53 protein-coding genes (1 of these 53 running past the window's edge) are annotated in these 57,671 nt (G+C 42.7%); 19 read left to right on the forward strand and 34 right to left on the reverse strand.

All coding sequences use genetic code 11. The annotated features are described in order from the left end of the window. Positions 1–164 precede the first annotated feature (164 nt). The 6 genes from trmD to G563_RS0130175 form a co-directional block, all read right to left on the reverse strand. Complete coding sequence (trmD, locus tag G563_RS0130150) at positions 165–836, reverse strand: tRNA (guanosine(37)-N1)-methyltransferase TrmD (RefSeq protein ID WP_028668612.1); 672 nt, start codon at positions 834–836, stop codon at positions 165–167. Between the two features lie 25 nt (positions 837–861). After that, the gene (gene rimM, locus G563_RS0130155) at positions 862–1,419 is read right to left on the reverse strand and encodes a ribosome maturation factor RimM (protein WP_028668613.1); all 558 of its coding nucleotides are present in this window, start codon (positions 1,417–1,419) and stop codon (positions 862–864) included. A gap of 151 nt (positions 1,420–1,570) precedes the next feature. Then, complete coding sequence (locus tag G563_RS0130160; protein ID WP_028668614.1) at positions 1,571–2,095, reverse strand: 30S ribosomal protein S16; 525 nt, start codon at positions 2,093–2,095, stop codon at positions 1,571–1,573. Positions 2,096–2,377: 282 nt separating this feature from the next. Next, complete coding sequence (locus G563_RS0130165; protein WP_028668615.1) at positions 2,378–2,866, reverse strand: hypothetical protein; 489 nt, start codon at positions 2,864–2,866, stop codon at positions 2,378–2,380. 280 nt (positions 2,867–3,146) lie between these two features. After that, positions 3,147–4,961, reverse strand: a complete 1,815-nt coding sequence (locus tag G563_RS0130170) for a M14 family metallopeptidase (protein ID WP_028668616.1) — start codon at positions 4,959–4,961, stop codon at positions 3,147–3,149. A gap of 42 nt (positions 4,962–5,003) precedes the next feature. Next, entirely contained in the window at positions 5,004–6,734 is a 1,731-nt protein-coding gene (locus G563_RS0130175) for a M14 family metallopeptidase (protein ID WP_028668617.1), read from the reverse strand. A 200-nt stretch (positions 6,735–6,934) separates the two neighbouring features. Here G563_RS0130175 and G563_RS0130180 point away from each other — a divergent pair, with 200 nt between their 5' ends. Beyond that, positions 6,935–7,927, forward strand: coding sequence for an ABC transporter ATP-binding protein (locus G563_RS0130180; RefSeq protein WP_028668618.1), 993 nt, complete (start codon positions 6,935–6,937; stop codon positions 7,925–7,927). Here the strand turns inward: G563_RS0130180 and G563_RS0130185 are convergent. The 5 genes from G563_RS0130185 to G563_RS0130205 form a co-directional block, all read right to left on the reverse strand. Continuing rightward, on the reverse strand, positions 7,924–9,279 hold the full coding sequence (locus G563_RS0130185) for a neutral/alkaline non-lysosomal ceramidase N-terminal domain-containing protein (RefSeq protein ID WP_028668619.1): 1,356 nt from the start codon (positions 9,277–9,279) through the stop codon (positions 7,924–7,926). The genes G563_RS0130180 and G563_RS0130185 overlap by 4 nt on opposite strands. A gap of 51 nt (positions 9,280–9,330) precedes the next feature. Further along, positions 9,331–9,909, reverse strand: coding sequence for a LutC/YkgG family protein (locus tag G563_RS0130190; RefSeq protein ID WP_051211295.1), 579 nt, complete (start codon positions 9,907–9,909; stop codon positions 9,331–9,333). Positions 9,910–9,950: 41 nt separating this feature from the next. After that, the gene (locus tag G563_RS0130195; RefSeq protein WP_028668621.1) at positions 9,951–11,315 is read right to left on the reverse strand and encodes a lactate utilization protein B; all 1,365 of its coding nucleotides are present in this window, start codon (positions 11,313–11,315) and stop codon (positions 9,951–9,953) included. 25 nt (positions 11,316–11,340) lie between these two features. Further along, a complete protein-coding gene (locus tag G563_RS0130200) occupies positions 11,341–12,090 on the reverse strand; it encodes a (Fe-S)-binding protein (protein WP_028668622.1) in 750 nt (249 codons plus the stop codon). A gap of 141 nt (positions 12,091–12,231) precedes the next feature. After that, positions 12,232–13,407, reverse strand: coding sequence for an FG-GAP repeat domain-containing protein (locus tag G563_RS0130205; protein WP_028668623.1), 1,176 nt, complete (start codon positions 13,405–13,407; stop codon positions 12,232–12,234). Between the two features lie 245 nt (positions 13,408–13,652). Between G563_RS0130205 and G563_RS0130210 the strand changes: the two genes are divergently transcribed. Then, the gene (locus tag G563_RS0130210; RefSeq protein WP_028668624.1) at positions 13,653–13,844 is read left to right on the forward strand and encodes a hypothetical protein; all 192 of its coding nucleotides are present in this window, start codon (positions 13,653–13,655) and stop codon (positions 13,842–13,844) included. 81 nt (positions 13,845–13,925) lie between these two features. Beyond that, positions 13,926–15,707, forward strand: a complete 1,782-nt coding sequence (locus G563_RS0130215; RefSeq protein WP_028668625.1) for an ABC transporter ATP-binding protein — start codon at positions 13,926–13,928, stop codon at positions 15,705–15,707. A 63-nt stretch (positions 15,708–15,770) separates the two neighbouring features. Here the strand turns inward: G563_RS0130215 and G563_RS0130220 are convergent, their stop codons facing one another. The 5 genes from G563_RS0130220 to G563_RS0130240 all read right to left on the reverse strand — a co-directional run bounded on the left by G563_RS0130220 (position 15,771) and on the right by G563_RS0130240 (position 21,175). After that, complete coding sequence (locus G563_RS0130220) at positions 15,771–16,628, reverse strand: FAD binding domain-containing protein (RefSeq protein ID WP_028668626.1); 858 nt, start codon at positions 16,626–16,628, stop codon at positions 15,771–15,773. Positions 16,629–16,667: 39 nt separating this feature from the next. Next, positions 16,668–19,034 carry a xanthine dehydrogenase family protein molybdopterin-binding subunit gene (locus G563_RS0130225; protein ID WP_028668627.1) on the reverse strand — a complete coding sequence of 789 codons (2,367 nt, stop codon included), beginning with the start codon at positions 19,032–19,034 and terminating at the stop codon, positions 16,668–16,670. A 55-nt stretch (positions 19,035–19,089) separates the two neighbouring features. After that, positions 19,090–19,566, reverse strand: coding sequence for a (2Fe-2S)-binding protein (locus G563_RS0130230; protein ID WP_028668628.1), 477 nt, complete (start codon positions 19,564–19,566; stop codon positions 19,090–19,092). Between the two features lie 74 nt (positions 19,567–19,640). Further along, positions 19,641–20,084: an SRPBCC family protein gene (locus tag G563_RS0130235; RefSeq protein ID WP_028668629.1), complete on the reverse strand. Its 444-nt coding sequence runs from the start codon at positions 20,082–20,084 to the stop codon at positions 19,641–19,643. A 173-nt stretch (positions 20,085–20,257) separates the two neighbouring features. Beyond that, positions 20,258–21,175, reverse strand: a complete 918-nt coding sequence (locus tag G563_RS0130240) for an AraC family transcriptional regulator (protein WP_037328593.1) — start codon at positions 21,173–21,175, stop codon at positions 20,258–20,260. Positions 21,176–21,234: 59 nt separating this feature from the next. Between G563_RS0130240 and G563_RS36270 the strand changes: the two genes are divergently transcribed. Beyond that, on the forward strand, positions 21,235–23,388 hold the full coding sequence (locus G563_RS36270; RefSeq protein WP_084651013.1) for a TonB-dependent receptor family protein: 2,154 nt from the start codon (positions 21,235–21,237) through the stop codon (positions 23,386–23,388). Between the two features lie 417 nt (positions 23,389–23,805). On the opposite strand, the gene G563_RS0130250 is transcribed toward G563_RS36270, so the two are convergent. The 3 genes from G563_RS0130250 to G563_RS0130260 all read right to left on the reverse strand — a co-directional run bounded on the left by G563_RS0130250 (position 23,806) and on the right by G563_RS0130260 (position 25,724). After that, on the reverse strand, positions 23,806–24,420 hold the full coding sequence (locus G563_RS0130250; protein WP_157585731.1) for a hypothetical protein: 615 nt from the start codon (positions 24,418–24,420) through the stop codon (positions 23,806–23,808). Between the two features lie 37 nt (positions 24,421–24,457). After that, positions 24,458–25,198 carry a hypothetical protein gene (locus G563_RS0130255; RefSeq protein WP_157585733.1) on the reverse strand — a complete coding sequence of 247 codons (741 nt, stop codon included), beginning with the start codon at positions 25,196–25,198 and terminating at the stop codon, positions 24,458–24,460. Between the two features lie 106 nt (positions 25,199–25,304). After that, positions 25,305–25,724: a hypothetical protein gene (locus G563_RS0130260; RefSeq protein WP_028668633.1), complete on the reverse strand. Its 420-nt coding sequence runs from the start codon at positions 25,722–25,724 to the stop codon at positions 25,305–25,307. Positions 25,725–25,835: 111 nt separating this feature from the next. Between G563_RS0130260 and G563_RS0130265 the strand changes: the two genes are divergently transcribed. Continuing rightward, the gene (locus tag G563_RS0130265; RefSeq protein ID WP_028668634.1) at positions 25,836–26,477 is read left to right on the forward strand and encodes an alpha/beta hydrolase; all 642 of its coding nucleotides are present in this window, start codon (positions 25,836–25,838) and stop codon (positions 26,475–26,477) included. Between the two features lie 13 nt (positions 26,478–26,490). On the opposite strand, the gene G563_RS0130270 is transcribed toward G563_RS0130265, so the two are convergent. The 4 genes from G563_RS0130270 to G563_RS37385 form a co-directional block, all read right to left on the reverse strand. Beyond that, entirely contained in the window at positions 26,491–27,456 is a 966-nt protein-coding gene (locus G563_RS0130270; protein ID WP_028668635.1) for a hypothetical protein, read from the reverse strand. After that, complete coding sequence (locus G563_RS0130275) at positions 27,453–28,754, reverse strand: CHASE2 domain-containing protein (protein ID WP_028668636.1); 1,302 nt, start codon at positions 28,752–28,754, stop codon at positions 27,453–27,455. Before G563_RS0130275 ends, G563_RS0130270 begins: the two co-directional genes overlap by 4 nt. A 1-nt stretch (position 28,755) precedes the next feature. Then, the gene (locus G563_RS37380) at positions 28,756–31,635 is read right to left on the reverse strand and encodes a tetratricopeptide repeat protein (protein WP_051211298.1); all 2,880 of its coding nucleotides are present in this window, start codon (positions 31,633–31,635) and stop codon (positions 28,756–28,758) included. Between the two features lie 381 nt (positions 31,636–32,016). After that, complete coding sequence (locus G563_RS37385; protein ID WP_157585735.1) at positions 32,017–34,017, reverse strand: caspase family protein; 2,001 nt, start codon at positions 34,015–34,017, stop codon at positions 32,017–32,019. Between the two features lie 222 nt (positions 34,018–34,239). Here G563_RS37385 and G563_RS0130290 point away from each other — a divergent pair, with 222 nt between their 5' ends. After that, on the forward strand, positions 34,240–34,794 hold the full coding sequence (locus tag G563_RS0130290) for a GNAT family N-acetyltransferase (RefSeq protein ID WP_028668637.1): 555 nt from the start codon (positions 34,240–34,242) through the stop codon (positions 34,792–34,794). Here G563_RS0130290 and G563_RS0130295 read toward each other — a convergent pair. Continuing rightward, entirely contained in the window at positions 34,791–35,711 is a 921-nt protein-coding gene (locus G563_RS0130295) for a sugar phosphate isomerase/epimerase family protein (protein ID WP_037328595.1), read from the reverse strand. The genes G563_RS0130290 and G563_RS0130295 overlap by 4 nt on opposite strands. A gap of 75 nt (positions 35,712–35,786) precedes the next feature. After that, positions 35,787–35,975 (reverse strand): helix-turn-helix domain-containing protein, encoded by a 189-nt coding sequence (locus G563_RS39165; protein ID WP_310586573.1) that lies wholly within the window; start codon positions 35,973–35,975, stop codon positions 35,787–35,789. 280 nt (positions 35,976–36,255) lie between these two features. Here G563_RS39165 and G563_RS0130300 point away from each other — a divergent pair, with 280 nt between their 5' ends. The 12 genes from G563_RS0130300 (at position 36,256) to G563_RS0130355 (ending at position 46,142) form a co-directional block, all read left to right on the forward strand. After that, the gene (locus G563_RS0130300) at positions 36,256–37,425 is read left to right on the forward strand and encodes a 1-deoxy-D-xylulose-5-phosphate reductoisomerase (protein ID WP_028668639.1); all 1,170 of its coding nucleotides are present in this window, start codon (positions 36,256–36,258) and stop codon (positions 37,423–37,425) included. 4 nt (positions 37,426–37,429) lie between these two features. Next, positions 37,430–38,008 (forward strand): Uma2 family endonuclease, encoded by a 579-nt coding sequence (locus G563_RS0130305; protein WP_229598589.1) that lies wholly within the window; start codon positions 37,430–37,432, stop codon positions 38,006–38,008. Between the two features lie 5 nt (positions 38,009–38,013). Continuing rightward, on the forward strand, positions 38,014–38,604 hold the full coding sequence (locus G563_RS0130310; protein ID WP_037328597.1) for a Uma2 family endonuclease: 591 nt from the start codon (positions 38,014–38,016) through the stop codon (positions 38,602–38,604). Between the two features lie 43 nt (positions 38,605–38,647). Further along, a complete protein-coding gene (gene rseP / locus G563_RS0130315; protein ID WP_028668642.1) occupies positions 38,648–39,958 on the forward strand; it encodes an RIP metalloprotease RseP in 1,311 nt (436 codons plus the stop codon). Between the two features lie 33 nt (positions 39,959–39,991). Continuing rightward, complete coding sequence (locus G563_RS36285; protein WP_028668643.1) at positions 39,992–40,504, forward strand: DUF6702 family protein; 513 nt, start codon at positions 39,992–39,994, stop codon at positions 40,502–40,504. A 112-nt stretch (positions 40,505–40,616) separates the two neighbouring features. Then, a complete protein-coding gene (rpmI, locus tag G563_RS0130325; protein ID WP_028668644.1) occupies positions 40,617–40,811 on the forward strand; it encodes a 50S ribosomal protein L35 in 195 nt (64 codons plus the stop codon). A 153-nt stretch (positions 40,812–40,964) separates the two neighbouring features. After that, the gene (gene rplT, locus G563_RS0130330) at positions 40,965–41,309 is read left to right on the forward strand and encodes a 50S ribosomal protein L20 (RefSeq protein ID WP_028668645.1); all 345 of its coding nucleotides are present in this window, start codon (positions 40,965–40,967) and stop codon (positions 41,307–41,309) included. Between the two features lie 103 nt (positions 41,310–41,412). Further along, on the forward strand, positions 41,413–41,856 hold the full coding sequence (locus tag G563_RS0130335; protein ID WP_028668646.1) for an HYC_CC_PP family protein: 444 nt from the start codon (positions 41,413–41,415) through the stop codon (positions 41,854–41,856). A 77-nt stretch (positions 41,857–41,933) separates the two neighbouring features. Further along, positions 41,934–42,515 (forward strand): helix-turn-helix domain-containing protein, encoded by a 582-nt coding sequence (locus G563_RS0130340; RefSeq protein WP_028668647.1) that lies wholly within the window; start codon positions 41,934–41,936, stop codon positions 42,513–42,515. 75 nt (positions 42,516–42,590) lie between these two features. Further along, a complete protein-coding gene (locus G563_RS0130345) occupies positions 42,591–43,376 on the forward strand; it encodes a heavy-metal-associated domain-containing protein (RefSeq protein WP_084651015.1) in 786 nt (261 codons plus the stop codon). A gap of 12 nt (positions 43,377–43,388) precedes the next feature. Further along, entirely contained in the window at positions 43,389–45,635 is a 2,247-nt protein-coding gene (locus G563_RS0130350; protein WP_028668649.1) for a TonB-dependent receptor, read from the forward strand. A gap of 153 nt (positions 45,636–45,788) precedes the next feature. Continuing rightward, complete coding sequence (locus G563_RS0130355) at positions 45,789–46,142, forward strand: heavy-metal-associated domain-containing protein (RefSeq protein WP_028668650.1); 354 nt, start codon at positions 45,789–45,791, stop codon at positions 46,140–46,142. Positions 46,143–46,427: 285 nt separating this feature from the next. On the opposite strand, the gene G563_RS0130360 is transcribed toward G563_RS0130355, so the two are convergent. After that, on the reverse strand, positions 46,428–48,887 hold the full coding sequence (locus G563_RS0130360) for an alpha/beta hydrolase-fold protein (RefSeq protein WP_028668651.1): 2,460 nt from the start codon (positions 48,885–48,887) through the stop codon (positions 46,428–46,430). A 235-nt stretch (positions 48,888–49,122) separates the two neighbouring features. On the opposite strand from G563_RS0130360, the gene G563_RS0130365 reads away from it, so the two are divergent. After that, a complete protein-coding gene (locus G563_RS0130365; protein WP_028668652.1) occupies positions 49,123–49,314 on the forward strand; it encodes a cold-shock protein in 192 nt (63 codons plus the stop codon). A 244-nt stretch (positions 49,315–49,558) separates the two neighbouring features. Here G563_RS0130365 and G563_RS36290 read toward each other — a convergent pair whose 3' ends face one another. The 8 genes from G563_RS36290 to G563_RS0130405 all read right to left on the reverse strand — a co-directional run. Next, a complete protein-coding gene (locus G563_RS36290; RefSeq protein ID WP_051211301.1) occupies positions 49,559–49,891 on the reverse strand; it encodes a hypothetical protein in 333 nt (110 codons plus the stop codon). Positions 49,892–50,022: 131 nt separating this feature from the next. Continuing rightward, entirely contained in the window at positions 50,023–50,847 is an 825-nt protein-coding gene (locus G563_RS0130375; RefSeq protein WP_028668653.1) for a ZIP family metal transporter, read from the reverse strand. 43 nt (positions 50,848–50,890) lie between these two features. Beyond that, positions 50,891–52,471: an arylsulfatase gene (locus G563_RS0130380; RefSeq protein ID WP_051211302.1), complete on the reverse strand. Its 1,581-nt coding sequence runs from the start codon at positions 52,469–52,471 to the stop codon at positions 50,891–50,893. A gap of 15 nt (positions 52,472–52,486) precedes the next feature. Further along, positions 52,487–53,326 (reverse strand): SMP-30/gluconolactonase/LRE family protein, encoded by an 840-nt coding sequence (locus G563_RS0130385; RefSeq protein ID WP_229598590.1) that lies wholly within the window; start codon positions 53,324–53,326, stop codon positions 52,487–52,489. A gap of 170 nt (positions 53,327–53,496) precedes the next feature. Then, positions 53,497–54,333, reverse strand: coding sequence for a glycoside hydrolase family 16 protein (locus G563_RS0130390; RefSeq protein ID WP_028668656.1), 837 nt, complete (start codon positions 54,331–54,333; stop codon positions 53,497–53,499). A gap of 237 nt (positions 54,334–54,570) precedes the next feature. Further along, on the reverse strand, positions 54,571–55,455 hold the full coding sequence (locus G563_RS0130395) for an NAD(P)H-binding protein (RefSeq protein WP_037328630.1): 885 nt from the start codon (positions 55,453–55,455) through the stop codon (positions 54,571–54,573). Positions 55,456–55,537: 82 nt separating this feature from the next. Beyond that, complete coding sequence (locus G563_RS37390) at positions 55,538–56,125, reverse strand: TetR/AcrR family transcriptional regulator (protein WP_051211304.1); 588 nt, start codon at positions 56,123–56,125, stop codon at positions 55,538–55,540. 138 nt (positions 56,126–56,263) lie between these two features. After that, positions 56,264–57,671, reverse strand: the 3' portion of a protein-coding gene (locus G563_RS0130405; protein WP_028668658.1) for a circularly permuted type 2 ATP-grasp protein. The gene runs 23 nt beyond the window's last position; the window shows 1,408 of its 1,431 coding nt (coding positions 24–1,431); its start codon lies off the right edge, out of view; the stop codon is at positions 56,264–56,266.

Raw genomic sequence — 57,671 nt, forward strand, 5'->3', positions numbered from 1 at the left:
TTATACCGAAAATCACTAATTTACCAACAAGAAGTGATTGATTGGAATATATCTAAAGCAGAGAAGCAAAAAGGAAGGATAAAATGAGGCCTCAATTTCCATGCCAATACTGCACAGAATAATAGGAATTAGAGAATGTCAGAAGTTATATTTTCAAGAAAAAACTACAGCAAATCTGGTCGGCGAACTTGGGTACGCTCCAAAGATTGCTGATAGCGCCAATCAGCGATTTTGGCTTCATGGCCTGAAAGAAGGATATCAGGAACAGTCCAGCCTTCAAAATCTGAAGGTCGAGTATAAACAGGTGGCGCTAACAGATTGTCCTGAAAAGAATCTGTCAAGGCGGATGTTTCGTCATTAAGAACTCCCGGAATAAGCCGAATAATAGCATCAGCAACCACACAAGCGGCCAATTCGCCCCCAGAAAGCACATAATCTCCAATGCTAATTTCGGAAGTGACAAAATGCTGCCGCACCCGCTCATCAACGCCTTTATAATGCCCACAAAGAATAATCAGATTGTCGACCATAGAAAGGCGATTGGCGGTTTTTTGGGCAAAACGCTCACCGTCGGGAGTCATATAAATTACCTCGTCATAAGTACGCTCACTTTGGAGTTGTCTAATACAACGAGCAATAGGCTCAATCATCAATACCATGCCGGCACCGCCTCCAAACGCATAGTCGTCTACTTGGCGCTGTTTGCTGGTGCTATAATCTCTCAAATCATGCACATGCACTTCCACATGACCTCCTTCTTGGGCACGTTTCAAAATAGAATGTCCAAAAAAACTATCCAGAAGACGTGGCAAACATGTTATGATATCGATTCGCATGGGTTCTTAATGGGTTGGGGGTAAATTAATCTTCGTCGTCTGCTTCCTCATTCTCTTCGCTTATATACACATCCAGTAAGCCTTCTGGTAAGTTTACATAAAGAGTTCTGAGAGTCCGATCCGTACGAGGTACGATGGTGTCATTGACCGGAATCAGTACTTCGTTGCCTTGGTAATTCATCGCAATCAAATCTTGGGTAGACATACTATAAACCGTAGCAACAGTTCCTAATTCGCCAAGCTTCTCATCTACCACCTTGAAACCCATGATTTCATGATAATAAAACTGCGACTCGTTGAGGTCATCAAGGGTATCTTCAGGCAGGAAAAGCCCACAATTAATCAAAGGCGTAGCGTCCTCAATAGAATTGATATCCTCAAATTTGACAATGGCTTTGCTACCTTTTTGGATATTGATATTTTCCACAAAAAAGGGCGTAAGCTGTCCTTTTATTTCAACGAATACTGAGTCTAAGTCTTCGTAATCATCTGGAAAATCGACATCCAAAAAAATCACGACTTCGCCGCGAGTACCGTGCGTGCGGGTGATGTGCCCTAGTTGAAAACAATCGTTGTGATTCATAACTTATCTATAAAGTTGGTATCAAGAAACCAATCTTTTATTTTTCAATGAATGCTTGAAAAGTATGCGATTTTGACGGAGCATAATTCTAAAAAAGAAAAGTGGTACGAACCTGATTGATAGGCTCATACCACTCCGTAAGCTTTCGAAATTATTCAGCAGAATCGGCAGCAGGTGCATCCTCAGCAGGGGCTTCGGTAGCTTCGGCGGCAGGTTCTTCTACTACATTTTTCTTAGCAATTGCAGCAGCGCGAGCTTCGTTTACTTTACGCTCTGCTTCCAACTGAGCTTCTTTAGCTTCAGTTTGTTTTTTGGTCAAGCCGTCTTGTTTAGTTTCGACTCTTCCCGCTTTTCCTTGTTTCCAAGCTTCAAAACGCTCATCGGCTACATCTTGAGTGATAGCACCTTTGATAACACCCACTTGCAAGTGCTTGCGCAACAATACACCTTCGTGGCTCAAAATAGCACGAGTGGTATCAGTAGGCTGGGCACCGTTCAAAAGCCATTTTACGGCTTTGTCAACGTTCAAAACAACTTTTGCAGGATTTGCGATGGGGTTGTAAGTTCCCAATTTTTCAATAAAGCGACCATCACGTGGTGCTCTGGCATCGGCTACAACAATATCATACATTGCTGCTTTTTTACGTCCACGACGCGCTAAACGAATTCTTACCATTTTATTTTTTAGGTTTACTTGTGAAGGAACACGTCCTTCGGATGAAACGTGGCCGCAAAAGTAGGCATTTTTCTAAAAAAAACAAAATCTGCTCTTACTAAAGTAGCTGAAACTAAGAAGAAGTAAATTGTGGGAAAAACTAATCCCAGGTTGCTATTTTACCTCCAAAAAACAATAGAAGTGAGGAGGCGTGAAGAGTATGGGGGAATTTTTATACAAAGCTTTATTAGCTATGTATTGAGTGAGTGTCAAAAAACACTCACTCAATATGAAGCGCTTGTATTAAGCTTCTACGTCTCTATTTTTAGGCTTGCGACCACGACGTTTCCCAGTGTATTCTACTTTGGGTTTTTCTTCTTCGTTGGCAGTCGACAACTCTAATTCAAATCCTTCAGCACCTTCATATTCAAATGGTTTGATTATGAAAGTATACTTAGTTTCTGAAAAATCTACTCCGATTTTTTTCAAAAGTACCGGCAACGAAATACTAACACTTTTCGCAGCAGGTTGAACTTGAAATGAATCTGTACTTTCTTCTGATTTTACCAGATAAAGAGATTTTGCTTTACGTTTACCTTCTTGTGTTCCGATTCTAAAAAAAGAGCTTTCAAAATCTGAATCCAATTGAGCAACCGTTTTTGCAGGAAACACTAACTTTCCTGCCCCAGAAATATATCCTGTCAAAACTACTTTTTTAGGTTTAGCCTCTTTCTTTTCCTTAGGGAGGCTATTGTCGCTTAGCGAGAAAAATTGAATACTGAAAGATTTCATTTAATTTAACTTTATTAATGTATGAAGTATTAATGTATAATAATACGCAAACATAATAAATAAAGTTGGGTATTAGCAAACAATATTTTTTCATTAAGTAAATTTTAATCTCAAAAATTCCTTTTCAATTATATATGACTCCAAAAAATATTCCAAAAATAATTTTTATGGCCTTATGGAAAACTCACCATTTTATCAACAAAAAGTGGTTGACCTACACGGCCAACCACCTAACTAATACGTGTGATTTATAGAATATTTTATGCCTTACTAATGAATTTTATAATGTCTTAGTCACAATTCCTCCTTTACGACTATTGACTTCTACGGTCCATTTATCGGCTTTCCCTTTTACAATCCAGCGCACCTTAACGGCATTATTTCCGCCTGCTCCACCACCAAACATACCACCGCCTCCACCACCAGACACAGTACCGGGGATGTTTTTTACTTCGATAGTTTGAGGGGTATATTTTTGTTCTTTGGTGATGCCTAAATCTTCATTTTCGACTATCATTCCTGCAATTACTTGTGCATTTTTGAGAGTAATATAATCAGGACGTTCTATTTTAAATTTGATGTCATGAGCCGAATGAGTAGGAATAGCCCGCTGATTATGTATAACGGCTGTCACCTCTGTAAGCCCTCCTGCCAAGGGTTTTGATTTAATTTCTACAATTTCAATTTTAGGCAAGTGATAGGCATGTAGCATTGTAAAGGCCATATTGCGATGTCCTTCTTCCTCTAACATGAAGCCGGGCGTGTTACGAATATAATTACGTTTAGTGCCGCCAATTTCGATGTCACCGTACTGTGGATGTTTGAAAGATTTCCATTTTACGTAGCCATCTCCCAACAACAAAAATTTGTCGAATTCTTCAAATTCACTATTTTGATTACGATTTTCGGTTGAGTTTTTATTAAACATCCGATACGAAGTATTTATTTCATTAGAAAACATAAATACTCCTCTTCCCAACCCAATCCAATCAATTTCGCCACCATAAACGGTGTAAAGATCTTTCCACAATACATAATATTTATATCCCGGAATCATTTTTTCGCCTACTTTCCCAATTACATCATATACCGCCACATCCGCTTGTGGCACATACATTGCATCTTCTTCGGCACCAGGAGGACGCAAAAACATCCCTCCAAAATTGTGATAGCTTTGTGCGCCTGCGATATTGGGGTGACTATAAAAGAATTTTTTGACGTTTTGAGTTTCGGGTAAAGTTCCGGGATAAAACAATGCCCCCCCTTGAATGTAGTCGGGCTGCCATCCCCACCCCCAGTCCCGATTGGGATCATAGGCACCAGGATTGTCTTCATTGACGCGTCCGTCGCCGTCGTTGTCGATACCTTCAAAGCCTAGCATTTCATATTCGCCTTGCTCGTCGGGTTTGGCAAGTATCATTCTTCCCGGAAAATCAGGATCTATTTTATAGCGACCTGTGGGAGATTTGCGGCGCATCATTACGATATTGCCGTCGCCATCCAAATCATCATAGGTATCTTCATCGATAAGGCCATCGCCGTCGTCATCGATAGGCATCATACCTGAGCGCGAAGAGCTTGTGGTGTTTGATTTATAAATAAAGTTTTCGTGAGCATCAGGATTGAGAGAAGGCAAAATATAAAAAGTACGCCCTTTGAGCATTTCTGTCACAAAATCAACTTTGCCAAAACTCTCAGCCAAGTACCAAGCCGTGTACATCGCAAACTGTGTTCCTTGCAATTCGTTGGCGTGGATATTGCCATCAATCCAAAAAGCAGGTTTGGTCTCAGGCTTTCCGCTTTTAAAATCTGTAACGGTCAAAACATACATTTCACGACCTTGGTAAGATTTTCCTATCGATTCATATTTGACCAAATCAGGATAAGCTTTGGCGAGGTCTTGGGTAAGTTTGTTGAAACCCGCATAATCCATATAATAATTCCAGGCCCATTTGACTTTGGGGTTGGCAGGCGACCCAATCGCCCGCATTCCGTTGAGGTCGGGGTCATTTTGAGGAGCAGTTTGGGCAATTACATTTAGAGCCGCCAAAGTGCCAATAAATGCATAAGCAAAAAGGTGAATATATTTTTTCATTGATTTTTCTCAATTTAGAAATGAATAATAAACCGAACAAAACTACTTTAAAGTAATCTCTACCGATTTGGTACCTGCGGTGGGGCAACCCGCTTCAATCGTCACTTTTCCCGCACCTGAGATAAGCCAGGTGTATTCTTCTGATTCGTCGGCACCCAAAGCATTATTTAAGTTGAGACGTTTGCCCGACAAAATACTTTGTCCAGAAGCTAGTTTTAGTTCGGTTTTTACTTTTTGTATAAACTTCACGCGGTCTCCTATTTCGGCATAAGTTGGCAAAAGACCCTTATTAACCACTGTCACAGTGATACGCGAAATGCCATTACCTAACGCTTCGGTTTTTAGGTTTACGAGTTGAATTTCGGGCATTTGGTGGCCTAGTCCCGTCAAAAACTTGAGGTGCTTATCAGCAGAAGCTTCCAAATAACTAATGGGCGGATTGAGCTTGCTGAAAGGGGCAATTCCTCCTACTTCCACTTTTTGTCCCGGAAAATCGGGGTGCTGAATCGTTTTCCACTCCACATACACTCCTGTGAGTTTTTCTTTATCGGCCCATTTCAAATATCTGATGTCCTCGTCGCTCGCTTTTGGCTCACCGCCGCCACCTGCCCCTTTGGCGCCCTCGGCTTCTGCTTTGGGAGCGTCATCGCCTTTTGGACGGTCAGAAGTTGCTTCTTTTTTGGTAGAATCTTTGGCAGGGGTAATCTTAGGTACCCACCATCCGGGAGTTGTAAAACTAAAACGTCCCGCGTGAAAATAGGCAGTCTGCGAAAAGTTGCCTTTTGTTTGGGGCAATTTAGGAGCATCTTTCAAGCCCGTTTTGCTATTATATAATTTTGATACTTGCTCCATTACTTTGGCATCTTTTGCCAAGGGGCCAGTCAATATTTTTTTTGCTACTTTGGAAGCTTCAAATTTAGGTGCCTCACTGAGGTTGTTGTTAGGGCCAAATGTCAATACTGCAAAAATCTGCGGTGCACGGTACAAAAACTCCAGTAAAGCCCTTACTTCGGGTGCCTCGGCGGCGTATTCGCCTGAGCCTTTCACAAAAATGGGGTATTCATATGTAAAGTTTTTTTCGGGATTGATGCCACCAGCAGCATCTTCGTTGAATTCTCCGTCTTTGTCATTGTCCATTCCTTCGGTCAACAACAGATATTTGCCACTTTCTCCTTTGGTAGGATCGGCTTTTACCAATACACGAGGGTCTTCTTTGCTTGTTACAAAAGTTCCGGTGGGACTTTCGACGCGCATCCAAGTAACCAAGCCGTCGTTGTTGAGATCTTCAAACGGGTCTTCGTCTAGGCGACCATCGCGGTCATCGTCGGTAGCGGTGTCATTTCCAGTGCGCTCATATTTGAGTTTGGCCACAAACTGCTCTTGCGCATCGGGGTTCATGCTTGGCAAAAAGTAGAAAGTTTTGGTTTCGAGCAATTTGGCAATACTGTCGGTACTAGACGCAGCCAACATTTTTTCGGCAGTTTGAACCGCTAACTCACTACCCGCTAGGTGTGTTCCGTCAAGACCTGCCACCACCAAAATAGCTGGTTTTTTGGTAGCATCTCCCTTGCCAAGGGTCAATAACCACAAATCGCGCCCTCCTCCACTTTTACCAATAGACCGTACAGAAGCCAAAGCATTGTACTTAGTAGAAAGATTTTTGAGCCGTGTTGAGAGCTGTGCATGACTATTATACGTACTTTGGGCTTCTACATGAGGAGTCATCCATACGAGCATTGTCACCAACCCCCCATAAAGTAGTTGACGAATCATAAAATTTGGTTTTTAGAGTTTGATAAATATAAACTTAGAATAGACGAGCGGAATCCCAGAAAATTGTATTTTTTCTACCTTCCAGACCCAAACTTCGTTTGATTGCAAGTTAAGGAAGAAACTTTATACCAAATAGATTGTTGAGATATTGAGCGATAAACGCCCCGAATGTATAGAGATAAACGATAGTTTTGCGAACCATGTCTTTTTTTCGACTTCACCACATATCCAAGAGTTACAAGGAATTACCAATACTTAGACAAGTCAATTTTGAATTAAATTCAGGAGAAATATTTGGCCTACTTGGAGAAAGTGGTTCGGGAAAAAGTACATTATTGCGCATTGCGGCAGGTTTGATAGATGCCGACGAAGGCGAAGTATGGATTGGTGCTGAAAAGCTCCGCCCTGCCAGTGACCAGTTGATTCCGGGGCATCCCGACATCAAAATCGTTCACCAAGATTATCAATTATCACTCCCGCTCACTACGCGAGAAAACATCAATTATGCCTTACGTTTTTACGAAAAAATATACCGAAACGAACGAATAGAAGAATTACTTGAACTATGCCATTTACAAGCCGTAGCCGACCGGCCTGCCAAACTACTTTCGGGCGGAGAAAAACAGCGCACAGCCATTGCAAGGGCTTTGGCCGAAGAAGCGCGTGTATTGCTTTTAGATGAACCTTTTGCTCACTTGGATTTACCTAATCGGCGGCGTCTCAGCGACACCTTACGAGAATTGACCACCCAAACGGATTTGGCTTGTCTTTTTGTGACGCACGATGCCCAAGACGCCTTGAGCTTATGTCATCAGATGGCTGTTTTGAAAGAAGGTGAATTACTACAAAAAGGAACGCCCGAAACTATCTATCAAACCCCCGTCAATACTTACATTGCAGCCTTGACGGGGGAAATCATATTGATAGAGCCTTCTTTTTTCCAATATTATTTTAACATCTCGGCTCCGCTGCTTGATCATCAAATAATGGCTCGCCCCGAACATTTTCAGCTTTCTACCAGCACCACCACCGCAGAAACAGGATGGGTCAAAACAATTGTAAAGCGAGTATCTTTTGAAGGAAGTAGATACAAAATTGAGGTGCAATTAGAAAATACCTTACTTAGCGCTTATTATTCTGCGCCCCTTCCTTTGGAATCTGAGGTTTTTATAAAATATGTAGCTCCATCTTAGTCCGACATTTTGTCAACCAAATCTCGGGTAATCTCCTGAAAATAAGCGCTATTATAAGGTCCAAACCAATTCATAACGAGCGTTTCGTAAGTGTCTCTGTCATAATATTTGTCGGGCGTGATGTAGCCGATATATCCGCCGTTGAAGCTTGTCACCATGAGTTTCAATCCTTTCTGATTGGCATAAGCACTCATCTCGGCAATCAGTTCTCCCGAAAAATCACAGGGAAAACCTACCATCAATACATTGCCGATTCGCATGGCTTTGACATAATTGGGAAAATCGCCAAATGCCCAATTGAACACCCAAGGCCGCAAACGCCAGCCAAGCGTGACCCGAGGATTGGCTTCTCGCAAAGGAAGTGGTAAAGTCACCATCCTAAAGGCTGCTTTTGAAGAAAGGGGCATCCCTAAAAGCTGCTGCTGAACATCCGCCTCCAAACTATCCGCTTCTGCTCGTGCCTGAATTATATCATTTTCTCCTTCGATTTTTGGCGACATACTTCCCACTGCGCCCGACATAAACATCGCAAAGTTGGCTTCGCCTTGCTCTAAAGAATCAACCAATACTCCCGGATAATCGCGCGACAAAACGATGTTGTCGGAACTCATAATCGTCGAATGTGCACCATAAGAACACACCAAGGCTTTTGTGCCGTCATTTCTTACCAATTGTAAAGTACGTATGTAAGGGTCTATAGGCCCTCCTTTGATGAGTCGATTGCGAATACGCGCCGTATCTGCTACTTCGTGGTATCCTACAGAAGCGGGCCGAATGTCTTTTTGGGCCAATTGTACTGCTTTGACTACCGCATCGGCAATCCAAGTTACGTTGTCGGGGTTAAACTTTCCTCCAAACAATCGCCCCACAATTCCCCCACTCCATCCTCCCATGCTATTGTGGGTATGTGTAGCTCCCAGATACACATTTTCAAAAGCAATACCCGTGGACTTTAGTTTGGTTTTGAGCTGTTCGGTCACCGCAGGGGGCATAATGAGCAAATCTGCCGCCACAATCGCCGCTCTCGTTTGACCATTGTCAATCACAATCGCCCGCACATAAATAGAGTCGTGTACAGATTTGTAATGTGCACCTTGCCTCACACCGTATCCAGCGGTGGGCGTGGGTGTAAGTGGCGTAAAATTGACTTTTGCCCAGCCCACTTTGAGAGAGTCGCCCAAGAGCGAAGGCGCATTGGCAGGCAGGGCAGTCGCTTCTTGCTTCCATTGCTGATAATACGGCATTTGGGTATAAGGGGTATCATCAACCGGCGCAACCATACAGGCCAACAAAACCAAAAGAAGAAGGAGAAATCCGCCGAGGATTTTGAGAAGAATTTTCAGAAAACGCATTAGTAAACCTTTGTCAGTATGATGCTATACCGACAAAGGTTTCATTTTTTTTTAATCTATCAAAAAAGCAACCATTGACTTGGGGCCGTGTGCCCCCAACACCAAGGATTGTTCTATATCTGCGGTTTTGGAAGGCCCCGCTATAAATGCCCCAAAACCATAGTCTGCCGAACCAATTCGAGCATAAGCATCGTGCATTTTGGGCACTATTTCCGAAATTTTAACTACCAAAGCCAATGACTCAGCAATAAAAGGCGCGGCTCTTTGTCCCATTTCGGCTTCGGTCACCCACATAGAGCCATTTTCGGCCACGGCAAATTGCCCCTGCAAAACCGCCAATCCTACGTTGTTGAGCGAATGAGGGTCTGATTGCAACCAGCTATTTTGGGCCATATCAGATAGCTCACCGATGGTAGTGATGATTCTAAAACCCACAAAATGAGTTTGTATATAAGCCCTAATTTCTTCCCAATCTTTTACCCTTACTACTTCTCCGCCAATGGTAGTAAGTACCGAGCGGAACTGCTCTGCCAAATCAGCATACTGATTCCCAAAGTTTTGAATTTGGGGTAAGGGTGTAGAAGTAGGTTTGTTTTTGGCTACCGCAGCCAATATCTTTTCTCGACTCATTATTTATTTGGTATAGGAGGCGTTTACAAAACAGCCCCATTTTATCCCCTATTTTTCTTATACCATTCCCCAAAAGATTCTTTGGGTGGCTCTGGCATTTCGCGTTGTTTGTACCAAGGATTCAATGAATTGTTGACTACAAAAGGCACGTTCGCCAAAGCCAACCTTCCCATTTTTCCTGACAGTCTGTACACACTAGGATTAGACAAAACCGCCGCCATAGCTTTCATACCCAGCGTTTTGGCAGTAGGAGAATGTCCGCTTTTGGTAAGTACTTGCCGCCATTCGTACAATTGCTCATGAATATTGATTTTGACAGGACATACATTTGAGCAGCTACCACAGAGTGTACTTGCAAAGGGTAAATCAGCGTTTTTGGTCATGTCCAAATTGGGTGCCAAAATAGAACCAATAGGCCCTGCCACCGCATTGTGATAACTATGCCCCCCACTCCGTCGATATACGGGGCAGGTATTCATACAAGCACCACAACGAATACATTTGAGGGAGTTACGAAACTCTTCGCGCCCTAGTTGGGTAGTACGGCCATTGTCTACCAATACGATGTGCATTTCTTGTCCGGCACGAGGTTTGGCAAAATGACTCGAATAAGTCGTAATCGGCTGCCCCGTAGCACTACGTGCTAGTAATCTTAGGAATACCCCCAAATGCACTCGTTGAGGAATAATTTTTTCGATCCCCATACAGGCGATGTGGACATCGGCTAGGTGCGCTCCCATATCGGCATTTCCTTCGTTGGTACACACTACAAACTCGCCCGTTTCGGCCACGGCAAAATTGACGCCCGTAATGGCTACCCTACGCGTCAAAAACTTCTCACGCAAGTTTTCGCGGGCCGCATGAGTGAGCAAGGTAGGGTCGGCGCAGCCTTCGGGAGTGCCCAAATGTTTGTGAAAAAGTACGCCAATTTCTTCTTTTTTCCAGTGAATACAAGGTAATACGATATGGCTTGGCGGTTCGTCGGCTAGTTGTACAATTCGTTCTCCCAAATCAGTATCAACGACTTCTACGCCATTTTCGGCCAAATACGGGTTCAGGTGGCATTCTTCCGTCAACATTGATTTACTTTTGACGATTTGCGTCACCCCTTGTTTTTTCAAAATCGAAAGAATGATTTCGTTGTGCTCATGTGCATCAGCTGCCCAATGAACCGTAATTCCATTTTTTTGGGCATTTTTCTCAAACTCCACCAAGTAAGTGTCTAGATTTGACAATACGTTGTGTTTGATTTGAGAGGCGGTATCGCGCAATTTTTCCCATTCAGGAATCGAAAAAGCCGCCCTATCTCTTTTTTGACGAACCCACCAGAGCGTCTCATCGTGCCAAGTAGTTCGGTCAAAATCTTTATTAAATTTTTCGGCAGCAGTAGCGTGATTGATGGTCATGATTGATGGTCTTTTGAGTAGTCTCTTACTCTGTTGCGGTCAAAATTTCAGCAATGTGCATCACCTTAATCGGAAGCTTACGGCGGCGAATCACGCCTTCGAGGTGCATCAAGCACGACATATCGCCTCCAGTCAAGACCTGAGTGCCATTTTTGACGTGGTCGTCGATACGGTCGATACCCATACGAGACGATACGGCTTCTTCGGCCACACAAAAAGTTCCTCCAAATCCGCAGCATTCATCCTTGCGGCTCAGCTTCACAAGCTCTACATCTTTTACCATATTGAGAAGCTGCTCAGGCTTCGAAAAAGGAGTCGCTACTAGCTCTGACATCTGGGACAAGTGCAGGCCTCTCTGTCCATGACAACTTTGATGCAAGCCCACTCTAAATGGAAAGCGAGCTTCTAAGTTTTCCACTTTCAGTATATCCGTCAAAAATTCCGTAAGCTCATAGATGCGTTTGCGAATATGCGTAGCTTTTCCTTCATTTTGAGTCTCACTTTCGGGCGCGTGCAGGTGCTCTTTGATGTGCAAAACGCAGCTCCCAGATGGTGACACGATATAATCATACTCAGCAAAGTTATTGATAAACAAACGATTACAATCGTGAGTAAGGTGTTCATACCCAGAGTTGGCCATGGGTTGTCCACAGCAAGTTTGTTTAGACGGATAGCTAACTTGGCAGCCGAATTTTTCTAACAACTGAAGCGTGGCAATTCCCACTTTTGGGTAAAATTGATCCACGTAACATGGAATAAATAAACCTACTTTCATCATATCGCAAACTTACAAGATTCTTTCCCAAAACCCTGTCCTGTAGAAACCTGTAAAAAAAATTAATCCAATCTGACAACTCAAAAGGTACCAAGCAGATAAACTTTGCCGGTTGAATCAACTATTTGTAAAAAGGGTTTGTTATTTTTTTTCTTGCAAAAACACGTGTACTCCTTTTTTATTGGCTACGATTATATCCGGCAGTTTGTCTTTGTTCATATCATCCACTACTAAATGTAGCCCAACTCCCGAATCATCATCCACTTGGTGAGGAGTCCAAGTAGGTGTAGGGCCGGGTTTGAACTCAAACCAATACAAAACCGCTGGTTCAAAAGCGCCGGGGTCTTTACCATTGTGAGCAAAATAACGTTTTCCAGTCACTAAATCAGGATAGCCGTCGGCATTCATATCTACCAAACTCAAGCCATGCGTTTGTGAAAACATCTTTCCGATTTCGTGCTTTTCCCAAGTCGGATTTCCTTGAGCGTCTTTTCCTTGCTCATGCCACCACATCCCGTATTTATGTGCCGACATACTAATCACGTCTTTCAGGCCATCTTGATTTACATCCAAGAGATACATCTGCGAGCACTCCTCTCCTAAATTAGCTTTATGAAATACCCAATTTGGCTGCGTACGGTCGGCGGGTGCTTCCCACCAGCCCTCACGAATCAAGGCATCCAAGCGCCCATCTCCATTCATATCAACCATCCCCAAACCATGAGTGTATTTATGAACCCCAATCGGCCCTTCGCTAATCACGTATTTTTTCCATTCGGTATCTCCTTTTTTAGAAGGGCTTTTGAGCCAAATGACTTGTTTGGTTTCGGGGTCGTTGCCCACAATATCGGGGCGACCATCACCGTCAATATCCCCAAAATAAGGAGACTCATTTCCGATAGACTTATGAATGGTGTTTGCTTTCCAATGTCCCGGCTTATTTTTGGGGTTTTCGTACCACACGACCGATTCGCCAGGGGTATCTACTCTGATAAAATCTATCCAACCGTCTTGGTTTACATCCATACTAAAATTTAAGAAGGAATTGCTGTAGCCTCCATTGACGGTAAAAGTGTCGCCTTTGGCTATTTCGTGACGCGTCCAGTTGGGAGCTTCAAACCAAAAAGCACCCGCCATCACATCTTTTTTCCCGTCTTTGTTGACATCTCCTACCGCTACTCCTTCCGAAAAAAACATCCTAGTCAATGTATGCTTCTTAAAACTTATCTCTTTTTTTTGCTGCGCCATTGAAGTAACTCCTATCAGCTGCGCAAGAAATAGCATCAAAGCAATGCGCCGGTTTTTAAAGATTCTCATAATGCTATGGTTGTATTTTGGTAAGAATGTTAAAAGTTTATTTAGATGTAAAATCATTAACCTCGCCTGATATACCCACTCTCATTTTATTTTTTTGGGGATAGATGAGCTAAAATATCCAAAAAGCCCTCTATTTTATCTGACAAATTCATTCTTTCTTTGCAAGAAAATTGAGATAAGTATCTATTCGGGAATATAAAAACCTCCTCATTTCCTATTCAAAAAATTGTTAATTAGGTAGACGTATGACGGCAAAAAACAAAAAAAAATGGACTTTAGCCGCCGCTATTATCATATCGTTGGCGGTATTATCAAGCTTATTTTCGGGCTTCGTCCAAGCATTTAATTTTATCCGTATCATCATGATTATTTGTTTTGGGGCAAGCGCAGGCTTGTATTGGTACAGATACTACACCGAAGAATTTGAGGACGATTAAAAACCAAGCGTCAAACGTTTTCTTTGTAATTGGTGTTACTAGCAATACAGCACATTTCAGCACAAACCCAACATCTCCTCCTTGAAAGCACTTGCTCACCTTAATAAGTATCTAGTAAAGTATAAGTGGTATCTCATTTTAGGTACGCTTTTTACGATTATCTCCAACTTATTTGGCATTATTCCCGCCCAAGTGGTACGTCATGCGCTCGATTTGGTGAGCGATACCCTTGATATTTACTTTTTGCTTGAGGGGGCGGCCATTCAAGCCAAACTCTATGATGTATTTGCATTTAGCATTTTGTTGTATGGGTTGTTGATTTTGATAATGGCTTTGCTCAAAGGAGTATTTTTGTTTTTGGTGCGCCAAACACTCATTGTCATGTCGCGACATATCGAGTATGACCTCAAAAACGAAATTTATGCTCATTACCAAACCCTTCCTTTGAGTTTTTATCGACGCAACAACACAGGCGATTTGATGGCTCGTATTTCGGAAGATGTAAGCAAGGTAAGAATGTACGTAGGTCCCTCTATCATGTATGGTATCAACCTCATCACACTCTTTATATTGGTCATTAGCTATATGGTATCGGTCAATGCCAAATTGACATTTTATGTACTATTGCCCTTACCCGTGCTTTCGATTAGTATTTATGTAGTAAACAATATCATCATGAAACGCTCAGAGGCGTTGCAAGCCCAGCTTTCCAACCTCTCTACCTATGTTCAAGAGTCTTTTTCGGGAATTAGGGTTATCAAGGCCTTCGTCAAAGAGCGTCAGCAGTTTCATGAATTTGTGGTACAGAGCAACGATTATCGCAACAAATCGCTCAAACTCACCCTCGTAGATTCGCTATTTTACCCTTTCATTGTGGTATTGGTAGGTCTTAGCAATGTACTGATTGTGTATGTAGGTGGCCAAGAAATCATGGCAGGACGCCTCACACCAGGCAATATCACCGAGTTTATTTTATACGTAAGTATGCTTACATGGCCCGTGATGGCACTCGGCTGGACCACAAGCCAAACCCAACGCGCCGCTGCTTCGCAACAGCGCATCAACGAATTTTTGACTACAAAAACGGATTTGGTTTCTACCAAAAACCTCGAAAAAGAGATTGAAGGAAGCATTGTTTTCAAAAATATCAATTTTGTCTATCCCGATACTGGTATCAAGGCCCTCAAAAACTTTAACCTTAACGTAAAAGCGGGAGAAACGGTTGCTATTTTAGGTACTACTGGTTCTGGAAAAAGTAGTGTAGCCAATCTACTCACCCGCTTATATGACCCTACCGAAGGAGAGATTTTGATAGATAATATTCCGTTGAAAGAGTATCAACTACAATCGCTGCGCCGCCAAACCGGCTATGTGCCCCAAGATGTGTTTTTGTTTTCGGACACCATCGGAGCCAATATTGCTTTTGGAGATACTCATATTCCTTTTGAAAAAATAGAGCAAGCGGCCAAAGATGCTGACCTGTACACCAATATCATAGGCTTTTCGGAAGGATTTGAAACTAAAGTAGGCGAACGTGGCATCACCCTTTCGGGCGGACAAAAACAGCGGCTTTCTATTGCACGAGCTATTGTAAGAGATCCTAAAATTTTGATATTAGACGACTGCCTTTCGGCGGTAGATACGCATACCGAAAACACCATCTTGACCAATCTTCAGCGCATCATGAATCATCGTACTTCGGTGATTATATCTCACCGAGTTTCGTCGGCAAAACTAGCGGATTTTATCGTGGTCTTGGACGAAGGTATGATAGTAGAACAAGGCACACACGACCAGCTAATAGAGAAAGGTGGCATCTACAAAGAGCTGTATGACAAACAATTGCAGACGGAGGAGGTATAAAAAAAGCCAGCGAGTAAGCAAAACACCACCCGCTGGACTCTATACAAAAACAAACAGGAAGTTTTATTCTAAACCACAAGCTCCCGCCAATGCCCGTTTGGCATAGACTTTTGCCAAATGTTTGCGATAAGCTTGCGAGGCAAAATGGTCTTCATTGATATGAATGTCACCTTCAGCGGCAGCGTTGGCGGCGGCCTCAATGGTCTCCAAATTAGCAGGTTGCCCTATCAAAGCGTCGGTGACTCCTTCATCCAGAAAAGCAGCATCCGATACGCCCGTAAAAGCGACTTTAGCATCTGTGATTTGGCCGTCTTGCACCGTCACAGAAGCACCACATCCCACAATCGCAAAACGAGAAGCAGGTTGCATAAACTTCCGATAGGCGGTTTGCTGCCCTTCCGCGAGCTTAGGAATATGGATTGCCGTGACGATTTCACCTTCGTCCAAACCTGTCATAAAAAAGCCCAAAAAGAATTCATTTGCAGCAATAAAACGCTCACCATTAGGCCCTTGTACTTGAATAGACGCACCTAGCACCAGCAAAACCGCAGGCCAATCAGCCGAAGGGTCGGCATGAGCAATGCTCCCACCTAAGGTGCCCATATTTCTTACTTGGGTATCACCTATGAGTTCGCCAGCTTCTACCATAGCCCTCATATCCTGAACGGCTTCGTTTGAAATTATATCATGATGCGTACTAGCTGCACCTATCACTACTTTATCTCCTTCATCAGAAATAAAACGTAATTCGGGAATACGTGCGATGTCGATGAGTAAAGAGGGGGCATTGAGGCGTAACTTCATAGCCGGAATCAAACTATGGCCCCCTGCCAAAATTTTAGCGTCGGGGTTGTCGGTCAGCAACTGGATAGCTTCTGTCACTGAACTTGCCCGTGTATAATCTACAGAACTTGGAATCATGTCTTTAATGCGTAAATGATTGTTAAAAAAAGCTCAAACTCAACTTTGCATCGCTCTCCAAACCCGCTCTGATGTCAGAGGCATACGAATGTCTTTTACCTTATGTCCTGCCGACCAAAGAGCATCTATGACGGCATTGGTCACGGCTGGTGTAGAACCAATACACCCTGCTTCACCTGCTCCTTTGACTCCCAAAGGATTGTGAGGACAAGGAGTGACCTGACGGTCAAGCTCAAACATCGGAAAATCATCGGCCCGTGGCATGGTATAATCCATATAAGAAGCATTGATGATTTGACCGTTTTCGTCGTATTCCACGCCTTCAAACAACGCTTGCCCGATGCCCTGCGCCAAGCCTCCGTGGATTTGCCCATCTACAATCATCGGATTGATTACGTTTCCGACGTCATCAACCGCAATGAAGCGTTTGATTTTGGTAGTACCTGTTTCTTTATCAACCTCTACTACAGCGATATGACACCCAAAAGGATAAGTGAAGTTGGTGGGGTCATAAAAACTACTAAAATCAAGGCCCGGTTCGAGATTGGCAGGATATACGTGTGGCACATAAGCCGTCAAAGCAATATCTCCAAACCCTAGTGATTTATCAGTGCCTTTCACGTTAAATTTCCCGTCTATGAATTCGATATCATCCACTGAGCATTCTAGCTTATGAGCGGCTATTTTGGCACCTTTTTCGATGATTTTGTCCAAACTTTTCACGATAGCACTCCCTCCCACCGCCAACGAACGTGAGCCATACGTACCCATTCCAAAAGCTACCGTATCAGAGTCTCCATGAATAATATCTACATCTTCCATCGGAATTCCCAAACGGTCGGCTACCACTTGCGCAAAAGTAGTTTCGTGGCCTTGCCCATGTGAGTGTGCGCCTGTAAACACACTCACTTTGCCCGTAGGCTGTACACGTACTTGCCCTACTTCATAGAGACCCGCTCTAGCTCCTAGCGACCCCACTACCGCTGAGGGTGCAATCCCGCAGGCTTCGATATAAGTCGAAAATCCTACCCCTAGCAGTTTGTTGGTTTTGGCTGCTTCGGCTTGCGCCTTACGAAAATCTTCATAGCCAAGCATTTCGAGGCCCCGCTGAAGCACTCCGTGGTAGTTGCCACTGTCATATTGGAGCGCTACGTTGGTTTGATACCCTGGTTGGGTTACACCATCAAAAGCAGGGATAAAGTTTTTGAGTCTCAACTCAGTAGGATCCACCCCCATTTCTAAAGCTGACAAATCTAGTAGTCGCTCCAAGAGATAAGTGGCTTCGGGTCGTCCTGCGCCTCGGTAGGCATCTACGGCAGTGGTATTGGTAAATACACACGTCATATCCAAGTGGATTTTGGGCGTAGTGTATAAGCCTTGCAAAAGCGTGCCGTGCAAATAAGTAGGTACTGCCGTAGAAAAGGTTGATAAATAAGCTCCTAAATTAGCAAAGGTTTTGATACGCAATCCCACGATTTTTCCGTCGGCATCAAAACCCATTTCGGCTTTCGTAACATGGTCGCGGCCGTGGGCATCGGTCAAGAAAGCCTCTGAGCGTGTCTCCGTCCATTTGACAGGTCGCCCGATTTTTTTGGACGCAAGCGTTACCAAGGCTTCTTCTGTATAGTGATAAATTTTAGAACCAAACCCTCCTCCTACATCTGGCCCTACTACCCGCACTTTATGCTCAGGCAAACCCAGCACAAAAGCACACATGAGGAGCCTTATCAAATGGGGATTTTGGGTAGAAGTATAAAGGGTGTATTTATCATATACATTATCATATTGACCAATATAGCTACGTGGCTCCATCGCATTGGGAGCGAGTCTTTGATTCACAAATTCGAGGGTGGTGATATGGCTTGCCGACGCCAGAGCTGCATCCACTTCTTCTTTTGGATTTCCGATTTCCCAATCAAAACATATGTTATTGGGCACATCGTCATGTACAAGCGGCGCACCTTCTTCTACTGCTTTGGAGGCATCAATCACGGCTGGCAATACTTCATAATCTATCATGATGGCTTCGGCAGCATCTTGGGCCAACTCTCTACTTTCGGCTACTACCATCGCCACGGCATCTCCTACGTGTCGTACCTTGTCTTTAACCAAAAGGGGATGCGGAGGCTCTTTCATGGTATCCCCGTTTTTGAAATTGACTTGCCATCCGCACGGCACACCATAATGCCCTACTTCTTCGCCCGTCATGATGGTCACTACCCCTTCCATAGCTTCTGCGGCAGAGGTATCTATGCTTTTGATACGCGCATGAGCGTAAGGGCTACGCAAAATATAGGCATAAGTCATACCGGGAAGCACGATATCGTCGGTGTACCGACCTCTACCCGTAATAAAACGCTTATCTTCAACACGTTTTACTGATTTACCAATGAATTTATTGCTCATTATCTTTTTGATTAGTGGTTGGTGAAAGGTGGTTGGTGAAGGTTCCTAAAGACCCTTATTCACTAACCACTAAAGATTTGTTAGCAGCATATTGAATAGCCCGTACGATATTATGATAACCCGTACAACGGCATATATTTCCTTCTAAACCTTCACGGATTTCTTGCTCACTAGGATTAGGATTATGACTCAACAAATCGGCAGCACACATAATCATGCCGGGTGTACAAAACCCACACTGTAAGCCATGCTCTTCTTTAAAACCCTCTTGCAACGGATGTAGCTCATTGCCAGTGGCAAGGCCTTCAATAGTAGTGATAGTACTTCCGTCGGCCTGAGCCGCCAACATAGAGCAGGATTTTACAGCTTTACCGTCAAGATGAATCGTGCAGGCACCACAACTACTGGTGTCGCATCCTACGTGCGTACCTGTCAAATGAAGGGTATCACGTAAATAATGTACCAACAGCAAGCGCCCTTCCACCTCGCTGGTGTGGGAAGTTCCGTTTACGGTTACTGTGATTTTTGGCATAATTGGTCAAGGTTAAAATGAATAGTTTATTTTCAAGGAGGAGATAAAGCGATGTCTTGTTTTGAATCTCACCTTCATTGAGCGGCTAGCTCGTCTTCAAAATTCTTAAAGAACTGCTTAGTGAGGGTATTCGCTACACCACTCATGACACGGTTTCCGGTTCGAGCCAATAAGCCCGACATATCTGCTTTACCTTCAAAAGAAAGCTCTGTTTCCGAATCATTGATGGCTTTGAGTTTCATGTGTATATCGGCTGCCACGTTTCCGATTTTACTATTCTGCAATACTTTCAAAGTAAAACTCTCTGGGGCAACGGGATTTTCTACCATGGCTTTACCCTCAAATTTGCCAGATACGGGGCCAATCTTAACCTCAGCGACAGCCTTATAGACGCCTTCATTTTCAAGCTCAAGACGTGAGATGCCAGGAGTTACTTTAGCCAAAATATCAGGAGTCATCAGCATATCCCATATTTTTTGGGCAGAAGCTGGGAGGGTGTGTGTGCCTGTTAGTTCCATGAAAAAGTGAGATAAATTTATAAATATTATAAAAATAACAATATTTCAAAACTACTACATTGTCCCTTTTACCAATGGTACAATTATCTAAAAAAATAGAACTATTCTATCAAGAATTAGGAGTAATAAGATTTAGAGGAGACTCCTTCCAAACCAAGGGAAGATAAGCAAAATCAAAAAATCACCCACTGTTTACGGTAGTGAGCAGGGGTAGTGCCTATGGCTTTTTTAAAAACTTTCAAGAAGTAATTGAGGTTATTATATCCACACGCAAAACAAATATCAGAAATGCTGTATTGGGTGTTGCGCAAAAGCTTAATCGAAAGTTGTATTCGTTGCTGATTGATATACTCAACGGGCGTAATCCCGTATTGCTGTTTGAAACACCGAAAGAAATTAGGCTCACTCATGCAAGCCTTGTCGGCTAGTTCACGAATGGTTAGATTTTTATGAATATTGTCTTGAACATATTTGACGGCAAACGCCAATCGATTGGTGTTGGCAAGCTCTTGTAAATTGTTGGTCAACACATTTCGGGCTTTGGTCTGCATCAACCGAACGATAAGCTCTTGTAAAACCAAGTTGGCAAAAAAATCTTTTGCTTCGTTGTTTTCAGTAAAAATGTAAATCAAACGAGCTATCAGCTGATGAATGGCATTTTCATTGGTAAAATAGAAATTATCATTCGTAAATTGCCATCCTTGTGAGTTATCAACCAAGGGAGCTTTTTCGTTGAGAGCTTCTACCATACTTTTGATTTTGGCGGGTGCAATCGCCAAGGCCAAACATTGAGTAGGATTATCAAACTGGGCTTCTGGAAAATCAATGGTCATGGTTTGATTAGCAGGTACAATGACGGACTCCCCCGGTAAAAAATCAAAAGAAGGGGCATCGGCCAAATACATGACTTTTTTACCACGAATCATACTCGCCAAAACTGGATTAGTGAAAGTCAGTTCTACATTTTTGGCTACTTGATGGGTTTCGTAGATATTAAGTTCAGCATTTTCAAGGGTATAAGCTGTTCGGTTTTCTACTACTAGCTCTAGCTTACGAGATTGAATATGACGAGACAAATCAAAAGAGTTCATAAAAAAAGAGTTAATGTAGAATAACAAGGCTCTTGAATAGTACAAATTCCAACAATTTTATGATTATTTTTATACAAAAACAACGTCCCACCTTCATTAAAATTATCACTATGCCATTCATTTTGTGTTCTCATACGTCTTTTTTTCGTCTGAGGCTCATGATATGGCTTTCTGTCTGCTCACTTTTTTGTCCTGACCTACTATTTGCTCAAAGAGCCGATTCTTTACGTACATTGTCTTTGTCGCCCGTTACGGTTTCGACTACCCGCCTCGAAACCAACGAAAAACGCTTACCAGCAGCCTTGACTGTACTCGATGGTAGCAGGATTCAAATCGGACAGCCTCAGCTCTCACTTTTTGAATCGCTGGGAGGAGTGGCGGGGCTGTTTGCCCAAAATCCTGATAATTTCAATCAAGACCTTCGTATTTCGATTCGGGGTTTTGGGGCTAGGGCTGCTTTTGGGATTCGTGGTATTCGGCTTGTGGTAGATGGTATTCCTGAATCCACCCCCGACGGCCAAGCCGATGTTGACAACTTGGACATGGGAGCTATGCGACGTTTGGAAGTGATGCGCGGGCCTTCGTCAGGCTTATACGGAAATGCCGCAGGAGGGGTTATTAGCTTACAAACCGACAATGCTGCCGACTTACCTTTGGCGGAAGCACAAGCAACCCTAGGCTCTAATGGATTTAATAGCTATCGCCTCAAAACAGGCTACCAAAAAGGGAAATTTCAATACGTTTTTGTCGCGACTCGCAATGCCTCCGAGGGCTATAGAGGCAACAGCCAAATGCAAAGTTCGATTCTAAATCTAAAGCTACGCTACGATTTTGACTCACTTACGCGCTTATCGATATTGGCCAATTATGGCAATGGCCCTACTGCCAACGACCCTGGCGGCCTCACGCTGGCACAAGTAAACGAAAACCGCCGCCAAGCGCATCCCAACAATTTGAGATTTATGGCTGGTGAGTCGGTAGCACAGGGGCGTATCGGTATTACGTTTGAGAAAAAAATGGGTAATAGTCTCCTCTTTGCAAGGGTATTTGGTACCAAACGCGACTTCTCCAACTTTTTGGCATTTCAGGCAGCAGGGGCTGGTACTATCAATCGAACTTTTGCAGGAGCTAGTTTACAATATCAATACAATCAGGTGTTTGGGGAGCTTCAATATCGCTTTCGCCTTGGGATTGACTTGGAAACGCAAGCTGATACCCGCCGCCGTTTCGACAACCTAATGGGTCAGCGCGGGAAGCTGACTTTTGACCAACTCGAATCTTTCAAAAATACCGCAGCCTATATTACACAAGAGATTTCGTATCATAAAGTGACGATTTTGACGGGCTTACGCTCCGATGCCATTCGGATGAAAGCCGAAGATGCTTTGTTGACCGACGGCGACCAATCAGGCCAACGTCAATACAGTCGTCTCAATCCGACCATCGGAATTTCGTTTGAAGCATCTCCCAAAATAAGTCTTTACTCCAATCTCGGTACTAGTTTTGAAACCCCTACCCTTAGCGAGCTTTCCAACAACCCTTCGGGCACGGGAGGCTTCAATCCTGACCTCAAACCTCAGCGCGCAACCAACTACGAAATAGGAGCTAAAACTTATTTCAACCAACGCGTCAGAATGGATTTAGCTCTTTTCAATATCAATGTATCGGATGAGTTTGTACCTTATCAAATTACGGGGCAAGCAGGTCGGGTATTTTATCGCAATGCTGGCAGCTCTCGCCGCCAAGGCGTAGAATTGAGCCTTAACGCTAACCTCGCCAAAGGACTCTCACTGTTTTCAAACTATACCTATTCCGATTTTAAGTACCGCCAATATGTGACTACCGCCGGTGAGTTTGACGGCAATACCCTACCCGGAATTCCAAAACACGCTGCCCAAGCCGAATTACGCTATTTTCGGCCCAAAGGTCTGTTTGCGATTGCCCAGATTCGCCATGCTTCTGACCTCTATGCCGACGACGCCAACGCCGTCGTGGCCAATGCTTATACCCTCGTCAATCTACGCATGGGGCTTCACTTGACCTACCATCGTGTAGCGCTCGAACCTTTCGTAGGAGTTAACAATCTATTCGATGCCATTTATTTTCAGAATGTTCAAATAAACGCCGCCAATGGCCGTTATTTCGAGCCAGCTCGCGGACAATTCTGGTTTGGGGGAGTTAAGCTGTCACTAAACAGAAAAACATTGGAATAATTTTAAACCTTTTTCACTATAGAATATCTAATAAAAAACAGTTCGATAAACTCGAATTTTGTTAACAACCATGAAAACAATTTTTCTTTTCGCCGATTTATTACTCGTTTTTGTCGCATTAAGATTAGTATCTTACATTTTTCCTCGTAAATTTGGATGTATCTATTCAGTTTTTATATCTTTATAAAAGAGTTAGAGAGGCGTCCGAAGAATCAAGAATAACAATGGAACTTTTTGGTATGCAAACAATGTTATTTAATTGTTATGACAACTGAAGTAGTTACACAATTTATCAACAAAGACTTACGTTAAGTAAAATATTTTTAAAATGGCTGTATGGGTTGGACAGGCCTCGACTTTTAGTTGAGGCCTGTTTTTTTTACAATTACTCCCTAATTTACAAACACTTAAAACAAATCAAGGCTTCATTTCAACCAACCCTGTTTTTGGGTCAAAGCTGTATTTTTGGGTAGATGCTCCCTGGTTTATATCTTCAATAGAAAGCGTCAAAGTATCTTTTTGGAGATGAGATTCCACCTGATAATTTCCCTCGGCATTGTCATAATATACTTCTTTGGTAAACATCAGCCGGTGCTTTTCATCATAGCCACAAAGCCATACTATATTCTCATTGTCATATTCTCGTCCGATAAGGTACAGCTTGGTTTGGGGTGTTTCTAATACAGTTTGTAACAAGTGGTATTTGTAATTCTGCAAAAAATTTTCGTCAACCCCCGTATCAATCGAATATTTCTTGATTTGATTTCCTTCTATCAATTCCGCCTTACTCAACTTTCCTTCTTCCATTAGTTGGTTATAACTTAAAGAAAAATCTTCTAATTGAGGCTGCGGTGCTTTTTCGTGCGTTGCGGAAGGCTGCGGTGCGGCGGGCAAGTTAGTGGCCGTTTCTTGCGTTTGGGTTGTACATTTTACCATTATCAAAACCAGCAGTAGCAAGGTTATTTCATCAAGAGCTTTACTTTTTACAAAGCACAAAATCTTATTCACAAAATATTTTCGATTAAAAGGCATAACAATTTTAAATTTAGAGTTCATCACAACAGACCAATTAGGAGCGTTTTTTAAGCTCAAAGAGTTTTGACGCAATCTCTCGTTCTCCTTTTATATCAGGCATAGCCGCTTGAAGTTGATAAATCCGCAACACACCCGCATCTTGGTCATACTCCCACACCACAAATTCCTGTTTTCTGGGACTTGAGAGCCGCATCACGTTCGCTATTTTGGCTGGTTCGGATAAACAATCGCCCGCGTAGCAAAGCTCAAACGTATCATACTCATCCAAACCCTCTACTTTTCCATTGGCATGAAGGAAGACTCGCTGCTTTTCTTTTCCTTTTAAATCATATTGTCCCGCAATTTGGGAACGAAGTTGGTACTCAAACCCCTCAAAAACAGATGTTTTTACAAAATGGGCAGCCTCTTTAGTCCCCGTAAATGCCTGTTCCAAAGCGTCGAAAGTAGTATCCGATAAAATCACCAACCTTAAATCTTCCAAAAGCCCGTGGTTTTGGTAAGCTTGATGAATGTAGCAAGTGTCATGGCTAATCGTGTAAGCGAGTGAATACTCTTCTACTCCATTACGAATAAGCACGCTATCAGGGCGCTCAAAAACCAACTCTGTCGCATAAAAGGGAATCACCGCCAAAAGGCTATCAGAGGAACGCCGCAGGTACGAATCGTTGACAAATGTACCTTTGAGTTCTATTTTTTTAGATTTTTCATCGACCCAGCAAGCTTTTAGTCCTATCGCGACTAAGAGCGAAGCCAAGGTATACTTTATGTTTTTCATAGCTGTATGTAAAATGATAGCACAAAGATGCAGCCCTTCAGCCATCATTTAAGACAAATGATTTCTAAAGCGTCGAAAATCAACAATGAACCGAAAAGAGAGGCACTTAAACCGTTTGGTCGGGCTTTCTCATTTTAGAAGCTTCATAAAAACCATTGGCAAAAACCAATACCAAAATAATAGGCATCAGAATAGCCCCTGTTTTGAAACCAGCGCCCGTCATGGCATAAGAACCAGAAGAAAATTTAAGAATGGTATTGACCAAAACCCCCACTGCGACCAATGTGAGCAGGCCCGTCACAAGCAGAGCCGTTTGCTTGGCGAGTCTTTTTACAAATAAAGTCACCCCTACGCACACTGCTGTCGTAAGGGCCACCGTAGCCAATGCTTTAGGAAAAGTACGAATCATATCGTATTTGAAAAACAAAATCCCCAGCCTCCCAATGAAATTAGGATGCGCTAAAAGCCAAGCATCCACCACCACCAAAATAACCAAAAGAACGTAAAAGGGAAGATTGTTTTTCATCAGATTTAACTTGACCACTCAGGGTGTTTTTTGAGGATTTGTTCAAATAAAACGCCAGGATTATGTTCCTTTGCTTTGTTTTTTATTAGAGCTACAAATATAATTTATTTTATGCAACAACATCACCTCGAAGTAAAACGCACGGCGCGTTATTATACGCTTGGTTCGCTTGGGGAAGCTACCAAGCAAGTTTGGTTTGTACTCCACGGCTATGGGCAATTAGCTCAGTTTTTTATTAAAAAATTTGAGGCAATTGCCCAAGATAACACTTTTGTGGTAGCGCCCGAAGCACTGTCTCGGTTTTATTTGGAAGGCGTAAGCGGGCGCGTAGGGGCCACGTGGATGACCAAAGAAGAACGTCCCCAAGAAATAGATGACTATATATTTTATCTCAATCAACTATATGACTCAGTACTGAAGGGCCACGATACCAGCCAATTTCAAATCAATATTTTGGGGTTTTCGCAAGGGAATGCCACCGCCCTACGATGGCTCAATGATGGGCACATTCGCTGCGACAGATTCGTGATTTGGGCGGGCTTTTTTGGCAATGGCGTTGCCGATGTGATTGATCCAAACAAACTTTCTTCGATTCCTACCACGCTTGTATATGGTACTCAAGACGAGTTTTTAACCAAAATTGATTTGAACCAATACGTAGCGGATATCCAGTCTGCGATTCCTCACTTAAAAGTAATCACTTTTGATGGAAAGCATACCGTCGATAAAAATGCCCTCTTACAGATTGTATAATCAGCGAATACTATCACATATTTAAGTACTTTTTGGCGTCGTCGAGCTGACCGTGGCGAGCCAAAAACAACGCATAACTTTGTCGAAAAAGTTGGTTTTTAGGTTCAAGCTCTAGCGCGTTCAAAAATTGACGATTAGCTTCGGGATAAAAATAATTTTCTTCGTATAAGCCCGCTTTCAAAAAGGCATTCATCGCCTTATTGAATTTCAAATCGGTCTGAAGAGCAATGAGTTTTTCTTCAAATTTCTTTAAATCATCATTTTTGAGGCGTTTGAAAGCATACCTGATGCTCTGAGTAGTATTTTGGGGAGCTACATTCCAATAATAAAGTCGGTCGCTTTCAAGCAGCGTTTTGTCCATACTTACTTGTAGAGAAGTATCCGGGATTTCTTTTACAAAAATGGGGTCGGCATTGGCGTTCCAATCATCATAAATAGCAAAAGTATAAGAAGTAGTGCGGGGCTTGGACTTCCACAAAAAAGTTACGGTTTCGTTTTCAAGATTAGATTCAAATTGAGGCGAAACCATGAGCGGAGCTGTCAGCCCTGGCCCACGGTTGACTAAGCCTTTTTTGCGCATATACCCCTCGGCGTATTCGTCGATTGATTTTTCGGCGTGATTGATATGCTGCATCAAAAAACCTAAATATTGTTTTACCATCGAAGGTGATTTGATTTGAGGCTGGTCGATGAGCTGTTGCAAACGCCATACCCCGGCCTTGTTGAGCAAATAGCCCGAGCCGTCTTTTCCAGTCACTATGATTTGTGCTCCTTTGCCAATTTTGATTTTATCGGCAGGATTGATAGCTACGTGCTTGGTTTTGTTTTCTAACTTTTGCCATTTGACCTGCCCACTCGGTTGATGCCAGAAGTCACCCTCTATCCACGCTATTTCGTACTGAATCAGAGGCGTGGGGAAAAACGCCACAAGCGTTAGTAGCAGACATACACCGCTGCCCCAAATAAGAAATGTTTTCATTTTTGTACTTTTAAGTGTTTCTTAAACATATAGATAAAAAACTGACGCATGGTTTTTTTTGCCACTTTGGTATCAGAATCAAAATAAGTGACAAACCCGGTTTGGCGATGAAGCCACTGCGCAAAAGTATTGTAGAAATACAGCACATCGACCGTAAGAGCTATAGGCACAATGAGCTTGAGGGTATCGATTTTGATTTGCCATTTATAAAAAATCCATAACCCTACCGCAAACGACAATGCCCCCAACATCAATTGTACCAGCTTGAATATGAGGTGAAACCAAAGGTTGTGTTTGACAAATTCATAAATAAAAAATACCATCAAAGCCAGACACACTAGAAAAGATACAATCCTCAACACCCAGCCTTCAGCATAGCGCACATAATCGTCGCGCAAAATCATCTCAATGATATTGGCATGAATCACCAAGCCATTCATATCGGGCTGAAGCGCATTGAGATTAAAAGGAGAATAGTGTTTATCTTCAGCCACCGTCGAGTCGCCCAAAAGTCCAATTAGCACAATTTTCCCTTTGAGCTCATCGAGTTCGGGGTTGCCTTCATAAAACTCTTCTGGCTGAAGTTTGTGATAATCGATTTCTTGATGCTGATATACAATTACTTCGGGCGCATGTACAGTAGTGTATTGGCGATGTTTAATAAATTTTTGATAACTCTTTTCATCAAATTTCTTGACAATTTGGGTCGAAAATGATTCAAGCGGAGGTTTATACTTGGGGCCAGAGCCCGTTTTGTTTTTAGGAAAAAATTGTGGCAAAAACAGCCGCACTGTACTGTTGGCTTCGAGTGTTACAAAATTGGCAAAGCCTTCTACCCCAAAGAGATAGGGAGTAGCACTACTTTCGGGCTTTTCTTGGATTTCTCCGAGTTGATTGGTCAACAAATAAGAGCCTAATACCAGCTTATCAGAGACGGATTTTAAGGCCGCCGATAAGCGCGGATTGGGTTGATTGATGTTTTCGCTAAAAACTACATCAATCCCAATTACTTTGGGGTCAAATCGGTTGATATTTTCGATGAGTTGAGCGATGCCCGTGCGGTCGAGTGTATCGATATTGACCAAATAAATCACCGAATCGGCTTGGGTGGGCTTGCTTGTGAGTTTGCCTTTTGTAATATCCACAAACACATTTTCGTACTCTTTCTTGATACGATCAATACCCGCATGAAGGGGATCAAAAAAATTGACATGCGCCACCAAAAGCGAAGGCATACTATAGAGCAAAAACACCAAAACAGTAGCGATAAAGGCATCGCGTAGTAGGCTTTTATTCATGTCAATTTTTCTTGTATTTGTCGAGTAAAGTCTTGAATTCGGGTAATGCGCGAAGCGGGTCTAAGGCGGCATTACGGTCTATACTTTCAAAATTGTTGTAGCCTTTTTGAAAAGCTTTTTCTAACCACTGAAGCGCCTCAGGAAGAAGGTTTTGTTTGGCTTTGATACCAGCCATATAATAGTAGGCGCGTGTGTAATTAGGGTTGAGTTCAATTACTTTTTGATAGGCAGCCTCCGCCTCCGTCCAACGCGTAAGGCCTTCCAAAAGGTTACCGTAGTTGTTGTACAAATTGGCGTCATTTGGAATTATTTCCAAGGCTCTTTTGTAGGCAGATTCGGCTTCGGTCAGTCTATTTTGGCGGGCTAATAAGTTGCCATAGTTGCTATACACTAGTCCATTAGAAGTACTCAGTTCAAGCGATTGTTTATACGCTTTTTCGGCTTCTTCAAACCGCCCCAGCACGGCCAACAAAATCCCGTAACTATTGTACACAAAGGGATCTTTAGGATTGAGTTCAATGGCGCGTTTGTAAGCAATTTCGGCCTCATCACGACGATTGCGGGCGGCCAGCAGCATTCCATAGCTTTTATAAACTTCGGCATCGTCGGTTTTGAGTAAAATAGCTTTTTGATAAGCCGCTTCTGCCTCTACAAAACGATTCTGATTTTTGAGCAATATCGCATAGCTTTTCTGAACATTGGCATCATTAGGGTTGATTTCGAGGGACTTACGATAAGCCGTTTCTGCTTCTTTTTGTCGGCTTTGACGATACAGCAAATTGCCATAATTTCCATAAACAAGCGCATTGTTAGGTGCTAGTTCAATGTATTTTTTATAGGCATTTTCGGCTTCTTGCAAGCGATTTTGGGCCGCCAACAATACCCCATAACTATTATAAACGACGGCATTGTTGGGATTCAGTTCAATGGATTTTTTATAGGCATTTTCTGCTTCGGCTTGCCGATTTTGGGTAGTAAGCAATACACCATAATTAAAATAGACTTGGGCATCTTTGGGATTGAGTTCAATGGCTTTTTGAAACATGATTTCAGCTTCGGCAAATCTGTTTTGTACAGTCAGCACAATCCCATAATTATTGTGTACCTGAGCGTCGTTGGGTTGAAGGATAAGTGCCTTTTTGTAGGCTGTTTCGGCTTCATTATAGCGTTGTTGGGCATTGAGCAAAATCCCGTAATTATTGTACACTTCAGGGTCATCGGCTTTGAGTTGAATAGCCTTGAGATAGGCTTTTTCGCTTTCACTAACGCGGTTGAGTCGCGCTAGTAGGTTTCCATAATTTTTATAGGCAAAGGCATCATCAGGTTTGAGTTCAATGGCTTTTTTGTAGGCGGCTTCTGCTTCCACAAACTGGTCTTCATGGCTCAGTACCATACCATAATTAAGGTGTAAAAAACTCCATTGGGGCGCATACTTTAGCCCTGTTTCAAAAGCTACCTTGGCTTCTTTGTATGCCTGTTTGAGATACAGAAGACGCCCTAAATCATTGTAAGCCGGCGAAAACGAACTATCTGCCAATACCGCTTGCTGATAATAGTGAAGCGCTTCGGGGGGATTGGTGATCTCAGCCATAACACCTTTATAATAAAAGGCCTGAGCGCTTAAATTAGGATATAAGAAATGAGACTTACCTAAAATTTGAGAGGCTTTTTCGAGATAACGGATATTTTTGGGATAGGCTTGCGTCAAATCTTTGTTTTCTAAATATCCCCCAAAAAACTGAGAAGAAGCCTCTAAGAGAGCGGCGACAAACTCGCGTTTGATAAAAGGATGTAACTTCTCAATCGAAGGCGCGGCTGTGAGCCTGTCAAAAAGCTCTTCGGCCGAGTTGGTGGTATCAATGAGGGCTTTGTGGGTAAGAGCTTGCTGAAAATCAAGGTACCATTTTTGTAAAGTACTATCAGCCACTTCGATGATATTCTCAGCAAAGCCCCGTCCTTGCACAGCCGCAAAAAGCGGAAGAGGCTTATTATCTTTGACCGCAAGCAGCGTCAGGGTGTCAATTTGGGCCAAGGCTACCGATTTATCAGCGGCCATGAGGATGGGATTTTGGCGACTAGGCGCGGCTTCGGAGGTGACACGATCTTCCAGATAGCGTTCCAATTCCCGAAGCGTCACCTTCTTGTCATTGTCGGCATCGGCCATGCCCTGTAACCCCCGAATGAGATGATAACTAAACAATCCACGTCCTCCCCCCCATTGAGTGCCTTCGAGCGATACTTCGTTGGCTTGGCAAGCCATAAATTTCACTTCATTGGCTACTTGTTTGGTGAGTTGTTGGCCCGTGAGTTGTACACCCCCTATTTCGCTACCTGCCAATTTTCCCGCTCGGCAAGCATCCAAAAACATCACTACTTGCGCTTGATTTTTGGTGGAAAGGGTCGCAATATAATCTTGTAAAAACAATACGGCAAAGGCTGTAGAGTTGTAATTGCTACTGAAAGAGTCGTAGGTGAGTAAAAACCCGCGCTGGGCAATGGTCTTGGATTCTTGGTCTCCGTGTCCAGAAAAATAAATAAAAACGCGGTCGTTGGGTTTTACAAAGTCCAGCAGATTGCCGAGCGCACGGTCTAATTGGCCGAAAGTAGCTTTTTCATTCAACAAAAGCTGGATGTTGGATTGAGGCACCGCTCCGCCAGCCGGAGAGAGTAAATAGTTGTAAAAAGCCAATGCATCATCGTCGGCAAAACGTAGCGAATCGATGTGCTGGTATTTGGAAACCCCCACAATCAAAGCCCATGTTTGACCCGTATTTTGGGGAGCCACATTACCTACTTTAGGCCCTCGTGCTTCTTGGGTATAGGCTTTATGATAATGCGCTACGAATACGAAAAAAATTAAAGAAAAAAGAAAGTATTTCATAACGAACTTGGGTCGTACGGGTCTTTAAAAAGCTTTTTTATCAATGTGTAGCCCCTACGGGGCAATTTTGTGTTTAGGCGATTACCATTTTTTTGCTACCGATATAAAGCCCCTACAGGGCAATTTTGTGTTTAGGCAATCACCATTTTTTTGCTACCGATAGAAAGCTCCTACGGAGCAATTTTGTGTTTAGACAATTATCATTTTTTTTCCTACCGATAGAAAGCTCCTACGGAGCAATTTTGTGTTTAGGCAATTACCATTTTTTTGCTACCGATATAAAGCCCCTACGGAGCAATTTTGTGTTTAGGCGATTATCGTTTTTTTCCTACCGATATAAAGCCCCTATGGGATATTTCTAAATTAGTTCATTACTTGTTTTTATTTAGTAATGGATGAATTAAAAGGAGTAATGGTATAAATGTATTCGAAAGTAGAACCGATATTGTTACTAACGCCACGGGTATGATAATTTTTCATAATAAACACCAACGGATTTTCTTGACCTCTTGTGCTGGAAGTCAATGTTCCCTGAGTTTCAATAGCGGGCAAGAGATTGATAGGCTGAGGTGTGGCAAAAACTTTCATCATCTCGGTTCCATAAGGTGGCCAAAAACCATAAATGGGGCGATTTTTAAGAAATACAGTTTCTCCAGCCGCAATTTTATACGAATTGGGATCATTGTGATCTTCTAGCCCAGGCGCTACCGGCACAATCCGATGATCAGGCTGAATCGCTACGATGTTGTAGTACGCGCTACGCTTGCCCTTATTGACAAGTTTGATAACTACATTGTCTTTTTCCGAAAACCTTCTAGTGAGCGTATCAACGGGCGTATCAAAAATTTCCACGACGGCATTGTTTTGGTCGATTTTAGCTCTTACTAGCGACATTTCTACCACAATTTCGTCAGTAGCCAATTTTACCGCCTTCATAAACTTTACTTGGGCCGCCGAAAGCAGCGTTTTTTTGAGCAAGTCCAATCCTTCTTTTACCTCCAAGTTGACAGGCTTGCTACTTAAATAGGGCATCTCTCCCACAAAAGCCCCTACATTAGAAGTATTTGCGGTATTTTTAAGTAAAATGTCGGGGGCTTCTGATGAAGCTACTACACTTAAAAAGTTCCAGCGAGACAACGAATCAGAGAGTACTTTCGTGGACTCCGATGATAGCCCTTTAAAGTCGAAGGCTACTTTTAGGAGAGATTCAGAAAACGATTGTTGAGTCCGAAAAGCCCAATATTGCGGAGCCTTAAAATCGGCAGAAATGGGATTTTTGAGAGATAACGAAGCTGTAAAATAATCAATAGCGGTGACTTCGCCTTCAAAAACAGGGCGCTCCTCTTTAATTGAAGCCGTACCTGCGGGATAAAGCGCAAATACATCTCCTTTACTGATTCCTGCTACCAAACCTGCACTGAGCTGAAGCGTGCTGTTATTTAAAACTTTTTTGATTTCTACGTATGGTTCTTGTTTGACGAGTTGCCCGCTGAAAAAAAGATAGTCTGCATCACCTTCCAAAATGGGACTTTGGCGGGGGGCAATCACCGCCATTTCTGCGCGAATACGTGCAAAAACTTGGCGATAAGTATCATTGGGACGAAGCTGAGAGAGGGTATTACTGATACTAAACGACAAAGAGCCCACAGGTTTGCCATTGGCAGTCGTTTCAAAATTGTTTTCGTTAGAACTTGCCCCCGCAAATACCACAAACTTTGCCAATTCTTCATCTCCTGCTCCTCGTGAAGCTACGGGGTTATCTACCAAACTCTGAGAAGGATTGGCAGGCGGAATCGTAGGCGAATAATTAGACTTAACCAACGGAGGAAATCCACCACGAGCAGTGCCATTGCCGCGTGTACCAGCTCCCGAGTGACACGAATCCAAAAACAACAGTAAGTGACCTTTGGGGCCTAATTTGTGGCGTAACAAGGCGATTTGTTTGCCCAATACATCATCACGAATATAATGATTGGTGTTCAATTCTTCGGGTTTGTAAGCCGCGCCAAGTGGCACAAGTGCTTCGTCTAATTGGTCGGGTTCATCGCCGTTGTCGTCTTGTAGTTGTACGCCATGTCCAGAATAGTGAAGAACCGCAATGTCGCCGTTTTGCACACTTTCAATCAATTTTTGGAAGGCAGTCAAGATTCCTGTTGCATCCACATCCTGCACCACAGTAATATGCTGACTCATAAAACCTTGCTGCTGAAGGACTGTTTGAATTAGTGGAACGTCGTTGAGAGAAGCCAATTTGGGCCAGCCTGTAGTGGCAGGGTCATAATTACCTATAGCAATGATGAGTGCGTGCTTGGTAGGCTGCGCAGAAACCGTCACAATGTGAAAAAACAACGCCCATAAAAATGTACACCTAAGCACCAACATGAGCTGGAAAGATTTGTTTTTGTAACGTGAGTAATCAATGCCGAATTTATACAATTCTCATTAGCTTTCAAATAACTGCCAAAATCTTCCTGAGGAAAGCCTAAGAGGATCTACCCTGCAACATTTTTTTTAGAAAAAAAATGCATTGATTACCACAGAAGGAGATATTATTTTTGTGGCATCAAATTTCTGAAATAAATCCTCTTTGGGAGGAATCACACAATGGCTCTTTTATTTACTACCGCAACTACCGATGCCGAATTGCATCAAATCCTAGCACTTCAGCAACAAAATCTCTATAAAAATACGCCCCAAGAATACCAAAAAGACCAAGGTTTTACGACGGTAGAGCATACTTTTGAAGTCTTAAAAAAAATGAATGATGCCTTGCCACAAGTCATCGCCAAAGACGGAGACGAAGTAGTAGGCTATGCTTTGGTGATGCCACGCACTTTTGGCGCACTTGTACCAGAGCTTACACCTATGTTTGATATTGTGGGAGAATTGTTATGGAAAAGCATCCCGATTCATCAACAACGGTTTTATGTAATGGGGCAAATTTGCGTGGCTCAATCGCACCGAGGGCAAGGCATTTTTGACGGATTGTATGCGCAGCATCGTCAGCAATTTTCGGCTGATTTTGATTTGTGTGTTACCGAAATTGCGGTAAGAAATACCCGCTCAGCGCGGGCACATGAGCGGGTAGGTTTCCAGCAAATTCATACTTATCAAGACCACACCGACCTCTGGAATGTAGTGGTATGGGATTGGCGTTAGGCTTTCATTGCCTCCTGAAGCATGGCTATGCTTTTCCGCACGCCCGATTCGGGGGCTTCTTTGCCTTCAAATTCTAGGGCGATATAGCCTTTATAATTGGCTTGGCGTAAGATATTGATGATACGTTTGTAGTCCAAATCCAACGTGTACCATTCGCCACCGCCGTAGTAGGTTTTGGCTTGTACAAAATTGGCGACAGGGGCTACTTTTTCGAGTTTGGTGTAAGGGTCTTCCAAAAAATTGCCAGTATCGAGTAGCACGCCCAACCAAGGTGAATCGATGGCTTTGCGAATCCGTAAAAGCCCTTCGGGTGTAGAAGTGAGGCCCCAGTGATTTTCGAGGGCAAGCATGACCCCACATTCGGCGGCTTTAGGAAGGCACTTTTCGATACTATCAATGCACCATTTGAAACCGTCGTCTTCGGTATAGCCGGGCAAAATCGGTTCTATGCCGCGTTTGGCCATGAGTTCGTCAAAAGATTTGATGGTATTCCAGCGACCCGAATTGAGTCGAATGCTTGGGATGCCAAGTTTATAGGCAAGTTCGATGCAGTGTAGAGTATGGTCGATGTTTTTTTGTCGCTCGGCCGCATCGGGCGATACAAAACTTTGGTGAATCGATAGGCATATCAAATCCACCCCATTCACAAAAGCATGACGTTTGAGTTTTTGTAAATAAGCATTGTCTTCATTATCCATTTGGCGATGCAAGATGTCTACTCCCTCAATCCCAAGGCGCGCCGCTTCATCAATTACATTTTCGATAGGTACTTTGGGCGTTTTGAAATGCCAATACGAATACGTAGACAATCCGAGTTTAAAAGGTGAAGCTACAGGCGGCGTAGCAATCAACGAAGAAGGTGCCAAAGTGGCTGCGCCTAATGCGGTAGTTTGTTGGAAAAAGTCGCGACGGTTCATAGAGATAAGATTAATGAAGTATGATATCTCTCTAAGTCTTTCGTCTAAAATGACTACTGTTTTCTACCGTTTTTTTTATTTATTCTTTGTGAATAATAATTGAGAAGGATTTACTTCCAACAATCGAGCGATTTGAATCAATCTTCCTACTGATAGTTGTGTTTTTCCTGATTCTATTTTACTGTAGGCTTTTTGACAAACCCCCAAACAATAAGCCATATATTCCTGACTTAGCTTCCTAACTTTTACTGAATCTTCAAATATACCTTTATGAAAATAGTTGTCTTACACTTATGTATTGATACAAAAAAATAGCAACACGAGTACGCATTTCAAAACTTGTATCGAGTCAAAATTATCCGTAAAACACCCTAAGTAACGCAGGCAGAGTTCAAACTCTATCTGTGTTACTTAGCAGCTTGCTAACTCGCTGAAAATCAATATATGTCTCAGCATAAACCTCCCCGATAAATCATTAACCCTTCAATAAAAATCTAAAAGCGAGAAGAATGTGTAATTTTGCTTTTGATTAGCCGCTCATTGCATGAAGTTTCCTCAAAAACATTTAGCCATTCTTGGCTCGACAGGCTCGATTGGAACCCAAGCCCTCGACGTAGTCGCTGCCAACCCCGATTCTTTTGCGGTAGAAATACTCACCGCCCAAAACAACGCCGATCTGCTCATCCAACAGGCCGCGCAGTTTCGCCCCCATGTAGTCGTGATTGCCAACGAAAGTCTGTATGATAAAGTGTTTGATGCCCTCGACCCGCTTGGTATCCAAGTCTATGCAGGAGATAAGGCCATTGCTGATGTAGTGCAGATGGATAGTATCGACACCGTTTTGACTTCTATGGTGGGGTATTCGGGTCTGATTCCGACCGTCAAGGCCATCGAAGCTGGCAAGCAGATTGCCCTTGCCAACAAAGAAACACTCGTGGTAGCGGGCGAATTGGTGACGGCCTTGGCTCACCAAAAAGGCGTAAGTATTTATCCCGTTGACTCGGAGCATTCGGCTATTTTTCAGTGTATTGTGGGAGAATTTCACAATCCGATTGAGAAAATCCTCTTGACAGCTTCCGGGGGACCTTTCCGTGGAAAAACCCGCGATGAGCTTCTGCACGTCACCAAAGCCCAAGCCCTCAAGCATCCCAACTGGAGCATGGGTGCAAAAATCACCATCGATTCGGCTTCCCTTATGAACAAAGGGCTGGAAGTAATCGAAGCCAAATGGCTTTTTGGACTCAAGGCCGAGCAGATTGAGGTAGTGGTACATCCTCAAAGCATTATTCATTCGATGGTGCAGTTTGAAGACGGAAGCATCAAAGCGCAAATGGGCCTGCCCGATATGCGATTGCCGATTCAGTTTGCCCTGACTTACCCGCATCGCCTCAAAGCCGACTTCCCAAGGTTCGATTTTATGCAATATCCTTCGTTGACTTTTGAGCAACCTGATTTAAAAACTTTTCGTAACTTGCAATTTGCCTTTGATGCGCTCGAGTGCGGCGGCAACATGGCCTGTATCGTCAACGCCGCCAACGAAATCGCCGTGGCCGCTTTTTTACGCGACGAAGTAGGCTTCCTCGAAATGTCGGACCTTATCGAAACTTGTATGCAAAAGGTAACGTTTATTGAGAAGCCAACCCTCGACGATTACATTGAAACCGACGCCGAGACACGCAAAGTAGCCGAAGAATGGGTCAACGTACATTCCTAATACAATGATGCAAACGCCAGTATTGATAAAAATGGGAGACTTAATGACTGACGATGAGTTTTTTACTTTTTGTCAGATGAACGACACCCTTGATTTTGAACGAGATAGCAATCGCAATATTATATTTATGTCACCTACTGGTTCTTCTACTGGCAACACTAGTTCTACTGTATTAGGAGAAATTTATTTTTGGAACAAACTGAGCCAATTAGGCTATTGCTTTGATTCATCGACTGGATTTTTGATGCCCAACGACGCCGTTAGGTCACCCGATGCGGCTTGGATTCAAAAACACCGCTGGGAAGTACTCTCTGACGAAGAAAAAGAAAAATTCGCGCCGATTTGCCCTGATTTTGTTGTAGAAGTACGTTCTAAAACCGATTCTTTAAAATATTTACAAGAAAAAATGGCCGAATACATCGCCAATGGCTGTCAATTGGGATGGCTCATCGACCGTTTGGAAGAAAAAGTATATATCTATCGTCCCCAAAAAGAGCTAGCCGTAGTGGAGTCATTTGACCAACAATTGAGCGGGGAAGATATTTTACCGGAGTTTGTGTTTGATCTCAAATTGATTCAATAATTAGCATGCCACAAGTCCTTCACATCCCCCAAATGGATACCCTAAACGACGAAGAGTTTTTCGCTTTTTGTGAGGCTAATCGTGGCAATGGGATGAATTTTGAGCGGGATAAAAATGGACAAATTATATTTATGTCGCCCACTGGAAGTATTGGAGGCCACAATGACGGTGAAATATTCGTTGAAATAAAACTTTGGAATCGTCAACAAAAATCTGGAGTTGTATTTCCTTCTTCAACAGGTTTTATCTTACCCGATAGCTCGATTAAATCGCCTGATGTAGCATGGGTTAGTCGCAAACGGTGGGAGCAAATACCGAGTGAACTACGTAAGAAATTTGCCCCAATATGCCCTGATTTTGTAATAGAGGTTATTTCAGAATCAGATACTTGGGACGAACACATCCGTAAGATGCAAGAATGGCTCGTCAATGGCTGCAAACTTGGGTGGCTCATCGACCCCAGCCAAAAAACATGTATGATTTTTAGGGCTGATGATACCAATCCTTCCAAAATGCCGTTTGGAATTATCAATGGCGGCGATGTGTTAGAAGGATTAGAGATTGATTTACGAACTGTTTTTGAAGATATTAGCTAAATAGTAACCAACAAAGAATTTAATAAACACATAAAAACGCAGAATGGAAATTTTAGTAATGGTAGGACAGTTGATTTTAGGGCTGTCGATTTTAGTAGGATTACATGAATGGGGACACCTCATCACCGCTAAGATGTTTGGAATGAGAGTCGAAAAATATTTTATTGGTTTTCCACCCAAAATCTGGTCTATCCAAAAAGGAGAAACTGAATATGGCGTAGGAGCCATACCACTAGGGGGATTTGTGAAAATCTCTGGCATGGTGGACGAATCGCTCGATACCAAAAACCTAAGCGCAGAACCGCAGCCTTGGGAGTTTCGTGCCAAACCCGCTTGGCAACGCCTCATCGTAATGCTTGGGGGAATCATTGTCAATGTCATCACGGGCGTCATTATCTTTATAGCTATTACTTATTCAGAAGGATACGACTATTTTGCTACCAAAGATGTCAACAAATATGGAATCGTGGCGCACTCACTTGGCAAAGAAATGGGGCTTCGTACTGGTGACAAAATCGTGGCTATCAACGGGAAGCCTTTCGACGATTTTGCCGAAGTTCGCAAAGTGTTTCTCGAAACCAACAGCTACTACACGGTAGAGCGCAACGGTCAACGCCTGGACATATACGTGCCCAATAATTTTATTGAAAAAATCAGCGATAAGAAAAATGCAGGTGAGTTTATTGACCCTATTTTTCCGTTTAAAGTAGGAGAGCTCGTTCCTGCGATGCCAGCTCAAAAAGCCGGACTGAAGAAGGGCGACAAGATTGTCAAAGTAAATGAAACTCCTATTGTTTTTTATCATCATATTCAGGAAGCATTGAGCCAAAACAAAGGCAAAAAGGCTACCTTGACCGTAGAACGTGCGGGTCAGACCTTGACTTTGCCCGTAGATGTTACCCCCGAAGGTACTATCGGATTTGTTGCCGACAAAGACCTCAAAGTCACTCACATAGACTACTCATTGGGCGAGTCGGTAGCAGTAGGTACCAAGCGTGCCTTTAGCGTAGTAACCGACAATATTCGCGGATTTGGGAAAATCTTCCGTGGCGAAGTATCGGCTTCTAAAGCATTGAGCGGCCCTATTGGTATTGCACAGATGTTTGGAGGCATTTGGGACTGGAGTCGGTTCTGGTTTCTTACGGGCTTGCTTTCGATGGTATTGGCTTTTATGAATATTTTACCAATTCCAGCCCTTGACGGTGGTCATTCGGTATTGTTGATTTATGAAATGGTGACAGGCCACAAGCCTTCCGATAGTTTTTTGGAAGGTGCCCAAAAAGTAGGTATGGTGATTTTGTTGGGATTGATGGTATTTGCCTTTGGCAACGATATTTTCAAACTCTTCCGTTAACGATTTTTAATAATGCGTCTGTTAGTCTTAAATTTGAAAAATACCCCTTCAAACCTCTCCAAACTTGGAGGGGTATTTTTCGTTTTATTGAGTTTATTTGCTTTTCACGCTCATGATTTTCATACGAGTATTGCACGGGTGGATTATAACGCCAAAGAAAAATCGTTTGAAGTGAGTATTAGGGTATTTACGGACGACCTCGAAAAAGCCCTTTCAAAAGACAACGGTGGGCAAAAATTTGTGGTCATCAACAACGACAAAAATGACCCTTTCATCGAAAAGTATATCCGCAAGCACTTTGCACTTTTGACCGCTAACAAGCAGAAGAAAAACTATAACTACCTAGGCAAAGAACAGGAAGCAGATGCCACTTGGATATATGTGGAGGTTCCAACCCAAGAATCTATTTCGGGTTTTGCAATTCAAAACTCCATCATGCACGACCTCTTCGACGACCAAATCAACCTCGTCAATCTCAACTACCAAGGCCAAAAGAAGTCTTATATTTTCAAAAAAGACCAAGCAACCTTGACGTTAGGGATTTAATTATACCAAAGGTGCGCAGGTAAAACTATTATAGTTTAGGATTTTGTGTAAAAAAACCCTATCTTTGCACCCCAAATTTTTTACTTTTTCAATTACTTAAAAGTTCAGTATCATGCCAAAGGTTAAAACCAATTCAGGTGCCAAAAAGCGTTTTAAAATGACTGGCACTGGTAAAATCAAGCGTAAACACGCTTTTCACAGCCATATTCTTACCAAAAAATCAACTAAACGTAAGCGCAACCTCGTTGGCTTTACAGTAGTTGACGATACGAATATGGACCGCATCAAATTGATGCTCAAAATCTAAGTTGTTTGTTAATCGTTATTTGAGTCTTACGACCGATAGCCACTAACTCATAACTACTAACAACAGTGCGCAAGCACAGGTTACATTGTTTCACCCGATTGTTGGTAATACAAGTGCTTCAATGCCACCAACTGTCAAAAAACTAACAAAACTATGCCACGTTCAGTAAATCACGTAGCTTCGCGGGCTCGCCGCAAAAAAATCTTAAAATTGGCCAAAGGTTATTATGGCCGTCGTAAGAATGTTTGGACAGTAGCAAAAAATGCCGTTGAGCGTGGTCTCGCTTACGCATATACTGGCCGTAAACAAAAGAAAAGAAATTTCCGCGCATTGTGGATTCAACGTATCAACGCTGCTGCTCGCCAAGAAGGATTGTCTTATTCGGCATTGATGGGCAAAGTACACGCAGCTGGTATCGAATTGAACCGTAAAGTGCTTGCCGACCTTGCAATGAATCACCCTGAGGCATTTAAGGCGGTTGTCGAAAAAGTAAAATAATTTGGAAAAAGCGAGGCGCAAGTCTCGCTTTTTTTTGCTTTATATTTTTGGGGGTTCATTCAAAAACTTGGAACATTCCTGATTTTTTTGGAGTTTTGTAAACATGAAGCACACTTTTCGCAAATATTTCACCATTTTCATGGCCCTCGTACTCCTTACGGCTAGTACAGGTTTTGGTGTCATTGAGCATCACTGCATGATGCGCGGAAAGTCTTTGCATTTGGCCGCTATCAATCAGCATCCTAGCGATTCTTGTCAACACAGTTCAAGGAAAGCAGCAATATCTGCCCAAGCAGCGATTCAAAAGCAAGATTGTTGTGAGGAAGTCCGAAGCTACGAAAATGTAGAAGTCTCCTCTTCACTTATACAATGGATAGCCAAATTCCTCCAAGTTGCGACCGATGCCGTCATTGGCGCGCTTGTGGCGGTATTTCAAGCCCTTGCCGAATTGCTATTTCCCTCGGCTAGTTCTGCTCTATCCTCTTCCTTCTCCTCTATTTTCCACGGCCGAAGTTTGCTCGTGTTCGTGCAGTCATTTTTGATTTAGAAATAGCATTCAGAGGTATACCTAAGTTGCACTTAGGGCCTTTCGGTGTTTATCTATCTCAATAAAATGACTAAGCAATGTCCACTTTATTTCATATAAAAAACATGGTCTGCGACCGCTGTAAGCACGTGGTCAAAACCGCTTTTGAGAAAGCAGGCGCACAAGTCACCCGCGTAGCACTCGGCGAGATCGAAACAAGTTCCTCCCTTTCGTCTAGCCAACTCAAAAGCTTAAACGAAACTCTACACTCCTTTGGCTTTGAGATACTCGACGATAAAGCGAGCCGTACCGTAGAAAAAATCAAAACACTACTCCTCGAACTCATTCATCATCAGTCGATTGTATCTCCCAAAATCAATTACTCAGATTATATTTCAGAAGCCCTCCACCGGGACTACAGTGGATTGAGTAGTCTGTTTTCATCCCAAGAAGGAATAACGATTGAACAGTACATCATTCGCCAAAAAATTGAGCGGGTCAAAGAACTACTCATGTACGACGAGCACAGCCTAAGCCAAATCGCCGATACTCTCCAATACAGTAGCGTGGCGCATCTATCGACTCAGTTTAAGAAAGTGACGGGCCTCACTCCTAGTCAATACAAGCAGTCGGCAGTGAATCAACGTCGGTCGTTGGATTTGGTTTCAAAAAACATATAAAAACCATCCGAAATTGTATAAGCGTTTTGACTTAGCTCACCGATACCTTTGTATCGAACAAAAACAACTCATGCAATGGAAACATTAATCAAAAATAAATACCAAGTATCAGGCATGACTTGCGAAGCCTGTGAATATAAAGTAAAAACCGTGTTGGCGGGAATAGAAGGTGTACAAAACGTGGATATTGACCTTAAAACGGGAGAAACAACGATTGAGTCAGACCGTAAAATTCCCATTACTGAGCTAAAAACAGCTTTAAAACCCCATTCAAAATACCAAATCGAACGTAGCTTTCCACTCACGCAAGCACCCAATGCTCCTACTTCAGTAGTTCAAACTCCTGTCGTGGAAGAAGCTGCCCCTTCCGTCTGGACTACTTACTATCCTCTTTTTTTGATTGCGTCGTTTATCGCTTTGGTAGCTTTTCTCACGGCTTTCGACAATCATATCTTTACGCTTGATTCTTTTGGCCTGAATACCTTCTTACACAATTTCATGACGGGCTTCTTTTTGTTATTTAGCTTCTTTAAACTACTCAATCTCAAAGACTTTGCAGATAGTTTTGCGATGTATGATCTGCTGGCAGCCCGTTCACGTTTTTATGCCTTGGCTTATCCCTTTATTGAATTAGGGCTAGGTATTGCGTGTTTGGTACATTTTCAGCCTCAACTCACCTATATTGCCGACATTGCTATCATGGGCTTTGGAGCGCTGGGAGTGGTCAAAAGTGTCTTAGACAAACGTAAGATTCGGTGTGCGTGTTTGGGCGCTGTATTCAATCTACCAATGAGTACAGTTACCATTATCGAAAATTCAATCATGGTTTCCATAGGAGCTATTTTACTGATTATGAACTAGATATGTACAGCCATGAAAACATTATTGTTGATATTTGTTTTTTTTACTGGACCTTTTTTGCTCCTAGCGCAGCGCGTGACAGGAACGGTATATGAGCGCACTGAAGCAGGTATAAAATCCCCTTTAGTAGGCGTCAATGTCTTTTGGACCGAGACTTCTTTAGGAACGGCCACTGATAGTTTAGGAAAATTTGATATTCCACGTTCGGCCAAATCCAACCGTTTGGTGATAAGTTATATTGGCTTCAAAACAGACACTCTAAAAGTATCATCAGAAAGCAATTTTGAGATTGTGATGAAAGCCGAAGGACAACTCGGCGAAGTAGTCGTACGGGGTTCCTCTTCTCAAATAGACCGTTTGAATCCTATACATACCGAAATCATCACCACCAAAGCCCTTGCCAAAGCCGCGTGTTGTAATTTGTCGGAGAGTTTTGAAACCAACGCCTCTGTTTCGGTCAGCTATAGCGATGCTGTAACGGGTGCCAAACAAATTCAGTTTTTGGGATTGGGAGGGCAGTACGTTCAAACCAACGTCGAAAATGTCCCAACGATTCGGGGCTTAGCTTCTACTTTTGGGCTTAATTACATTCCCGGTACGTGGATTCAGTCGATTGATGTGGCCAAAGGTGCAGGCTCTGTCGTAAACGGCTATGAAAGTCTAACGGGTGCTATAAATGTGGAACTTGTAAAACCTGACGCCCGCGAAAAACTCTATTTCAATGCCTATGTTAACCATTTAGGAAGGGGAGAAATCAATTTCAATCTTAATCAAAAACTCTCTGACAAATGGTCAACGGGCTTTTTGACCCACGCTAGCACCCTCCAAAACCGCGTTGACAACAACGGCGATGGATTTATGGATTTGCCACTTTATACGCAGTTCAACGGCGTAAATCGTTGGCAATACAAAAGCGATAAAATTATGGCTCAGTTTGGCATCAAAGCTTTGACCGAAAATCGTGTTGGAGGACAGACAGGCTTTAATCCTTCCGAACATCGAGGAACCACCAAATTGTATGGATTCGGTAATCAAACTAACCGCATTGAGCTTTTTTCAAAAACCGCTAAGCTTTATCAAGACAAACCTTACAAAGGGCTAGGATTAGTGCTGAATGCCTCAATGCACAATACAGATTCGTATTTTGGTTTGGCTAACTATGATGGTCGTCAACGAACCTTGTACGGGAATTTGATTTATCAATCTATCATTGACAATACCAATCATCAATTTAAAACGGGGGTTAGTTATCTGCTTGATGATTACCATGAAACTTATAAAGACAGCCTAATGACACGAACCGAATCGGTACCGGGTGCCTTTTTTGAATACACTTACAATCACCTTGATAAGCTCACCCTAGTAGCGGGACTACGCGCTGATTATCACAATTTGTTCGGAGCGTTTGTAACACCGCGCTTGCATTTGCGTTGGCAACCTCTCGAACACACCACATTGCGGTTGTCGGCAGGACGTGGTCAACGTACCCCCAATGCTTTTGCCGAATATTATGGATATTTAGTAAGTGGGCGCAAGGTGAGCTTCTGGGGCAGTCGCATTCAGCCTGAAGTTTCATGGAACTATGGTATCAGCCTCACCCAAACCTTCCATTGGTTTGAAAAACACTGGGATTTGGTGATAGATTATTACCGAACAGATTTCCAAAATCAACTCATTGCAGATACAGATTATGCTACTCGCCAAGCTTCGTATTTGTATTTTTATAACTTACAAGGGAAGTCCTATTCAAACAGTTTTCAGATTGAACTTAACACCCTACTCTCCAAACGTACGGAAGTCAAACTTGCCTATCGCCTCTTTGATGTATGGCAAACAATGGGACAGCCTTTTGGGCATGGCACCCTCCAACAACGGATGATGGTTCCGCGTGACCGAGTGCTGTTCAATATCGGTTATGCGCTTCCCTATGATAAATGGAAACTGGACCTGACAGTACAATGGAACGGCAAAGCTCGTATCACGAATCCTCTCCAATCACTGGAAGCTACCCTTGATGGTAAGCCTAGTATGCCTACTTTGTTTTCACAATCATTTATGAACATCAACGCGCAAGCTTCTCGCGCTTTCAAGAAGTTTGAGGTGTATTTGGGAGGAGAAAACCTAGCCAATTTTCGACAACCTACCCCTATCATCAATGCACAAGACCCTTTTGGCAAGTATTTTGATGCAGGACAAACTTGGGGTCCTGTGGTAGGGCGGGTTATTTATGCAGGTATCCGTATCAAAGTAAAAGATTAACTCAAAACTTTAAGTAATTGAGCAAAAATAGACTTTCCAAGTTTAGGTCTATAAAAATCTGAAAGTCAACAGATTAAAAACTTAAAAAGTCTAAAATTCCAAACTTTAATAATCAACACTTTTTATTTATTAACCAACAAACCATTCAACACAATGAAACAATTGACATTCATTTTTGCCTTAATACTCGGAGTGGTATTTAGCACCGTTGCCAACAAGCCTGGTAAAGAGAAAGAAGTAAAAATCAAAACATCGGCAGTATGTGATGATTGCAAAGAACGTATTGAGAAAAACCTAACCTTGAGTAAAGGTGTGTTTGAGGCTATTCTCAATTTGGATGATAAAATAGTGACAGTGAGATATAATCCTAAAAAAACGAATGAAGCAACTATTCGTAAAGTGATTACGGATACTGGCTATGATGCCGACAATCTACAATGCAATCAAACGGCTCATGACAAACTACCAACATGTTGCCAAAAAGGCAATGAGTCTCATGCCCACTAATATAAGTGGCATGAAAGATTGGATTTTTTGCAAGAAAGGCTACTAGAATACCCCAATATTTGACTTCTCCGAAGTCCTTTGCTTTTTTTCGGACTTATTTGCTACAAACTTTATGCCTCTCCGAGGCAGGAATGTCTTGTAGCTTCGGAGAAGTCAAACATTTGTAGAGTGAATCTCTCAACAACAAGGGACTTGGGAGAAGTTAAAGCTAACTAGCTTTTGACTATAAATCTTAAGTCTGTTAGGCTAGTTAACTCCTGTCTATTTTATTTCAAACAGGCATTTTCACTGCGCTTTTACAATATCTGCTTGATCCAATTGCCAATTGTTATTAAAAAATCCAGCCATCTTTACGCCAGCTGTTCCTTCTTTTAACATACCGGTTCCGAATATAAAATAGTCAGGGAACCCACTTCCACCCGTAAAGTATTGATTTGATTCGGTGGCCAACATACCCGCCAACCCAGAGCCGGTAATTACGGCCACCGAAGCCACAGGGCTATCAGGACGAGGATAGGTAAAATACGCCCCTATGTTATCTCCTGTGAGTGTTTCGGTTCCTACCTTGATACTACCTCTTTGTACTTGAATAGGGCTTTGACTTAGTAAAGACGCCCAAGTGCTGTTGGTAGTTGCATTTCCAAAGATTACTACCCCACGGTCGGCATAGGCCGATGCCGAAAATTCTTTATCCGAAACAACATCTACCGCACCATTGCCACGATAATACCACGTCTCGGCATCATAACGCGCCTTGTTGTAGGCCCATTCGTTTTCTTCTTTGGTGCCCGTAGTTCCGTACACAAACACCATTCGATGGTTGAAAGCCGCTTTGAATGTACCATTACGATGTGAGCCTTTATGCGTAAGGGACGGTTTTTCAGAAGAAGCCCATTTTTCTGTTTTGGTAAAGTACAGAGGGGTGTCTCCTAATACACAACTGCTGCATACTTCGGTACCATCCAAACTTAGTTTAAATGCCGTTCCTTTGGGAAACGCACCGGGAAGTATCATAAACGTCTGAACGTTTTCGGTAGTTACCACAATACTCTTATTGACGACATTGCGTTTGGCTTGGATACGGCTATAATTGAGCGGTTTTTGCTGCTGCTCAATACCTGCCCAATGATAATTTGAAGAAATCGCGGGATTTGCGGTAGTAAAATCTATCACATCCAAATCCTCCACCTTAGGGCTGCGATGCCACTTAAAGAAATCAAACAAAGGATCCCAGTCTACGCTATGGTCTCCGTACCAATGCGACCCGTTGGGGTATTCATAATAAGAGAAATCATTGTGAAAAGCACCGAGCGTATTTCGCATCGTGCGGGCGTATTCGACCGATACAGTACGGTCGGCATCCCCATGTAAAATATACACCCCACTTGCTTTATAATTACGGGCTAGCTCCATCACATTACTTTGATTGCTAGCACGGAGCAACATTTGTTCTATTTTGTTGGTACTATTTTCGGGGATTTTACCGTCGGCAGAACCATAGCCCATCAAGGTAGGATAGCCCGCACAAGGGGCAATACCCGCCCATTTGCCGGGATAAGTTGCGCCCAAATACCAGGTTCCATGCCCCCCCATCGAGTGTCCTGTGAGGTATATCTTTTGGGGATGAGGTTTGAATTTGTTTTTACCAATTTCGAGTACTTCCAACGCATCCAAACGCCCCCAATCTTCCCAATTGAATCCCCTCGGGCGGCGGTTGGTAGGTGCAATCAAAGTCCCCCAATCTTTGGGTTTGTAAGCTCTAGCTTGGCCAATTGCCTCTACTCCCGCCCCATGTACCGACAAAAACAAAGAAGCAGTATCGGTATGTCCGCCTTTTTGTGGAGCAACCCCATAGTACTGTACACTTCCATCGATAGCACTCACAAAAGTCCCACTATAATGCTCACTGTTGTTTACGGCTTGCAGCGTGATTGTTTTTTGATCTACGTTTTTGCCATTTTGTATCAACGTAAGCTCACAGGCAATTTCTCCTTTTTGAGAAACAGCACTTGCGTCCATCTGAAAACCTACCTTGCGGGAATTGAAAGCGGTAATAGCAGGTACATTAGTAATTACCTCCTTGCCCTGAATGTTAGCCTTGATTTGGAGGTTAGAGACCGCTTTGTCGGTAAGATTAAATAACACAATCCCTCCCAAAAGCGGCTGCGTTTTTTCTTGCAATACTATATAAGGCAGCGTAATATCAGGCGTACTCAAAAGGATATTTTTTTCAGGGAAAATCAATTCAGCCGTTACCCCTTGGAAGCGCCCGCCCATGCCTACACGGACTAAGATTTCGTTGAGTCCTTTTTTGAGTTTTACAGGACTATACATATATCCATAGCGATTGGCATCACCTCCGCGTGGTACGCCATTGAGATACAACCCTGCTTGTCCGGCTACATGCAGCAATGCTACTTTTTCTTTGGGGGAGTTGTAAGTCAGATAAAGATAACCATTGCTCATTGCGGAGCTTCTAAATCTTTTTGAAGTATCTGCCACCACTTTTTGCCATTTAAGTTCTTGTCCTTTGGCATCAGTCAAGGCGGTTTTCCCCTCGGCAGGAGTTACAAAGGTTTTTTGAATAATTTGATACGTAACTTGGTCAGTGTATATCGCTTCTCGTCCATATTGATGACATGGCCCCACTACTAGCCCTTCAGTAAAGGCATAATTGTCCTGGGCAAGGCCATTTGTCACACACATAAGCCACAGAAAGCAGCAGATATAAAGATTTTTTTTCATAGGGAGTGGAGTTTTTAATTTTTTTTAAAATATCAACAAATATAAGATTTTTGCTGATATAAACCCTCTTTCTCGCTTTTTATCTTAGCCCATCTCGAAAATTACAGAACATTTTTTTCAAATCATCGGCCTTTTAAGCACTATTTGCTGCATTAGAAGTATTATTTTAAAATATAATTAGGTATTACCAATTAATACTCCTACCTTTAGAACCTAATATTTTAAAGAAAGCATAATGCAAGAAGGTACAGTAAAGTTTTTTAATGACACCAAAGGATTTGGTTTTATTACACCATCAAATGGTGGTCAGGACATTTTCGTTCACGTCACTGGTCTTAGTGAAGATATTCGTGAAAACGACAATGTGTCTTTTGACGTTGAAAATGGAAAAAAAGGTTTAAATGCCGTTAACGTGAAAGTTATCTAATTTTACCCATAAAAGTCATTTTGTGCAAAGAGTCATTTCCAACCTGGGAATGACTCTTTGCTTTTGACGCCTACTAGATTCTTAAGACATATTTCGCTCCAAGGACTTTCATCCCTACTTCAAAAAACTTTGAGAAGCATTCAATAAAAAAAGCTGCTTATAAAACAGCTTTCATGAAAATGTTTAGTATTTGTTAACTAACTAGCAATAAGGCATTGTGAGATTATCCACAATCAAATAAGAACTACTCAGTCACTAAAGCTTTGACCTTAGTTTCACTGTTTTTTTTCTCTTTTTTAGGTTTTGAATCCTCTTTGTCTTTTTTTACTTTGGAGTTTGCTTTTTCTGTGGTCTTTGTTGCTTTCTCAGCTTCTTTCAGGGCTTTTTTAGCAGCAGCTTTTGCTTCTTCTTCTTGAACTTTGACCTCCTTCTTTTTGATTTTAGCAATCTTCTTTGCCAATTTTAAGGATGCTTTATGGATAGCTTTAGCAGCTTTTTTAGAGGTATTTTCACTCACTACCGCAGCTACAATTTTCTGAGCTACTTCCTCTAGGTTTGTTTTTTTCTCTGATTTCATTGTGATTATGTACTTGGTAATTATTAAAATAAAAAAATCTACAAATACATAACTAAAAAAATGAAAAAACAAAAATATCGTGTTATATAAATGTTAAGTTTTAAGCTATCTCCTCTTCCTATCACTCTTCCCTACCCCAAAGCTACATCTAAAATCATCATGACTACAAACCCGCCAATAAACCCAAGCACTGCCACATCAGTGTACTTATCTCGTTGAGTTTCGGGTATTACTTCTTCTACTACTACGTATATCATTGCGCCCGCCGCAAATGCCAACGCAAACGGCAGCACAGGCTGCATATATATCACCGCTATGGCTCCCAATACACCCGCTACCGGCTCCACAATCGCCGACAACTGCCCGTACCAAAAGCTCTTCCAGCGACTTACGCCATTACGTCTCAGTGGCATAGCCACCGCAAAACCTTCGGGAAAATTTTGAATCCCAATACCTATCGCCAACGTAATAGCCGCCGGCATCATTTCGTCGCCTGCTCCAATAGCCGCCGCTCCAAACAATACTCCTACGGCAAGACCTTCGGGGATGTTGTGCAATGTAATCGCCAAAAGCAACAAAGTAGTTCGGTGCCATTGGGTTTTCATGCCTTCCCGCTCATTGTCGCCGAAGTTGATGTGCAAGTGCGGGGTAAATTTGTCGAGGAAATAAATAAACAACGAACCCAACACAAAACCCACTGCTGCGGGCATCCACGGCATGGTCGGAAATAGTTTTTCGGCTTGCTCTATACTAGGTGCTAAAAGGGACCAAAAACTAGCGGCCACCATTACACCACCCGTAAAACCCAGCATAGCATCTAGTATACTACGAGGCATATTTTTAAAGAAAAAAACCAAAGATGCCCCAAGTGCTGTCACAAGCCACGTAAAGGTAGTAGCAATAAGGGCCGAATATACGGGTCCTATTTCTCTAAATGTATTTTCTAATTCTTGCATCCTGATATTGTATTTGCCTGAGAATCTATCTTTTGCTTCTTCACTACTTGAGGGATGAAACCCCCATTTTTTGGCTCCAATTTTCGTATAGCTGTCTTAATTCTAGCACTTTTTGTGGCATTGTAGAGGCCAAATCATGCAATTCTGAACGGTCTTTTTCCATATCATAAAGTTCCCATTTTTTGACATCTTTCGACCATACCAATTTCCATTTGTCTTGTCTGATCGCTCTACAATCAAAATGCTCCCACGCCACAAACTCATGAGGGGTTCGCTTTTTGCCCTGCAAAATAGGAACCAAACTTTTGCCTTCTAATGGTTTGATGGTATTTTGTTGATACATGGTCGGATATTTTGCTTTTGCCAACTCCAAACAAGTAGGCATAATATCCATAATATGACCCACTTGGTTGGTTTGCAGAGATTTGGGTATCATCTTAGGAAAATGTACAATCATCGGCGTAGCAATACCTCCTTCATGCGTAAATTGCTTATAAAGCCGAAAGGGAGTATTGCCCAATGCAGCCCATTCTTTTCCGTACGCAGTGTAAGACCCTCTATCGCCCGTTGGGGTAGTAAGTGAGACGTCATAGGCTGTTTCTCCCAAGTCTTTTTTGGCTCTGCCATCTAGCACTTCTGCGCAAGCGCCATTGTCTGACAGAAATACAATCATGGTGTTATCGAGTTGGCCATTTGCTTTCAATTTCTCCACGATTTTGCCGACTCCTGCATCCATTTTGCTTACCATAGCGGCATAAGTAGCCATTTTCAAATCCCACTCGGCATGATTGGGTGCTTTATCCCAGTCGGGGATTTGAGGCTCTTTAGAAGACAACCCAAAATCCTGTGGAAAAAGTCCCAAAGCACGTTGTTTAGCGTGGCGCTCTTCTCGTAATTTGTCCCACCCTTTTAAATATTTACCACGGTATTGTGCTATATCTTCGGCGGGTGCATGCAGAGGCCAATGAGGTGCAGTATAGGCAACATATAATAAAAAGGGTTGTTGTTTATGATGGGCTTGCTCGATATATCCTACGGCTTTATCCGTAATGGCATCTGTCAAATAAAAGTTTTTGGGAATGCGGTAAGGCTCATTATTTTCTAAAATAAGACGATTGGGTAATAATTCATAGTAGCTATTGGCCCCACTAATGAGGCCAAAATAGTGGTCAAAACCACGTTGTAAGGGCCAATCGGGGCGTTCTTCTCCTACATGCCATTTGCCTGACATAAAAGTCTGATAACCTGCCGTTTTCAAAACCTCAGCGATAGTGACCGTTTGCCTACTGAGCCACCCTTGATTGGCCTCTTCATGACTACGGTCTTTGACGGTATTGACCACCATCCGTCCCATACCTGCCTGGTGCGGATATACCCCCGTAAGCAAAGACGCTCGACTTGGGCAACAGCGAGCGGCATTGTAAAACTGCGTAAACTTGGCTCCATTCGCCGCCAAACGATCAAGATTAGGCGTTTGGATTTCGGAGCCATAGCATCCTATATCGCTAAAACCCATGTCGTCTACCATGATGATAACAAAATTGGGACGACTCTCTTTTTTTTGTGCTTGAGCTAAGATGGTCATCATTAGCCCACACCATAGCCATGCTATTGTTTTTTTCATAGCGTAAGGTTTGAGTTATTCAACCCCTTTTACTTGCATGTTGAGGGTATAAATCGATTCGGAAGCAGTGATAAAAAGCATCTTACGGTCTTTCCCACCAAAGCAAACATTGCCTACCCAACCTGATGGCACAGGGATTTGCTCTATTTTTTGGCCACTTGGATCATATACTGTCACTCCTTTGCCAGTGATATAGAGATTGCCCTGATTGTCGAGAGTCATGCCATCAGAGCCTTGAGCTACAAAGAGTTGCCGATTGGCAAGGCTTCCATCCGCGCTGATTTCGTACTTATAGGTTTTATTGTCACGAATATCAGCTACATAGAGGTATTTCCCATCGGGCGTCCCTACAATACCGTTGGGTTGTTTAAGATTGTCGTCCACGACAATAGCCTCTTTTTTACCTTTTGGCAAATAATACACATTTTGTTTCTCCATTTCGGGCTTTTTACGTTCCCAATAATCGCGCTGATAATAAGGATCGGTAAAATAAATCCCACCTTTCGCATCAATCCACAAATCATTGGGTCCATTGTGTTTTTTGCCTTGGTAATCACTCAATAACACGGTAATTTTTTTCTTTGGGGAAATCGACCAAAGCTCGTTGTTTTGGTCGGCACAAGAAATAATATTCCCTTTTTTATCAATGTAAAGACCATTGGAACGACCCGTTTTGTCCATAAAAAGCGACAATTCACCCTCAGTATCGTATTTCCAGATTTTATCGTTGGGTTGGTCAGTAAAATAGATGTTACCTTTTTTGTCAACGGCAGGCCCTTCCGTAAACTTAAATTGCTTAGAAACTTGCTTCAAGCTCGCCCCTTCTGCAATCAATTTGCTTGTCTGTGAAAACATAACGTGAGAAGATAGTAAAGTAAAAGACAAAAAAATCGAAGTTTTGATTGAATAACGCATAGGAAGTGTTTTTTGGGCATATAAGGACAGAGTTGCTTCAATTTACTAATAAAAACGATGTTGCCCAACTCAAAAGAGATTGACTTTCAATGAAACTTCAAAATTGCATCCTAACGCTGATAAACCCTTACATAATCAATCTCATACTTAGCGGGAAACTTGGTCGCTGAAGGGTCGCCCCCATTATCACCTCCAATAGCGAGGTTGAGAAGTATATAATGAGGCTGCATAAAGGGATTGATATTGGTACCGTCGCGATTGACGGTCTGAGCAAGTTCTACAAAATTGAGCAGCTCATCGTCTACATAGAGCCGAATGGCTTTTTCGTCCCAATCCATGCGCCATACGTGAAATTTCTTTCCCCATCGGCGGTCTTCAAACGTTTCGATTGGCTTTTTGAGGTCTTGCCACACTCCTTTAAAACGAGTCTCGCTGCCCCAAGCGATATTGGCAAGTAACATACCCCGATAAAACTCCATGATGTCGATTTCGCCATTGCGTGGCCACTCTCCTTCTACCCCTAAAGTCCAAAAAGCAGGCCAAAGACCTGCTCTTGTATCAATGCGTGCACGCATCTCAAAACGCCCATATTTCCAACTGTGCAAACCCTGGGTTTTGAGGCTTGAAGCAGTGTATTCGATGTCTTTACGATTTTTTTTCCAATCTTGGCTATTGGGTTCGTAATTAGGGTTTGGCCGGCTCTCACGACGGCCTTCGATGATGAGTTTACCTTTTTTGCAGTAAGCATTGTCAGGCTGATACCACTGAAGTTCGTGATTACGTACAAATCCCTTTTCAAATTTCCAGTTGTCGGGATTGGGTTTGCCTTCCACATTAAATTCGTCTGACCATACCAATGACCATCCTAAATATTCGCGTTTGCGCTGAGCATGAAGCGAAAGGTTAAACAACAAACATAAGAAGATAAGGTAGGTTTTAAGAGACATCAGAATGAACAGGTTGTAATATATATGATATGATTAAAGCAAAAATAGACATTTCTTTAATCAAACAAATAGTCGCCCCGCCTTATGCCCTTCTTCCCTACTCTTTTAAAAAACCTTCTTAATCACAAAATAGAGTAACTACTTAGCCTTAGTCAATAAAAAATCTTTTTTTATGAAAAGCAGCCTATGGCTTATTGCTAAGTAGTTACCAAGAGTTCATCAACACTTCATAGCAACCTACGCATAAAAAGCCACAGCAAACTCATTTTTGGCAAATTCTTCTAATGAAGTAGGGGTAGTATTGTCGGCAGTACGGACAAAACCTTTGAGGTATTCTCCCGCATTCAGTCCTTCAAAAAGCTCTACGTAGCCATCAGCAATGGTTTCGGCCAAACCTGAAGCTAACATTCCCGCTTTAGCATCTGTAGCCGAAAACGCTACGTATTGGAATGGTTTCTGAATAGCCTCACTCAGTATAGCCGTAGCTTCGTGCATGGTATAGTCGGCAGCACCTCCCACAAATACCACCGAATGCCCACTAAAATCCAACGCTAATAGGTGCTTTGTAGCAGCACTCGCAATATCGCGGGTGTGAGTAAGGGGTACTTTGAGGTCTCCTTTCAGGCTATAACCATGAATCCCCGCCGCTTTGATGAAGGCTATATTGCCATAAAAATTTTCCATAAAATAGCCCGGCCGTAGGTTCAACACATTCAGCCCTTCGACAGTTTTGAGGGCTTGCTCCAATTCATACAATCCACTGACAGGCCCTGCTCCTTCGGGCATATGAGCACCCATAGAACTCAGCACCACGGCATATTTTACCCCCGAACCTTGCAAAGCTTCAACAAAATTGTGAGTGATTTGGCGTTGATATTCGCGCCAGTTGGTCACGTCCCATTTGGGAGGAATCAGCAAATAAACCGCTTCTGCTCCCTGAAATGTTTCTTTTAAAAATTCCAAATCTTCCAAAGCGCCCACAGCCAACTGTGCTCCTTTATCGACCAAAGTCTGCGCTTTTTGGGCATTTCTTACTACTGCTTTTACTTCTTTTCCAGACGCCAATAGTGACTCAACAATAAGATGACCTGTGTTTCCAGTTGCTCCTGTGATTACGTACATGATTAATGATAGTTTGGGTGAAAAATAGATAATTTTTAATTTAAACATACATACCAGTTGGTATGTATTTGGGTAAAAAATTTTAAGATTTTAATCCGTCGGTCAATTGCTTTAACTGCGACACGACCATTTCAAACACTGCGCGACTTTGCATTGCTTTGGCCACACTGAACCCGCCCTCAATCGACGACAAATAAAAGAAAGCTACTTGAGTAGGATTAAAATCAAGTTTAAATTCTCCTGACAACTGCGCTTTTTTCAGGCCGGTCTCAATTTGTTGCTGCATTCGGCTGGTAACACGGTATAAACGCACCCGAAAACCTTCGTCCAAAGGTGGCATTTCTTGGGTAAGATTTGTAAGTGGACATCCTAGAATCACCTGTTCTTCAGTAGCTACAAAACTGCGATAGCGGTCTAATACTTCATAGATTACCTGAGCGAAGCCTTTTTGGGCATGTTCTAGCGGCTGCCAAAGGCTCAAATAATGAGGCGCAACGATTTCGTCAATAATTGCATATCCCAAGTCAAACTTATTGGGAAAGTAGTGATACAAGGCACCTTTCGTGATACCCATCTCTGCCACTACTTTGTCGGCACGCACTCCTTGAAAGCCATTTCGGTGAATAGCTTCGAAGTTTTTATGCAATATTTGGGAGCGAGTATCTAACATAACGCCACAAAGGTAAACATACTAATTGGTATGTCAAGTTTTTTTAAAAAAAAATTATAAAAAAACACCAAAGCCTTTTTTAGTAGAAGGCTTTGGTGCATATTTTGGTAGTACGTCGTTTGAGTTAGAGGGTACTTATTAGTAGGTTACCCACGTATCTTTGCCCCCTCCTCCTTGCGAAGAGTTTACGACCAGTGAGCCTTTTCGTAAAGCTACTCGCGTCAGCCCGCCCGGAATCACGTTGATATTGTCACCATACAAGATATAAGGTCGCAAATCTACGTGGCGTCCTTCAGCGTGGTCATCCACAATACATGGCACTCGCGAAAGAGAGATTACAGGCTGGGCGATATAATTCCGAGGATTTTCTTTGATTTTGGTACGAAAAATTTCGTGTTCTTCTTTGGTAGCTTTGGGGCCAATCAGCATCCCGTATCCTCCCGCTTCGTTGGCTTCTTTGATTACCAGATTTTCGACATTTTCTAAAACATATTTCAAGTCATCGTCTTCTCTACAAATGTAGGTTCTTACATTTGGGATGATGGCTTCTTGGTCGAGATAATACTTAATAATTCGTGGTACATAGGCATAGATTACCTTATCGTCGGCTACGCCTGTTCCGGGAGCATTGGCAAGGGCTACCCGTCCTTTTTTATAGACATCAAAAATCCCCGGAATCCCAATAAGTGAATGCGGATTAAAAACCTGAGGGTCAAGGAAGGTATCGTCCAAACGGCGATAAATCACATCCACAATCTCAAACCCACGGGTGGTACGCATTTTGACATACCCGCCCGATACCACCAAATCGCGCGCATCTACCAACTCTACGCCCATTTGCTGAGCCAAATACGAATGTTCAAAGTAAGCCGAATTATAGATTCCGGGTGTAAGTACGACAATATTAGGGTCGGGACGGTCTGCGATAAATTTAAGCATATCGTACAAGCGAGCGGGGTAATCAGATACGGGTCTCACGCCAGTACGCGCCAATACCTCTGGAAAAATCTGCTTTGACAATTCTCTATTTTCGAGCATATAAGATACACCAGAAGGACAGCGAAGATTGTCTTCCAAGACCATAAATGTACCATCATCTCCCCTAATCAAATCCGTACCTGTGATATGACACCAAATGCCCTTAGGGGGTTTTAAACCTCGGCAAGCTTCCAAATAGCATTTAGAAGTCTCTATCAGATCGCGTGGTACAACTCCATCATTCAGGATTTTTTGGTCATTATAAATATCATCAATAAACAGATTGAGCGCCGTAATACGCTGAATGAGACCTTCTTCAAGGCGGTTCCAATCTTCTCCTGCTACTACCCTCGGAATAATATCTAAAGGCATGATACGCTCCGTTCCTTCTCCTTCTGAATACACGTTGAAAGTAATCCCCATCGACATCAAGGCACGCTCGGCGGTATGTTGCCGATTCATCAATTCCGTCTGAGTCAACTGTTCTACGCGCTGTTTGAAGACTTCATACCCCGGACGCATCTTCCCGTCAGGGGTAAACATCTCGTCGTAGAAATTTTCGGTGTCG

This window comes from Runella zeae DSM 19591, from assembly GCF_000423565.1.
Taxonomy (GTDB): Bacteria; Bacteroidota; Bacteroidia; order Cytophagales; family Spirosomataceae; genus Runella; species Runella zeae.

Excerpts from the sequence above, each read along its gene's own strand:
- trmD (WP_028668612.1), bottom strand. The coding sequence starts at position 836 with ATGCGAATCGATATCATAACATGTTTGCCACGTCTTCTGGATAGTTTT.
- rimM (WP_028668613.1), bottom strand. The coding sequence starts at position 1,419 with ATGAATCACAACGATTGTTTTCAACTAGGGCACATCACCCGCACGCAC.
- G563_RS0130160 (WP_028668614.1), bottom strand. The coding sequence starts at position 2,095 with ATGGTAAGAATTCGTTTAGCGCGTCGTGGACGTAAAAAAGCAGCAATG.
- G563_RS0130165 (WP_028668615.1), bottom strand. The coding sequence starts at position 2,866 with ATGAAATCTTTCAGTATTCAATTTTTCTCGCTAAGCGACAATAGCCTC.
- G563_RS0130170 (WP_028668616.1), bottom strand. The coding sequence starts at position 4,961 with ATGAAAAAATATATTCACCTTTTTGCTTATGCATTTATTGGCACTTTG.
- G563_RS0130175 (WP_028668617.1), bottom strand. The coding sequence starts at position 6,734 with ATGATTCGTCAACTACTTTATGGGGGGTTGGTGACAATGCTCGTATGG.
- G563_RS0130180 (WP_028668618.1), top strand. The coding sequence starts at position 6,935 with ATGTCTTTTTTTCGACTTCACCACATATCCAAGAGTTACAAGGAATTA.
- G563_RS0130185 (WP_028668619.1), bottom strand. The coding sequence starts at position 9,279 with ATGCGTTTTCTGAAAATTCTTCTCAAAATCCTCGGCGGATTTCTCCTT.
- G563_RS0130190 (WP_051211295.1), bottom strand. The coding sequence starts at position 9,909 with ATGAGTCGAGAAAAGATATTGGCTGCGGTAGCCAAAAACAAACCTACT.
- G563_RS0130195 (WP_028668621.1), bottom strand. The coding sequence starts at position 11,315 with ATGACCATCAATCACGCTACTGCTGCCGAAAAATTTAATAAAGATTTT.
- G563_RS0130200 (WP_028668622.1), bottom strand. The coding sequence starts at position 12,090 with ATGAAAGTAGGTTTATTTATTCCATGTTACGTGGATCAATTTTACCCA.
- G563_RS0130205 (WP_028668623.1), bottom strand. The coding sequence starts at position 13,407 with ATGAGAATCTTTAAAAACCGGCGCATTGCTTTGATGCTATTTCTTGCG.
- G563_RS0130210 (WP_028668624.1), top strand. The coding sequence starts at position 13,653 with ATGACGGCAAAAAACAAAAAAAAATGGACTTTAGCCGCCGCTATTATC.
- G563_RS0130220 (WP_028668626.1), bottom strand. The coding sequence starts at position 16,628 with ATGATTCCAAGTTCTGTAGATTATACACGGGCAAGTTCAGTGACAGAA.
- G563_RS0130225 (WP_028668627.1), bottom strand. The coding sequence starts at position 19,034 with ATGAGCAATAAATTCATTGGTAAATCAGTAAAACGTGTTGAAGATAAG.
- G563_RS0130230 (WP_028668628.1), bottom strand. The coding sequence starts at position 19,566 with ATGCCAAAAATCACAGTAACCGTAAACGGAACTTCCCACACCAGCGAG.
- G563_RS0130235 (WP_028668629.1), bottom strand. The coding sequence starts at position 20,084 with ATGGAACTAACAGGCACACACACCCTCCCAGCTTCTGCCCAAAAAATA.
- G563_RS0130240 (WP_037328593.1), bottom strand. The coding sequence starts at position 21,175 with ATGAACTCTTTTGATTTGTCTCGTCATATTCAATCTCGTAAGCTAGAG.
- G563_RS36270 (WP_084651013.1), top strand. The coding sequence starts at position 21,235 with ATGATTATTTTTATACAAAAACAACGTCCCACCTTCATTAAAATTATC.
- G563_RS0130250 (WP_157585731.1), bottom strand. The coding sequence starts at position 24,420 with ATGCCTTTTAATCGAAAATATTTTGTGAATAAGATTTTGTGCTTTGTA.
- G563_RS0130255 (WP_157585733.1), bottom strand. The coding sequence starts at position 25,198 with ATGAAAAACATAAAGTATACCTTGGCTTCGCTCTTAGTCGCGATAGGA.
- G563_RS0130260 (WP_028668633.1), bottom strand. The coding sequence starts at position 25,724 with ATGAAAAACAATCTTCCCTTTTACGTTCTTTTGGTTATTTTGGTGGTG.
- G563_RS0130265 (WP_028668634.1), top strand. The coding sequence starts at position 25,836 with ATGCAACAACATCACCTCGAAGTAAAACGCACGGCGCGTTATTATACG.
- G563_RS0130270 (WP_028668635.1), bottom strand. The coding sequence starts at position 27,456 with ATGAAAACATTTCTTATTTGGGGCAGCGGTGTATGTCTGCTACTAACG.
- G563_RS0130275 (WP_028668636.1), bottom strand. The coding sequence starts at position 28,754 with ATGAATAAAAGCCTACTACGCGATGCCTTTATCGCTACTGTTTTGGTG.
- G563_RS37380 (WP_051211298.1), bottom strand. The coding sequence starts at position 31,635 with ATGAAATACTTTCTTTTTTCTTTAATTTTTTTCGTATTCGTAGCGCAT.
- G563_RS37385 (WP_157585735.1), bottom strand. The coding sequence starts at position 34,017 with ATGTTGGTGCTTAGGTGTACATTTTTATGGGCGTTGTTTTTTCACATT.
- G563_RS0130290 (WP_028668637.1), top strand. The coding sequence starts at position 34,240 with ATGGCTCTTTTATTTACTACCGCAACTACCGATGCCGAATTGCATCAA.
- G563_RS0130295 (WP_037328595.1), bottom strand. The coding sequence starts at position 35,711 with ATGAACCGTCGCGACTTTTTCCAACAAACTACCGCATTAGGCGCAGCC.
- G563_RS0130300 (WP_028668639.1), top strand. The coding sequence starts at position 36,256 with ATGAAGTTTCCTCAAAAACATTTAGCCATTCTTGGCTCGACAGGCTCG.
- G563_RS0130305 (WP_229598589.1), top strand. The coding sequence starts at position 37,430 with ATGATGCAAACGCCAGTATTGATAAAAATGGGAGACTTAATGACTGAC.
- G563_RS0130310 (WP_037328597.1), top strand. The coding sequence starts at position 38,014 with ATGCCACAAGTCCTTCACATCCCCCAAATGGATACCCTAAACGACGAA.
- rseP (WP_028668642.1), top strand. The coding sequence starts at position 38,648 with ATGGAAATTTTAGTAATGGTAGGACAGTTGATTTTAGGGCTGTCGATT.
- rpmI (WP_028668644.1), top strand. The coding sequence starts at position 40,617 with ATGCCAAAGGTTAAAACCAATTCAGGTGCCAAAAAGCGTTTTAAAATG.
- rplT (WP_028668645.1), top strand. The coding sequence starts at position 40,965 with ATGCCACGTTCAGTAAATCACGTAGCTTCGCGGGCTCGCCGCAAAAAA.
- G563_RS0130335 (WP_028668646.1), top strand. The coding sequence starts at position 41,413 with ATGAAGCACACTTTTCGCAAATATTTCACCATTTTCATGGCCCTCGTA.
- G563_RS0130340 (WP_028668647.1), top strand. The coding sequence starts at position 41,934 with ATGTCCACTTTATTTCATATAAAAAACATGGTCTGCGACCGCTGTAAG.
- G563_RS0130345 (WP_084651015.1), top strand. The coding sequence starts at position 42,591 with ATGGAAACATTAATCAAAAATAAATACCAAGTATCAGGCATGACTTGC.
- G563_RS0130350 (WP_028668649.1), top strand. The coding sequence starts at position 43,389 with ATGAAAACATTATTGTTGATATTTGTTTTTTTTACTGGACCTTTTTTG.
- G563_RS0130355 (WP_028668650.1), top strand. The coding sequence starts at position 45,789 with ATGAAACAATTGACATTCATTTTTGCCTTAATACTCGGAGTGGTATTT.
- G563_RS0130360 (WP_028668651.1), bottom strand. The coding sequence starts at position 48,887 with ATGAAAAAAAATCTTTATATCTGCTGCTTTCTGTGGCTTATGTGTGTG.
- G563_RS0130365 (WP_028668652.1), top strand. The coding sequence starts at position 49,123 with ATGCAAGAAGGTACAGTAAAGTTTTTTAATGACACCAAAGGATTTGGT.
- G563_RS36290 (WP_051211301.1), bottom strand. The coding sequence starts at position 49,891 with ATGAAATCAGAGAAAAAAACAAACCTAGAGGAAGTAGCTCAGAAAATT.
- G563_RS0130375 (WP_028668653.1), bottom strand. The coding sequence starts at position 50,847 with ATGCAAGAATTAGAAAATACATTTAGAGAAATAGGACCCGTATATTCG.
- G563_RS0130380 (WP_051211302.1), bottom strand. The coding sequence starts at position 52,471 with ATGAAAAAAACAATAGCATGGCTATGGTGTGGGCTAATGATGACCATC.
- G563_RS0130385 (WP_229598590.1), bottom strand. The coding sequence starts at position 53,326 with ATGTTTTCACAGACAAGCAAATTGATTGCAGAAGGGGCGAGCTTGAAG.
- G563_RS0130390 (WP_028668656.1), bottom strand. The coding sequence starts at position 54,333 with ATGTCTCTTAAAACCTACCTTATCTTCTTATGTTTGTTGTTTAACCTT.
- G563_RS0130395 (WP_037328630.1), bottom strand. The coding sequence starts at position 55,455 with ATGTACGTAATCACAGGAGCAACTGGAAACACAGGTCATCTTATTGTT.
- G563_RS37390 (WP_051211304.1), bottom strand. The coding sequence starts at position 56,125 with ATGTTAGATACTCGCTCCCAAATATTGCATAAAAACTTCGAAGCTATT.